This window comes from Auritidibacter sp. NML120636, assembly GCF_003185945.1.
GTDB lineage: Bacteria > Actinomycetota > Actinomycetes > Actinomycetales > Micrococcaceae > Auritidibacter > Auritidibacter ignavus.
In genome coordinates this window covers 57,458-104,806 of record NZ_QHLO01000009.1, presented here as the reverse complement: position 1 = coordinate 104,806, position 47,349 = coordinate 57,458, and the positions used below count along the sequence as shown (strand labels likewise).

Below are 47,349 nucleotides of genomic sequence, written 5' to 3'. Positions count from 1 at the left end.
CTTGGTGACTTCAATCCGAGCACTCATCGAGACAATGTCCTTATCCATGCGTTCACACTATGGCTTCGCGCTCACGATACGTGAGGCACGACCTGAGCTACGCGCTCAATATGAATAAGGTACGTCGTGCTCTTGACTCAGGGGCCGCAAGCGGATAGCTTTGCATACACGCCCTACCGCAACGGGCGGAGGGCACGACTCAAGGACGAGAACATGTCCATGCAGACCGAGAACACCATGATGGCGGAAGCAGTCTTCGGCGACTTTCAGGACACCATCGACCTGATGGAGCAGGCTGAGCGCGAGGAAGCGTTCGCCACGGACCCTGAGATGGTTGCAACCACCCCCGTCTGCGCAACGATCGGTACCGCTCTGATCATGTGCTAAAAGGCGGGAAACCCTGATTGGGCCCTACCGAAGCAGTCGCCTATTGCGATCGGGTAGGGCCCAATCTGTGTCCGGGGTCCTGGCCCAGCACTAGTAGTTCTGCAAGCATTATTGATCGTTGTGAAATCGATCGACGGAAAAGGTGGACGCGATGGAGCGTATGGGGTCTCGGGTCACAGTATCCGATGAAAAGGAGTTCAAGAGGTACGTAAAAACAGCGCGAGGCTTCGACAAGGAACAGCGACTTCTTAACCGGGAGTTCCAAGCTATGCAAGCGGCTGCAGAGATTCGGGATGAAGCAGGAAACCCGGTCGCATTGCCAAGCACACGTATCCTCGACAACCAGATTACCATGGAGACCCCTCACGGATATTCCTCCCCGATCAAGGATTTTTTGATCGGGATCTTCCCACGGACTGGCGAGGTCAAGTTTCCCTCATCGGGAAGAAGCTAGCCATCCTACACCGAGCGTCAATAGATTTCGGCGCGGAGCCAGAATCACCCATTCTGTATCCTATTCCGGCTCACCTCTTCATGCACATCACTGACGGCGCGCTATGGACGCTAAAGCAACTTCCAAAACAGGTGCACGAAACGTTAAAGAGAACGATCACACAACTCCAGGAGATGGAGTCAGTGTTCATTCATGGCGATCTCTCGATAGACAACGTACTTACCACTGAGCACGATGCGGTGTTTATCGATTGGGAGCTGGCGGGCGCGGGACCGAATCTGCATGATATCAGCTCACTAATGGCATCGTTCCTTGCATCGCGTGTGCGGGCACAAACCGCGAGAGGTACTGTACGTACCAGCGTGCCAGCTGGCCTTATGGGGGAATTTAAAGAGTTCACTGCCCACCTCCTAGGCGCATACGGGTTTGCCTCCGACACCGACGAGGCGGTGCTTCTCGTGCGTGTCGTAGCCTTGAAACTTCTTGCGCGGTCACAAGTGGTGGCCGCTGCATCGGTTCCACAGACTGCGTTGGCGACGGTTTTGTTACGCATGACAATAAACATGACCGCCAATGCCACTGCTATAAGCAAAGGGTTGATGCGGGATGCTAAGTAAGGGCACTAGGTCTGCACTGCTTGAAACTGAGTATACGGCCGCGGCGCGTTGGGCCGAAGAATGTCTTAACTCTCTATTTGTCGATGGCAAGGAACTTAGGAGGTGCCTCAACGGTGAGTCTGTTTCAGCCACTTCGAGTGTCGCAGCGAGGACGGTGAGTCGCTGGCTTTACGAGGACGTCCACTTAAAGAGGACAGGAAGCTCAGTGGCGCAAGGCGCCGAAGTGGCTAGCCCCGTGGTGGCATCAACAGCACTGAGGAATGCACGCCGAACTAGTCTAGGCTGGAGTCTGCGACCATCCGCCGAGGGCGCTACCGTCGCGACATCTGCTTTGAGTGGTGTCGAGCTTCTCATCGCTGCCGAGCAGCGTAGCGAGTGGATTGTCGGGCCTGATGCATTAAGCGTACCAAGAGTGCGTAAAGGATTCTTGAGTGGCTGGGATAGTATAACGGGCCTCGATGGCAATCCATTGTCTCCAGATCTGCGAATGTACATTCCGTGGGTCAATAGTAGCCACAGCGCAGAGAATCTAATAGATAAGCTGGACCAAGCGGTCAGCCGGTGGATGATAAAGTTCGCCAATTTCGCGACACAACGTCCAGATAAAACTGTACTTTATTGCTCAACTGGCGATGCTTGTAAAATATTTGAAGCACTCCAGCAAGCAGCACCATCAACCCAGTCCATCGAACTTAACGGTCCTGGATTCGCACTTATTGGCCCGTACGGAATCCCATACGGTCTGAATCGAGCTGGGGTGACATCAAGTTTTGGAGTGACCGTGGCTAGGCAAGCCGGTGAGTACTTAGTCGAGTCCTATCCCACTTGGCGCCACCCGGAACTTTGTGCAATCCTCCAAGAATCCGCGACAGCAATCGGAATCGATAATTGGAATGAGGCCCTCTTTTGAGCACAGAGAAGATCGGCACAAGACGAATTAGCCAACAAGGCGAATCAGCATGGACCTGGGAGCTGTCCGCGGAGCAGTTCAGGTATGGTGAATCAGTACCGCAGTTAGGGCTTGACTCGATTCGCCCAAAGACTCCTACGGGGACTGTGATCTATGAAGACGTGCCCGCAGACCATGCGCTCATTGATGACCTTCTCAACGAGAGTGAGTATGACGAAGCACATTGGGCTTGTTATGAGAACGCCTTACGTTGTCTCGCCACAATCTCCGCTTCTGGGGAGGCTGCATGGAGCTCTGACCAAATAGGGCGAACGCGGCAGTACGTTGACACGAGCAAAGACGAGCAGGAGAAGCTCACTCGACTTTCACAGCAAGTCCTGGAAACGATTGATACTGTCAGTGAACCGTCAAACGTCGGAAAATCTGGTGAGAAATATCCGATAAAGCCGGGGGTGCCGATCGGACTCGGCCGAGTCATTCTTGATCCAACAGGTCGAGGAATGGTGCTTGCACCGCTCGGCGATGCAGCCCCAAAAGCTGCAACCGCTGGAAGACTGATTGAAGAACTTATTTGGGTTTCTTCACTCATTCAAGCCAAGAGCGAATTCAAAGCAAAGATGGCGATCAAGCTGGCGGTTTCCGTCGCACATTCCTCGCCGAAATACCCTAACCTTCTGCTTTATTCCACCCTGCTGGCCTTCTCGGCCCATGTCCAAAGACGTCTATCAGCACCAATGGCTCCAGCTGAGACCGTTGATATCTTCTGGCCAGCAATTGTGAAGGTAGCTAAGAACCCAGCTGAAGTAGGATTACCATGGAAAGGGGTAAGATGACATCCTTTGATCCACAAAATCATGCTAAACCCCCTGCTGCACTCAATTTGCAACGTGGGCAGTTGCTTATTGTCGGAACGGGCGCAATCTCAGTTACCTTCTTGCCCAGTTGGGTTAATGTCCGACGAACATGGTATCCACAGATGTCAATCCGGGTTGTGCTCACGCACTCTGCTACTGCGTTGGTCTCCACGCGCGCTATCGCCGCAATTTCCGGTCATTCGGTAGCTGTTCAGGACGGAGGCGCCTCGTCGCCAGCGGTCATGCATCGCGCCTTGTCCGCTTGGGCCGATCTCGTTCTAGTATTTCCTGCTACTTCCAACTTCTTAAGCAAGCTGGCGCACTCGATGACAGACAGCATGGCACTGATGACATGTGCCGTGTCGCCGTCACCAGTTGTCTTGGTGCCCTCTGTACCCGAAAAGATCTGGAAGGCACCCTCGATGGTTCGGAACATCTCGCTCCTCAAGGAGTCTGGGTATTGGGTACATGAACCATCAGCAGCGGTTACCGCCGCTACTCGTACCGGCGAGTTTGGTGGCCCGGCCGATATTTCCAGTGTGGTGCGATTAATGAGCAAGACCTTGGAAACTGACCCAAATACTCAGAAGGAATCCTAATGAACAAGCCACTGCACTCACCTTTTCGGGAGATCGTTGCGTATGTCCCGGGAGTCGTAAGATCTAGCCTCTATAAGGGCTACTTCGCCCGCTTTTATGCAGAGTACACTTCTCTCATTGATTCTGATATTCAGTGGTATCGTAAAGCGATCGGCAGGAAGCAGAAGTTACGTGTTCTCGATCTTTTTAGCGGTACAGGTCGTATTGCGGAGGGTCTTGCTGAAGACGGGCATGAGTGCACCGCAGTTGAGGTATCTCCCGATATGACAGCAGGAAAGAACACGAGTGGCGCGCGGGTCAGAAGAATTCTCGGTGACGTTTTCGATTTTCCTGGTTCGGCCGAGTACGATTCTGTTGTAACCGGTCAGATGTCCGTGGCTATGTTTCTGAACGACTCGGAACGGTTTCACTTGTTTCACCACATATGGAGTCATCTGAAGCAAGGCGGTCGTTTAGTTTTTGATATGCCATTGCCTCCTGAGGCTGATTCGGAAGACGTTATAGGGCTACCGCTTTTGAGTGGTGAACGGGGATACGTCTTGTCTGGGGTATTTCGCGATGTGGAAAATGCTGTTCAAACCACTTACTTTCTGGCCGAGGTCGATGCCGCGGATGCACCAACCTCACGAATTCTAGCAAGTCACCAACTGGCGCTACTGAACGAAGCCACTATTCGAGTCGAGCTGGAGAGTGCTGGATTTTATGTCGAGCAATTCGAGATATCCAATCCAGCCCCTCTGCAACCGGGCCTTTCTGCGCCCGTTGCACAGATCAGTGCTGTTAAGCGTTCGGTCGATAGTTTCCCGGCTAGTTGAAAGGCCAACACAATGATTGATCACGTAATTTCTAATGGTCAGCTCACGGCCAGCTTCTATGACGAAGTTACCGCACCTGATAGCTTTCCCGACGAGGCGGCCGAATGGTTGCTTAGCACCATTGGACCAGAGCGAACAAGTATTCTCGACCTTGGGGTAGGCACGGGTCGGGTTCTCTCTAGAATTGCCCGTTCCTTGCAGCGGGACAAGGTATTGACTCGGTATCGACTTCATGGAGTGGATATTTCTCCGGAGATGATCGCTCAAGCTCGGTCCAAACCGGAACTTGCTGGTGTTACGTTCACAATCGACGATGTCAGGTCGGTATGCTTGAGCGAACAGTACTCTGCAGTTATATGCCTTGGGAACACCCTGGGCATGTCCCTGGAGGACAACGCACTCACGGAAATCTTCAAGACGGCAGCCAGGCACCTCGACTCAGCCGGACTTTTCATTGTCGATTTTCAGAACCCTGTGGCGTTGGATTCACTATTTACTGAGGCGTCAGTTGTGTCGAGCTTTGAACAGAATGATTCGAACGAAGCCTCGGGCATTGTCCAGTTCTTCAGTCGTCCCACCGAGAGATTGTTCAGGATTAACCAGCACTGGATAGTTAAAGATGAGGTTACCTCCTTTGTCGAAGAAATATCCCTTTACCCTGCTGAGCAAGTTCGGGAGGTTGCAGAATCGTGCGGATTCAATCTAGTAGACGCTTATGGCGACTATTTGGGATCGCCGTTGATTGAGACTGCCTCATTTATGAATGTCCTGGTGTTTCGATACGAACCTTCAACCATTTAATGAGTGTTGGAATATGTCCCTGAGCACGAGCGAGATTGCGAAATTATCTGGAGTCACGCGTCGAACAATTCGTCATTATCATGACATAGGCCTGTTGCAGGAGCCGAGGCGGAGACCTAACGGGTACAGGGAGTACTCAACTTCGGATTTGGTGGCGCTTTTGCGTATTCGTCGGCTTTCTGCTCTTGGATTTTCCCTATCAAATGTTGCTGATATGATGCGGGGCGAACAGGGTTCGGAAGAACGGCTCATCGATAGCCTTGATTTTGAGCTGGAGTCCCAGATTTCACAGTTGCAAGCGATTCGGGAGGAAATTCGCCTTGCGCGCACGCGCGGCGTCCCTGCGGATGTTAGCCCAGATGCTTTTATGGCAGCTCAAGGTGTGGATGGGCCAAATCGACTTAGACTTGGCGTACTTCTCGGCGCGCTTTTCCCATCGGAACAACTAGAGATTTTCGCGCATTTTGTTGCCTCTCCGCCTAGTGACTATTCTGAGATAAACCAGGAGTTCGCTTTAATTGATGCCAGCACAAGTGAGGAACGTTTGCGGGAGTTCATTAATCGACTTACAGACTCTCTCGCCGAAGCTAGGGCAACGGCAACTTGCCATACCGAGAGTAACGGAAAAGATGCTTTTACGGTGGATTCGTTGTCTTCAAGGCTTCTGGTCGATGTCTTTTTCGAGGGCCTGAACGCTACGCAACGAGGAGTTCTAGAGAAGGTGCTGTCAAGGCTGTCCAGTGAGCAATGAGCCGCTTGGCAGGAAAGCGTGTATGCCTGGGTGGGCGTACTAGCTCTCAGCTCCCCGGGGCTCTCTTCCCTCGGTCATTCGGTAGCGCCTTTCTTGGTCTTCAGTATCCGCGAACAGACACAAATTCCACCCTAGAGGCTCGAGCGCAGTGCCCGTTGTGCTGGCTTCCGGTCTGGTTGAGGGGACGAGCTCGACTGGGGCTGAGAACACAGTCGCGAGTGCGCGATCTGGGCGATCCGCCGTTCGGCTGCCTGTTGCGGGGAGGCCACGGTGTCCGGATCACCGAGGGGCGCGGACTCGTGGATGTCATAGCGCCGGCGGTACAACGCGATGCGCACTGCGAGGCCACGCTACCGCTGGCGCTCACGGGACCTCGGTCCAGGTTTCCCGAGCTTGGCCACCCAGGCGGCCCCGCACTCTATCGCCTCATCCAGCGAAGCCGCGGCTGCGGTAGTGATCAGATCTTCCCGCTCCTGCAGGGCGACTCGCATGTCATCATCCAGGGGGCCGGTCGGGCGCGGGATCAGCCCCGCCACCCGCCCGGGTGTGCTCGTCTTGCGACGTGGCAGTTGCGTGGTGACCGCGTCGATCATAGAGGCCAACCACGCCGCGGGGTCCTTCTCTTCGGTCCACGACTGCAAGCGCGGAGCGAGACGAGCAAGGATCCGGGTCGGTGCGTGCCCGGCGGCCTCGTGGCGGATCACCGCAGCCTCGAGCTGTTCGTAGTGCGGGCTCGTGAACACCTCGTCCGCGATCCCTTCCGGGAACGGGGCGACATCGAGGTAGCTGGCCACGCGCTCGACCTATGCCTCTCGGGCCAGCACGCGGTGCAGCTGCCCGATTCGGGTCAGCGGCTCCGGGGGCTCCAGGTGGGTCTCGACATCGTGCGGGTCCGGTTGGATCACATGGGCGCTGTTGTTCTGCTTGCCGGGGGTCATCGCGACGTAGAACAGCTCCCGGGACGCGGTCTCCGGATCGACCAGGGCGTGCACGGTATCCACGCTGGCCCCCTGGGCCCGGTGGACGGTGGTGGCCTAGCCGAGCTCGACGTCCTCGGCAACGTACTCCGCCGGCAGGATCAGCTCAGCCCCGGCAGGGTGGTCTCCGGGTCCGAGGCGGCGCACGGCCAGCGCCCCGTTCTCGAGCCGTCGGGTGACGGCCCGGCGGTCGCCGTTCTTCACCCAGGACCGGCCGAGACTCAGTTGTCGGTCGTTGCGCCTGGTCACCACCAGGTCCCCTACCCCGGCAGTGGTGCCGTCATGCAGTCCGGTCCCGTCGCGCTCGACGTGCCCGGCGATGATGAGGTCTTTGCGGGCGCGGGTGTTCAGCTCGGCGACCATCTCGGCGTTGCCCGCGATCATCAGCGTCGCCAGCCCTTCGTCGCGGTCATGTTGCCAGGCGTTGTAGGCGGCATCGAGCATCCGCTCGATGCTCCCATCAGTGAGCCGGCCGTGGTTCTCGTAGTCTTCAAGCACGGCGGTCTTGCCGCGGCGCAGGCCGAGGCTGGCCGTTTTCTCCCACTCGTGGACGAACCGGCGCGCATCGGTCAGCGTCGGCGGGGCAGCACGGTGGCGCACCAGCATCCCGAACGCCCCGCCGGTTTCCACGGAACTGAGCTGGGCCGGATCGCCGACGAGCACCAGCTTCGCCCCGGCCTGCCTCGCGTGCTCGGCGATCCGATCCAACGTGAGCGTCCCGGCGAGGCTGGCCTCATCGAGCAGGATCAGCTGTCCGGGCTGGAAGTCCCAGCGGCCTCTCTCGTGTTCGTAGAGGAATTTGGCGGTGTTCTCGGCGCGGACGCCCAGCGATTCGCCGAGAACTTCGGCCGCCGCCGCCGAGGGTGCCAAACCGATCACGGAGTCCTGCCCGTGGCGGGCGGTCCAGGCACGGTGCAGGCCGCGCAGCGCGGTGGTCTTCCCCGCACCGGCCGGGCCGACCAGCAGGTCCAGGCCCCGCCCAGAACGAGCGATGCGGGTGACGGCGGCCTGATCCTCGGCCAGCCTCACGCCCTGGATCTTCCGGGAGACGTGCCGGGCCACCATCCGAGATGGCAGTCGCGGCGCGGATGTGTCCTCGGAGTGCTCCAGGAGGCGGTGTTCGGCGTCGAGAATTTCCTGGCTGGAATAGGCGACCTGATCGCCAGTCTGGAAACGGTTCCCGCTCTGATCGACCTAGTGCCCCGGCACCGCACGGTCATACTCGGGCGTCAGGCGCAGCGACTGCGCTTCAGCAACAGCCACGATCTGATCCAGCACTGCGATGCGTTCGGCCGGGGTGGTGAAGCGGGTGGACATGAGCTGGCGCATGGCTTCGGCGTGCAAGTTCCACCGCGTCCAGGTCGAGCGCCGATCCGCGACCGTCATCACCACGACCGATGCCAGGTCCTCGACCTGTTGCGCGCCGAGGTCTTCGGCACGCAACCGAGGTGCTTCCGGTGCGCGGGCGAACACGTCTTGTGCCCAGGTGGTTGCATCGGTGCCCAGCAGCTGGGTTGCACGCTCCCGCCAGTCCGCGGTGAGCTCAGCCAACGAATGCAACTCCTTCTCGGGCCGGGCCTCCAAGGTGGCTTGCTGGCGCAACCGAGCGATCGTGTCCGGGCTGGGTGCGTGCCCGTGGGCGTCCCGGTAGTCACGGATGAGCCGGTTCTTCGCCTGCTCGATACCCTCCACACCGACGCTGCCGGTGGTGCGGCGGGAGAACTCCGCGATCAACTCAGGCGGGATGCTGGTGATCTCCCAGCCGGTGTTCCGGTCCTTACCTCGGTCGACGGGTGCCCAGGTCAGGCCGAGCAGGTCGGCGGTGTGGTCGATGAGGTAGGCATTGTAGCTGGCCGACAGCGCGACGGTGGCCTTGTGCAGCCGCCGCGAATCCAGGCTCCGCCACTTCCCGTCCTCGCCTTGGACCTTGTTCGAGACGACCAGGTGCGTGTGCAGCTGCGGGTCGGCGGCTCTCGAGTCGTAGTGGTCGAAGGCGGTGGCGATGATCCCGGTGATCGGCATCCTCGCGATCCCGCCCTTGCCGACCCGGGTCGAGGCCACCCGCCCTTCGAGCAAGGCGACGGTATCGCGCATCGCGGCGTGATGGGCTTGTGCCAGCAGTTCTTGCGTCGGCGCGTCCGCAACACCCCAGAGGCTGCCCAGGGACTTCGGTGGCGAGAAGGTCAGGTCGAAACCTGCAATCGCTGCACGAGGCTTGCGTGCAATCTCTTCGTCGCGGATGTCCTGGATCGCGACCTCACGTTGCGCAGCCGGCATGTCCGGGCTGAGCTTGGCAACCCGGTCAGCAATCCGCTCATGCGGTGGGCGCAGGGTCGGGTAGGCGTGGCCGAGTTTCGCGCCGGTCACCGGGTGCACGCCGTGCTGAACTAGCCCCCGAAAGTTGGACTGGTTTAATTCTAGGCGGTTAAAGGCTCAAGGGTCTGGTTTCGATATTGCATCGGGGTCAGGCCCTTGATGGAGTGCCCTAGGTTTTTAGGTCCAGGTGACTTGAGTGTTGTCCATTGATGCCCCGCCTGTGGGTGGGGAGAATGGATGAATGGTGAAGAAGCTCAGCAAGCATACTCCCGAGCAGATTGTTCGTAAGCTCGATGAGGCGCGGGAGTTGAAGGAATCGGGATCAACGACAGCTCAGATCCTGACCGCGTTGGGGATTAGCGAAGCCACGTTGAACAGGTGGCAGGCTACCTATGGGTCGATGACGAAGAGCGAGGCGAAAGAGCTCCAGCGATTGCGCGAGGAAAACACGCGCTTGAAGCGTCTCCTTGGTCAGGCAGAGCTGGAGAAGGCTGCGTGGAAAGAATTATCGCAGGGAAACTTCTAAGCCCAGCTCGCCGCCATGATGCCGTCTGGCATCTGGTCGGGCTGGGCTACTCCCAAAGATATGCCTGCCAGATTGTTGGGCTCTCCCGTAGCGCTTACCGGCGCGCTAGGACCCGTGAAAGCAAACCTGATAAGTACGCAGACCTGCGCGAGTGGATGCACGAGTTCGCGCGTGATCACCGCCGGTGGGGACACCGGCGTGCCTGGAGGAACGCCTTGGCTGAGGGGTATGGGATATGCCGGGAAACTTTCCGCAGGATTTGGCGTGAAGAGGGTCTGCGCGTGTTGCCTCGCAAGAAGCGTAAACGCCTCAATGGACACGTCCAGCGCGATGTTCGGTCCGGCCAGTACCCGAACGAGGTGTGGGCACTGGACTTCCAGTTCGATTCAACATGGCACGGCAAGACCATCAAGATCTGCAACATTATTGATGAATACACCCGCGAACACCTCGCCTTCGCGGTCGATAAAAAGATTGATGCGGGCTCGGTGATCGAACTCCTTGACGTGGCTTGTCTGGAGCACAGAGGACGCCCTAGGGCGATCCGGATGGATAACGGGCCTGAGTTCATCGCCCACGCCCTCGAGGCTTGGGCGGCCGAGGATGAGACGATCCAAGCGTTCATCCCGCCAGGCCAGCCCTGGCATAACGGGTTCGTTGAGTCGTTCCATAACCGGATGCGAGACGAACTCTTGGAAGATAACAGTATCGAAAATCTCGACCATGCCCGCCTACTCGTGGCCCAATGGTCACGGCGCTACAATGACTTCCATCCGCACTCATCACTGGGCTACCTCAGCCCGCGACAGTATGCGGAACAATGGAGACAAGAAAACACGGTCAACGCTTAAACCAAGTGGACCTAATTCTTAGGCCACCCCCTTGAGTCGTTGTTGGATGCGTTCGGTGTTGTACCACTGGATGTACTCGTCGATTGCCTGGTTGAACTCTGTGACGGTGTCGAAGACTTCTCCGTGGTACATCTCGGTTTTCAAGTGCCCGAAGAAATGCTCCATGACCGCGTTGTCGTAACAGTTGGCTTTACGCGACATCGACTGAGCACCACCGTTGTCATGAATCAGGTTGCGCCAGGACGAATGCTGGTACTGGAAACCTTGATCGGTGTGCATCATCCACCCAGGTTCAGGCGCACACGTTATAATCATCTGAGTTAAAGAATCGGCGGTAAACGCTGTCGACGGCGATGTAGCCACGGTGTGGGCAACGATTGAACGGTCGAACAGATCCATCACCGGTGACAGGTAGACCTTGCGGCCTGCGACCCTGAACTCGGTGACGTCGCTGACAAAGACGGTGTTTGGCTTAGTTGGGGTGAACTTGCGGTCAAGTGTGTTTTCAGCAATGTGGCTGAACGTCCCGCTGTAGGAAACATATGGCCTACGCTGGCGGACCTTGGCTCGAAGCTCAGTAGCGTCCTTTAATGTGGTGTACGGCTCCCTGGTGAGCGCGTCATTCATTACAGAGTGACGGCCACCGTGTGATCCTTCGAGTGAACCTACCAAAGCACTCTCGAAAGGACGTTTCACGATGACCGTCACCCCTTCTAGTATCGACCTTCGCGGCCTGTTGGAGGAACAGCTTTTGCAGGCAAGTCCTGACCTGATCCGGGATTTGTTGCAGATGTTCATCAACACCCTGCTCTCAGCCGAGGCTGACGCGGTCTGCGGCGCTGAATATGGGCAGAGCTCTGATGCCCGGCAGAACCGGCGCAACGGCTATCGGCACCGGGGCTTCGACACTCGGGCCGGCACTTTGGATGTGGCGGTACCCAAGCTGCGGCAGGGGACCTACTTCCCCGAGTGGCTGCTGGAACGACACAAACGTGCTGAGCGGGCACTGACCTCGGTGGTGGCCACCTGCTACTTGCTGGGGGTCTCTACCCGCCGGATGGATAAGCTTGTCGGGTCCCTGGGGATCGAGAGCCTGTCGAAGTCCCAGGTCTGGCAGATGGCCTCTGAACTCGATGAGCAGGTCGAGGCCTTCCGCACCCGACCCTTAGACTCTGGGCCCTACACCTTCGTTGCCGCTGACGTGCTGGTGCTCAAAGTCCGTGAGTCCGGCCGTGTGGTCCCGGTGCACGCGATGGTGGCTACCGGCATCAACCGCGATGGCCACCGCGAGATCCTCGGCATCCAGGTCAGCACCGCCGAGGACGGGGCCGGCTGGCTGTCCTTCTTCCGCGACCTGACCGCCCGGGGCCTTAGTGGAGTGAAGCTGGTGACCTCTGATGCCCACGCTGGGTTGAAGGCCGCGATCGCTGCGACCTTACCCGGTGCAGCCTGGCAGCGGTGCCGGACACACTATGCGGCCAACCTGATGGCCACTGCCCCCAAGGCCTCCTGGCCCTGGGTGAAGACTCTGCTGCACAGCATCTATGACCAGCCCGATGCCCAGGAAGTACACGCCCAGTTCGACCGTGTCGTCGAGGCCCTGGACCATAAACACCCCAAGGTCGCCGACCACCTGGCCGGGGCCCGCGAAGACATCCTGACCTTCACTAGCTTCCCCAAAGAGGCCTGGCGCAAGATCTGGTCAAATAATCCCAACGAGCGGCTGAACAAGGAGATCCGCCGCCGCACCGATGTGGTCGGGATCTTCCCTAACCGCGAGGCCATCATCCGCCTAGTCGGCGCCGTGCTGGCCGAGCAGCACGATGAATGGGCCGAAGGCCGCCGATACATGAACCTCGAGGTCCTCCAACACGCCCAACAGCTCGGCACCGACACCACCGAGGAGGTGCCACCACAGACCATCGAAGCCCTCGCCGCATAACCCAGAATGACACGCTTGAAGGATCACCCCTCATACACCACACCACCGGACTTGACCGGGGGCGTGCTTGAATAGCACCTGAGAGGTGTGCCTTTCTGCGTGGGAATCATTGGACTAGACACTCACTATTTTCCCAGGTCAGAGGCGCATTTCCTCGTTAAACCACCGGACAGACACCTACTTCATCGGTGGATCGAGGCTTAAGTCTGGTCCAGGTCGATCAGCGCAAAGACGAACGCCTGGCTGCGAGTCTGAGCGACTTCACCATGATCGCTTCTGAGCAGATTTCCTACACCGCATCGGTCAGCCGCGATCAGGCCCGGGCACTGGTGGAGATGGGACCCAGCGCCCACCACATCAGCACCGAGGATCTCGTCTCAGGTCTAGACCGTCTGCCCAAGGATCTCGTCGTGACCGTCTCAGTCAACCTCGGCCTCTACTGCCAGACCTGAGCTGCTGGACCGCTGGGGCGGGTGCGCCGAACATCTCGCGTCCTGTGTTGATCAGTCGGATGACCTCAGCTTCTTTCAGCCCTCCGACACCAGGTACATAGATATAGCGGTGATGCCTATTCCATACTGGGCCCATCGGCGGGGAAATACGTGGACGAAGCTCCGGTGCCAGCGGGTGGTTCACGTGATAGACACCAGAGGGCGTCAGCACCATCACGATCAGGATGTAGAACATCACCCGCAAGGCATTCGACCAAGCTGCCGGCTTTCCTCGCAGTCTCACGCTTCGAGCGGCGCGCAAGGTACTGAGTGCCTGGTCGAAGGTCATGGGCATAAAAGCCACGCTATCGCTTTCTGTCCCGGACGCTAAAGCCAGAGGCATGAGGTCATGTAAGGTCCGCACTCGGCGGAACCACCTGCACCACGGTCTGCACTGCGACCAGCGGGATGCTGCTCCCAGCCGGCCACCGCCGCCTCAACAATCGGTGACCCTCTCCGCCCGGCGGCGTCGTCGGTCACGCGCGGCTTTCACCACAGATCAGTCCGCAGGTCGAAAGCGCTCCCGCACCAGAGCAATAAGGGTCTCTTCACTCAAGCCCAGCTGATTCACCGTGTCCCGGAGCGTATCGATCTGGGTGGTCAGCTCCGCTGTGGACTGCGGTACGTCCGCAACGATCGCTCCGCGACCCCGCCGCATATCCAGCAGGCCCTCTTCGCGCAGATCCTGGTATGCCTTCAGCACGGTATGCAGGTTAACCGTCAGGGAGGAGGCAACCTCCCGGGCAGAGGGTAGACGATCCCCCGGGGCGAGCCTCCCCTGGGCGATATCTGCCCGGATGGAAGTGGCAATCTGCTCATACAGCGGCACTGGTGAGGAGGTGTCAACCCGCAGAAACATCGCGGCGCCTAGTGTGTCGAGGCTGGGGATTCGCGCTGGAGCAGGGATGCCAGGACATCGGCAGCCTCATCCGCGTCATCGACGGTGACCACCAGTGCGGGCTTGTCGCGACGCTCCACACGCAGCGAGTTACCATCCTGAAGAATGATGCCTCGCGCGCCCGGAGCCATGCGCAGGCCCCATCCGCCGAACTCTGAAAACCCGCTTGTCTCACCGGAGCTGACCGAGGTGATCTCGCTCAGGCCCACATGGACCGACGGCCAGCCCAACGGCACCGAACGGAGCCTGAGCCCTTGGGCGTCGATCTGCATACTGAAACGAGTTGCCGTGAGGACTGCGAAGAGAACGACAATAACGGCCACGCCCATCAGCAGAATGATCCACAGCGGCGATTCGGGAGCTATCACCGCCGTAGTGACTACAACCATGCCTGCACTGAGGTACAGCACCCATCGGATAGAACTGGCCATCTGGATCCGGCGAACCCACATCACACTTTCAGTCTCTCCGAGCCCCAGCGAAGCGGCTTTCTCGGTCAACGGCTGCCGCGGCGGGCTTGCGGGAATCAGGAAGACCAGAGCGGCCGAAAGCACGACGGCACCCAATAGGGCGATTGCGGTTATCCCACCCACCGCACCGGCCTCCCGAGCATCGTCCAAGCCACGTTGGATCGCTAGACCTCCGGTCAGCGCGGATGTGACCAGCAGCGATGTCCCGAGACTGACTCCAGCCATCAAGCGGGCCATGAACGTGGAGGCCCTGCCGGCCCGCACACTGGGAAGTACCAGCACGCTGATGAGCACCGGAAGCAACAGGCCAAAGCCCAGGATGGAAGCTGCCATCACCCAGAGTTCGGCAAAGGAGTCCGCTCCCCCGGCACTCCAATGGATCGCCACCGGAGCTGGGAGCTCCGGTCGCCAGAGCGCCAGGAGCAGCAGGCCAACCCCTACAACCGCTGTGGGGAGAACCATGCTGATCACCACAAAGCTGACTGTCTGACGCTTCGCTTCGACCCGTCCCTGCCTATTCACCGCAAACCTCCCGTGAGAACTAATTGTTATAGCTCAAATATAACAGTTGATCAGCTCTGCTGTCTTTGACTGTTCTCACTCTCTTCGGGTAACTCGGTGATGGAGCACTAACCCTCATCGTCTACTTGTCCAGGTCAGGTTCATCGCCTAATCTGGCGGGACCGACCAGCACTGGTGGCTACGGTTCCGTCGGCGTGACAACGCGTCGAGTCTGGTTCAAGCGCCACGGTTGTCCCGCGTCAAGTTTTTGGCAGGATTTCTTCTCTTTCAAAGGTGGGGACGGTGGGGTCGGCTAGTCCCAGGTGCACCTCCTTAGGTCGGTTGAACGCGATGGCCTCGTGGGGCCGGATGGTGTTGTACTCGTCTCGGTAGCCCTCAGCACGTGCGATCAGCTCCAGGGCATCGGGGATCTCATCGAGGAACAGACGCTCGTACTTCAGGGTCCCGAACCCGCGTTCGCGGGACCCGTTTTGTCCTGGGGACTTCACTCGGGTGCGCACGTGCCGCAGTTCGGGGTGGCTGGTGATGAACAGCTCGAAGTTCAGCGACCGGAACGGTCCGCCGTTATCGGTCCAATGGTCACTGCTGGCAGCAGCTCACCGGTGTCCTCGTCAACGGGACAGGCGTCAATGAGCGGGTGGCCGAACATGGTCTTGTAATCCTCCAGCGCGAGCTCGACCGCAGCGATCGCATCATGCTGGTTCGCAGTCGGTGAGGTGTGGAACCGGTGCTCGAGCTTGGAATACCAGTCCCTGCACCCAGCGATCCGCCAGGTACCACCGGAGGTGGTCTCGAACTCGCTAAAGTCCAACTGCCAGACCTGATTCGGACCCGTCGGGGTCACCGCGAAGGCCGCCTTGCGCTCCTTCGCGAGTTCCCGGCGCTGCTTCTGGTACTCAGCCGGCAGGATCAGTCCCTCATCGCGCAGAGTACGCAGCACTGTGGCCTGCGAGACCCGGTGCCCGTCATGACGGGTCATTGCCCAGATCTTCCGGTGTCCCCACGCCGGATGCGCCAAGGCGTGAGAGATGATTGCCTCACCGGTCGACTCCCGCACCGGGCGCGGCCACGGACCCTTCGGTGGCTGGGTCTGCTTCGCTTTGGCCTGCCAGCGGCGATAGGACTGTTCGGGCACACCGGTGAGTTTGCAGAACCTCCAGGATCGGCATGCCCGCCTCGGTGCGGATCACCTCGAGGTCTCACGATGAGGCCCAATCGGCCCTCAGCAGACTTCTTCCACACTCGGATCTCGACCGCAGCCTCCCCGAGAGCCTGTGTCAGATCCTCGACCTCAGCCTCGAGTTGAGATTCCCTTGTCGAGGGACCGGATCTGCCAGCTGCCAAGCCTGTCTTCCCGGCCTCGAGGAAGTCTGACTTCCACCGGCCGATCGACTGCTCACTGATCTTCTCACGCCGAGCAGCTTCTGCGATCGTCACTTCACCGGCCAGGACGCTGAGCACGATCCTGGTCTTCTTCTCCACTGGAATCTGTGGTGGCTTTCCCATGTCAAACACTCCATTCAGGACTCAACTAACAGCCCTGCCATAAAGTATGACGCGCGACACCAGTTCCGAGGCTTCGAAGGCATCGAGTGCGGCGCAAGCGGCGTCCTGATTCGGTGCGGTGTAGACCTGCCGCAGTGCGCTGGATACAGGTTTTAAGGTCCTGGTAGGACACCCACCTGTTGGCAGCCCGGATCAGGTGCACGATGCAGGTTTGTACCATCGAGTTCGGCCAGGTCGCTTCCACAGCTTCGGGCAGGCCTTTGAGCCCGTCGCAGCAGACGATGAACACGTCATTGACACCACGGTTCGCCAGGTCCGCGCACACAGATGCCCAGAATGCGGCACCCTCGTTATCGGCAATCCATAGTCCCAGGATGTGTTTGGTCCCGTCGATGTCGATGCCAACAGCCATGTAGCAGGCTTTATTGACCACACGGTGGCCGTCGCGGATTGTGACCCGCAGCGCGTCTAAGGAAAATGATCGGGTAGAACTCGTCGAGCTGACGGTTTTGCCACACCATCACCTCATCGAGGACCGCATCGGTGATGGTACTGATGGTATCCGGGCTGATGTCCACCGCCAGGGTGGTAGACAGGTGGTGCTGGATATCGCGTACCGTCATGCCGCCGGCGTAGAGCGAGACGATCATCTCATCGAGCTCTGTCAGTCGGCGTGCCCCTTTAGGCACCATGACCGGGTGAAACGTTCCCGCCCTATCCCGAGGCACTATGATGTCCACCGTGCCGTAGCCCGAGCTGACGGTCTTCGTATACGACCCGTTGCGGTGATTGCCACCGTTTCAGGGGCTTACCTGGGCTTTCGCCACGCGATCTGAGTGTCCGTACCCCAAAAGGGGGCGTCCATCTCCGCCTGCAGACCCGCATTGATCGACGCCTGCAGAAGGCCTTTGACCAGGTCGCTGGCATCGTCGACGGAGGTCGACAGCTCGCCGATCAGTTCGGCGATTTCCGGGTTTTCCATCAGCTTCGCGCTGATCTCATTGACCCTGCTCGGGTCATGGCCTTTCTTCGGTGACACAGTAGTCATTATCAGTGAAACTCCTTCTGGATCAGAGCCTCACACACAAAACTCCTGACACCCTCGAAGTGGCACTCCCACAGCACCAATCAAACCGATCACAGCCATGACCAGGGAGCCAATAGTCAGAGCCGTACCGACAAAGTCCGTGACTAAACCGCCCCAATATCCCGAGATTTCGTGCAACATCAATACGGCAATAGCCATGAAACGGGGAACAGTACGGGATGACCCCACAGGTTAGGAATTTCACGGTGGTCCCTATACCAATCGGTGTTCTCTTGCAACCGCACAAAGAACATGAAATAGATAAACACCGCGGTCGAAACAACGAACAGCCCGATCCAGAGTAAAATCTCCATGAGAAACGACCTTCCTTCCCAGTACTGCCTAGGCTATTCGCCTTCTTTTCGCCTCCGACGACGCGCCTTCCTTTCAGCACGATCTTTCTTACGTCGCTCAACCACCCAGCGGGGAGCGAAAGGCCACGGTAAGGGGATACCGAGCAACCCCAATAGCCCAATCAGACCCATGAGGATGGCAATTATTGCGACAACCCGCAACAGATTGAAGACGACAACACCGCCCCAATACCCCGACAGTTCGTACAGCCCAAACAATGCACCGAAAATCCCCGCCGGAGTCCAGTAGGGCATAATCCAAAGATTCCCCGGCGCGCGCCAATCGTCATACCATTCCGCGTTCTCTTGAAACCGAACATGGAACATATAGAAAATGAATACCGCCGTGGTAACGACGAGGATACCTATCCAGAGAAGAATCTCCACCAGCTCACGCCCCTTTTATGACACCGTCACTGGACCAATCCGCAGGCCTACCACGTAGAAATCATTCGCTGTCTCGGCAGCTGATAAGAAGCCATCATGAACAACATCCAGGCGTCGACCGGCTCCAAATAGTGCGCTTTTCCAAAAAATTTCCCAGGTTGCAAAAAGAAGGACAGATAACCGTGTGGAGTCGACATCCAAGCAGTCGCAATCGGCGTTGGTCCCTGCTCAGTAGGCGATTCAGAGACAACAACAACCTGCTGATAGAAACCTCGACGAATATCGTCAGCCATGTCAGGTGATACTTGGGCGACCAGCTCTGAGGCTTGTCGTTGGGCTAGTTGTTGGGCTAGTTGCTGTTGTCGTCCAGCATCTGGACCGACTACCAGACTTTCCCATGTCTTGGCTGGGATCTTGACAGCATCTACCGACACGAAGTTCGTATCGGCAATAGCCACCAGTCCCATCAAATCAATCAACACGGTATACCGGCTTGAGAGTGGATGAGATCGCAATAAGAAGGTAGGAGCATCAGACCCTGACTGAACCTGGATGGTTTCAGCAGTCACGCACGCGTCTCTCCCCAGCCACAAAAACCTATTGTCTTCAATTCCGACACCATTTGTGGAAGAAATTGTGACGTTGTAGCGCTGTGTCTGAAGCGTATTCCAGATCTCTTCCGTGCCCTGAGCGACGTGCTGGCTACTAAAGACAACCCGCTCGTTCACATCGAAAATTTCAGATCCATCGTGAGGCACTCCCTGATCCAGCAGGGTCATGAAAGTCTCAGCGCTGAGTTCTACACCGGAGCCTTCCCGGCCGGTGTTTCGTTGCTCAATCATGATGCCAACTCCTTCCACAACAGTCCATGCCCCATGTCTAAAATCAGTTGAGCGCGCTCTCCGAGCATCTCTGTCGGGTAGGTGATGGTGAGGTCAACTTGGACGTTATTTTGTACTACCACCCACTGAAACATCGTCAGAGGAAGGTCATCGGGGTTTTTATAGGACGCTACACGAAGCAACCCGGGAAGACCTTGCACTCCAATGGTGTCTGCATCCAGATGCAGTAGCCGATAATCCGCTAAGGCTTCGGGATATGAAGCTTCAACAGGTTCTTGGGCGCGTGCTAAACCTTCCAACGATTCGGTGCCAGGCTCAGCTACTCGCTGGATGACAACGATATTGGGACGAAACTGCTGGTTCCAGATCTCATCGGAAAGGTAGATGAAGACCCCGCGATCAGCTCCGGAGAGGTCCTCTTCCCACCCGCGAGGTGCAAAAACCTCAAAGACCATCTCCGGATGGGTATAGGTTGTGTTGTCCGTTGACCCTGCCTTACCTGAGTTAGGCATTCCATCTCCTTACAACTTACCGCTACTCCCGAGCTCCCTGGATAGCGCCGGAACTTGAACGCCTCAACAACGTCAGTTAAATAATGCGCTGACGCCGTCGTTGATCTTGTCGCCGAGCCAGCCACCAGCCTTAGATCCTGCAATACCGCCGACAATACCGCCTGCGACACCGCCAACCACAGTACTACTGAGCTCCCAGCGCCTGGAAGGCGGGAAGATCCGCGGACTGGATACCTATTTGTCCTACCGGCTGGGCTTGCGAACCCTCTCGGAGGCCGAATCCCGCACGGTGTTGGAGACCCCCGATGCCTTCCACCTGCCGCCGCTACCCGGCTACGGTTATCTCAAGGTCGATACCACCGTCTATACCCGGTTCCGGGCCGGTTTCGTGTCCGGACCGATGGCAGCCGAAACCACGGACGACTCGGTTCCGGTCACCGACCACCCCGGTGCGATCCCCGAGTTCTACTACGCCAGTGAGCTGCTCAACGATATTGCCCGGGTCCGGGCCGAGGAGCTGGAGGCCGAGCACCAGCACGAACTGGCCGAAGCCGAGGGAGACGAAGGCTGTGGCGAACAAGAGCTGGTCCCCGGTGGCGGGCTAGAACCTGAAACCCAGGGCCCCACGGTGTTGGGCACCGCGGTGGAGCTCATGCGCTCCAAACCGCGGGTCACCGACCCGATCTGGCTGGCCCCGCTACCGGATTCGGTGAGTTTGGATGTCGCGGTGGCCTCCACCGGGCGCACCGAGGCCCCCGGGGTCTCCACTGCCGCCCTGGCCGAGACCCCCCACTGCGGGGCGTGGCACCCACCGTCATGATTCCTCGGCGCCGGGACCGCTGACCGCGACCCTGGGTCTGCTCGATGATCCGGCCCACCAGTGGCAGGGGCCCTGGCAGCTGGACTTGACCCGCGCGGGCGGGCACGTGGTGATCCTGGGCGGACCCTCCTCGGGTAAGTCCACCGCGTTGAAAACCCTGGCCCTATCGCTGTCCGATAACTACGACCCCCGCCAGGTCAGCATCTTCGGCTTGGACCTGAAGGGCACCGGTCTGCTGGGCATCTCGGAGCTACCGCACGTGGCCGGGGTCGCTGGGCGCACCCGGCGCGAACGGCTACGCCGTACGGTCGAAGAGGTGGCCGATCTACTCACTGAACGCGAGCAGATTTTTGAAGAGCGCGAAATCGACTCGCTGGCCACCATGCGTCAGCTCTTCGATGACGGGCAACTGCCCAATATTGATGTCCGCGATGTGGTGTTGATCGTTGATGGCTGGGGTGGGCTGCTCGAGGAGTTCGATGAACTCCAGGACGCGGTCTACTCCATCCTGACCCGCGGTGGCGGATTCGGTATCCACGTGATCGCCACCGCGACCCGCTGGAATGAAATCCGGCTAGCCCAGCAGTCCTTCTTCGGGACCCGGTTGGAACTGAAACTCTCCGATCCGGCCACCCTGGGTCAGGGGCTGTCGGTCACGATTACTCAAATCACCCAGAAGAACCCGGTCTCCTCACCGCATACGGTCCGGTTGCTACCGCACCTGATCCGCCAGGATGAGCTCGTCGCACCCACCACGCCGGGCACCCTGCGCTTGGGCATGATGGAGCGGGATTCCTCAACTCGGTATCTGGATCTCACCGGGTCTAGCCCGCACCTGTTGATGATGGGCGATAACGATTCCGGCAAGACCTCCACGCTGATCGCGCTGGCCCAGGAGCTGATGTCCCAGTACACCAGTGAGGAACTCGTCTTCGCGGTCTGCGACCCGCGCCGGGAATTGCACGAGGTAATCCCGGAGCCCTATATGGGCGGTTATGCCACCTCGGCATCACTGGCCACCCAGCTTTCGGAGGCGGTGGTCAAGGAGCTGACCAACCGGGTCCCGCAGGATCCCACGCTCGGGGCCTTCCAGCCCTCGAGTGAGAACCAGATCGTATTGCTGGTTGATGACTACGATGTGCTGGCAGCCGGCGGGGTTTCTCCGCTGACACCGTTTGTGCCTTTCGTGCCCATGGGCGTGGATATCAACTTCCACGTGCTGATGGCGCGCCGAATCCGGGGTGCCTCCCGGGCGATGTTCGAGCCGTTTATCACCAGTGTGCGCGAGACCGGTGCCACCACGATCATGCTGGATGGGGATCCGGATGAGGGCCGGCTGATCGGTCGCAACAGGCCGCGGAAATTCCCGGTCGGGCGCGGGATGATCATCGGTGATGATCTGCAACCGCGCACCATTCAGTTGGCAGCCCCCTCCGATATCGCCCAGCGCGGTTAGCCGGGACTCACTACCCGGTTAGCCGCGCGGAGGCAGGAACCCGACCTTGGCGTACACCTCGGCCAGCACCGGGGTAGCAATCTCGCGCGCTTTCTCGGCACCGGCGTCCAGAATGCGGTCTAGTTCGGCGGGGTCATCCAGTAACTCCAGCGCTCGGGTGCGCACCGGCTGCAACCGGGTAGTGACTGCCTCGGCGAGATCGACCTTCAGGTGCCCGTACATCTTGCCCTGGTACTCGGCGACGATCTCATCGATCTCGCGGTCGGTGATCGCAGCGAAGATCGACAGCAAGTTGGATACCCCGGGTTTCGTTTCCGGGTCGAAGCGGATCTCGGTCTGCGCATCGGTCACCGCTGACTTAATGCGCTTGGCGATCACCTTGGGCTGGTCGAGAATGTTGATCAACCCATTCGGTGACTCTGCGGACTTCGACATTTTCTTTGTCGGTTGTTGCAGATCGTAGATGCGGGCCCCGGTTTCGGGGTAGAAGCCGTTGGGGACCACAAAGGTCTCCCCGTAGCGGGAGTTGAACCGTTGCGCCAGGTTACGGGTCAGTTCAATGTGCTGGCGCTGGTCGTCACCAACTGGGACTCCCTGTGGCTGATATAGCAAAATGTCGGCGGCCATCAGCATCGGGTAGGCCAGAAGCCCCACCCCGGCGTGCTCGGTACCTTCCTTGGCGGACTTGTCCTTGAACTGGGTCATCCGAGTGGCTTCACCGAACCCGGTCATGCATTCCAGCACCCAGGCCAGCTGGGCGTGCTCAGGCACTTGGGACTGGACAAAGAGGATGGAGCGTTCCGGGTCGATTCCCCCGGCAATGTACTGAGCAGCAGCAACCCGTGTGCGTTGCCGGAGGTTTTCCGGATCCTGGGGAACGGTGATGGCGTGTAGATCAGGGATGAAAAACAGCGTTTGGAAATCCTGCTGAGTCTTCACCCAGTTCACCAACGCCCCCAAGTAGTTCCCCAGGTGCAAGGAATCCGCCGAGGGCTGCATGCCTGACAGCACCCGGTGCTCGGTGCCAGAGGCCCCAACCAGGTGGGCGGTCTTGGACAGATCAGTGGCGAGCACGTCGGCCGGGCCCAGCGGTCCCGATCCGATCTCGGTCGGTGCTGCGGGGGTCGAGGAAGTGCTGGATGCATCACTCACGGGAATCTTGGCCTTTCTGAGCTCGTGGCGCGTCGAGAAGAAGAACAGGGGAAAACAGGACAATCAGGACTACAGCATCAACATCACCGACACCAGGGAGAGTCTTAGAACTGGTAGTCCACCACCAGCGGCGAGTGGTCGGAGAACCGGGTGTCATAACTGGGGGCTCGATCCACCACGGCAGTGATGGCTTTGTCGGCCAGATCGGGTGTGGCGATCTGGTAGTCGATCCGCCACCCCGCGTCGTTATCGAAGGCCTTGCCCCGGTAGGACCACCAGGTATAGGGGCCGGGGATATCTCCGGCCAGGCTACGCCCCACGTCAACCCAGTTCAGCTGGTCCGGGTCAAAGAACCGGTCGAAATAGGCACGTTCTTCGGGCAAAAATCCAGAGTTCTTCACGTTGCCTTTCCAGTTCTTGATATCGAGTTCGGTGTGTCCGACGTTGAGGTCACCGGTGACCACAGCCAAGCGATGCTCGGTAGCCAATTCGGGCATGCGGACCAACATTTGGTCGAGGAACCGGTATTTATCATCTTGTTTCGGGGTGTCGACTTCACCGGAGTGCACATAGGCGGACACCACGGTGACCGGTTGACCTGACGGAAGCGTGAGATCGACTTCCACCCAGCGCCCAGCGTTGTCGAAGTAGCTATCCCCAATGCCGGTGCGGGTCTGGTCAAACTCCCAACGGGAGGCGACGGCCACCCCGGCACGGCCCTTAGCTTCTGCCTCAGCGTCGTGAATGTGGGTCACATCCCATTCGTCGCCGGTGATCTCGCCGAGCAACTCGCGCAGGATCTCTCCGTTGGCCCGGACTTCTTGCAACGCGAGAATGTCTACTCCGCGCCCATCGAACCAGGACTTCATCTCTCGCCGGTAGGCGGCACGAATGCCGTTGACGTTGACCGTAGCCACCCGTACTGCATCTTGGGGTTTGGGGGCCCCAGCATGGGCGTGGCGAACGCTGGCTGTGCCCCAGGCGGGTGCGGTGGTCTCTGGGCTTGGGGTCTGCGGCGAATCAGTCACCCCACTAGCCTACCGCGTGAAGCCAGCAGCCCGGATTAGTTAATGACGGTCCCGGAGACCGCTCCCCCGCCGGAGTCTTGATCGTCATCGGAACGGCGGTGGCGATCCGGGCGGATCATGTCCCGGGCATTGGCAGCGGTCATTTCAATGGTGTCGAGGGCGCGGTCGATCATCTCCGAATCGGCGTCTTGGCCTTTGGCCAGTTCCTGAGAGATCACCCTCTTTTGGACCTCAACGATCTTGAATGAGTGGTCCAGTTTGGTATCACGCATCGGATCGGTTGCCGGCTCATCCACCACGGTGGTTCCCCCACCGCTAGCAGAACCAGGGTTGGCCTGAGCAGCCAAATTGGCGTTCAGGGTGGTGGCCTGCCGGCTAATGGCTCGGGCGCCTTTGCGTACCCAGAACATCGCGATAATAGCCAGGATCAACCAGGCACCGCTGATGATGACCACCAGCCACCCGATCACGTCATTCTGGTTGGCCGCGAACACGATGGCCACCAGCAACACGATAATCATGACCGTCAACGACAGCCGAGAAACCGTCAGAGTGGTACGGCGGGATTGTTGTTGCTGGGATGAATCCAAGGACTGCATGCTATTTAGTATCGCTGAACCATCGCGTGCCACGCCAATTGGGTCTGCAATGTTGCCACCGGGCCGGACTCTACCCACCGGTGCGGTGAATCACCTCAGCAGGTTGATCGTGGTCAACACTGGTGGCCAACGGCGTCTTGCGCACGAACAGTAAAGCGATAAAGGCCACAGCCACTAGTGGGGTGAGAAACAGATAAATCGGCAACAGCGCGTCGTTATACGAGACCACAATTGCATCTTGCAGGTGTGCGGGTAGCTGGTGGACTGCTTCCGGGGTCAAGGAGTTCGCGTCGCCGTCAATACCGGCGACCTCCCCAGAAAGAAGTTCCGGGAGTCGGTCCTGCAATGCTGCCGTGAGTCGTTGAACGAACAGTGACCCGACGACGGAGGATCCGGTGGTGGCACCAATTTGTCGGAAGAAGTTGGTGGAGGCGGTGGCGGTTCCGACCATGGAATGCGGGAAGGCGTTTTGCACAATCAGGGTGAGAATTTGAAGCGACATGCCCAGCCCGATACCGAAGATCGCCAGGGTGGTGCACAGCCACCACAGCGGTGAGTCCACACGCAACTCGGACATCAGCACGAGCCCAAGGATGATCACGATAGTTCCGACCAGTGGGAAGATCTTATAGCGTCCGGTGCGTGAGACCAGCATACCGGTCACAATGGAACTGGCCAGGAAGAAGCCCATGAGCGGGACCATCAGCAGTCCGGCCTGGGTGGCGTTGACGCCGGTGACCATCTGAATATACGTGGGGAAATACCCCAGGGCGCCGAACATGGCAATCCCGACCATCAGCGAGGCCAGGGAGGACAAGACGAAATTCGGTTCCTTAAACAGCGACAGCGGGATCACCGGTTCAGTGGCCTTGGCTTCGATCCAGATAAATGCGACGGCAAGTACTACCACCGCACCGATCAGCCCCAGGATGGTCGGTGAGTTCCAGGCGTATTGGTGTCCACCCCAGGTGATCACCAGCACCAGACAGGTGGTGGCGGTGGCCATCACGGTCATGCCCAAATAATCCAGTTTCACGTAACGGGCGTGTTCGTGGCGGGGCAGGCGCATAAAGAAGGCCACAGCAAGGACCGCTACCAGTCCCAGCGGCGGGTTGATCCAGAAAGCCCAACGCCAGCCGGGACCTTCGGTAAACCAACCGCCCAGCAAGGGGCCTACTACCGAGGACAGGGCAAAAACTGCCCCCATCAGTCCCATGTATTTACCGCGTTGTCGGGCTGGGACCACATCTGCGATGGCTGCTTGGGAGAGAATAATCAATCCGCCACCGCCGATACCTTGGACCGTGCGGGAAACGATCAGCCACTCAATACTTTGCGCTAATCCACCGACCAGGGAACCGGCCACAAACAACCCAATCGCAAAGAACAGCAGGGGTTTTCGGCCAAAAATATCGGAGATCTGCCCAAAGATGGGCATGGCAATAGTGGTGGCAAGAATGTAGCTGGTGATCACCCAGGTCATCTGGTCAACGCCACCGAGTTCACCGACGATGGTGGGTAGAGCGGTGGAGAGAACCGTCTGGTTCATCGAAGCCAACAGCATGGTAATCATCAGGCCGATAAAGACCATGATGACCGAAGTCGTCCCGGAATCCTCGGCCGATCTGTGCTGGCTACTGGCAGTACTCACCCAAACTCCTGAACAGGAAACCTCACCGTCAGTTCGATTTCGAACTCTCTTCCGCTCAGGCTACTGTAACACCAGCTAATTCGAATTCAAACTCACCGCGGAAAGCTCGTAGGATAGCCTCATGATGGCCGCTCATGATCTGTCCGATGACCAGGTGCAGACCTACACCGCGTTGATGACCGCGGCCGCCTATTTGAGGCGTCAGACAGAACGCCTCATGCAGGAGAACCACGAGCTCACGCGGGTACAGTTTCATATTCTGGATCGGCTCAATCGCCACCCGGAGGGCTTGCGTATGCATACCCTGGCTGATTATTTGGCGCATTCGCGCTCGGGGATGACCTACCAGGTCTCTCAACTAGAGAAGTGTGGAATGGTGCAACGGGCAAGCAACGCAAATAACGAGCGGGCAGTGGTGGCCCAAATTACCGAGCTCGGGGCGCAGGTGTATACCAGTGTGCTAGCTGATCATCGTTCCACGGTGAAAAAGCACTTCCTGGATGTGCTCACGGAGGACGAACAGCGTACTATTCGACAGGCTATGTCGAAGGTGTTAGATACCTTCGACGGTCCCCGTGATTAGCCGGCGTTGGCCATGGCTCGTTCGGCAGCTTCCACCACGTTGGAGACTAACTCAACCCGGGTCATGGGTCCCACGCCACCGGGATTGGGCGCCATCCACGAGGCTTTTTCTGCCACAGCAGGGTCAATGTCTCCGGTAATTTTGGCCTTGCCATCCTCACCGACGGCGCGCGTGACGCCCACATCCAGCACGATCACACCGTCTTTGACTTTGTCGGCGGTGACCATATGCGGGGATCCCGCAGCTGCAATGATCACATCGGCTTGGCCAAGTAGCTCATCGAGATTGGTGGTGCCGGTATGAGCGAGGGTCACCGTGGCGTTGACATCTTTACGAGTCAGTACCAGGCCCGCGGGGCGACCGATGGTCACCCCGCGACCAATCACCACAACGTGCTTACCGGCTAGATCAATGCCGTAGTGCTTGAGCAAATCCACGCACCCTTTAGGCGTACATGGCAGAGGAGAATTCAGCTCCGCTGAGGCCGAGGCAACCAGTGCCCCCAGGTTCATGGGGTGCAATCCGTCGGCATCTTTACTCGGATCAATCGCCTCCAGCACAGCTTGGGTGTCAATGTGCGCAGGCAAGGGCAATTGCACAATGTACCCGGTACAGTTGGGGTCCTGATTGAGTTCTTCCACCACAGCCAACACCTGATCCTGGGTGGCATCTGCAGGCAGTTGCTTCTGAATGGAGTTAATGCCCACCTCAGCGCAGTCACGGTGCTTACCAGCCACATAGGATTGTGACGCCGGATCATTGCCGACCAGCACAGTCGCAAGCCCCGGTGTCCTGCCCCGCTCACGCAGAGTTGCCACGCGGTTTTTCAGGTCTTCTTTGATGGCTGCCGCTGTAGCTCGGCCATCAAGTTTCTGAGCCGTCATGAAATGAAGTCTCCTCCGGCAGCGTCGTTACCAGTTTTCCAATCCCGAGTACAGCGGAAAGTTCTCGGTCAGCTTGACCACGCGAGCACGTAGCTGCTCTTCATCGGCACCAGGTTTCAGGGCGGTTGCGATGATATCGGCAACTTCTTCGAACTCGGTAGCGCCGAATCCGCGGGTAGCCAGTGCAGGAGTCCCAATGCGCAGGCCGGAGGTGACCCGCGGCGGACGCGGATCCCACGGCACAGCGTTGCGGTTGACAGTAATGCCGGCGCGGTGCAACAAGTCCTCCGCCTGCTGACCGTCCATGGCCGAGTTGCGCAGGTCCACCAGCACCAGGTGGACGTCGGTACCACCGGTGAGCACAGAAACACCGTGCTCAGCCACATCTGAGGCGCTGAGACGTTCGGCCAGAATGTTAGCGCCTTCCAGTGTGCGCTTCTGGCGCTCGGCGAATTCTTCCGTACCAGCGATCTTAAAGGCCACAGCCTTACCGGCAATAGCGTGCATCAACGGACCACCCTGCTGACCCGGGAAGACCGAGGAGTTGATCTTCTTGGCCAAATCCGCGGTGGAGAGAATGAAGCCAGAACGGGGGCCGGCCAGGGTCTTGTGCACGGTGGAGGTGACCACATCAGCGTAGGGCACCGGGTTGGGGTGCAAACCGGCGGCAACCAAACCGGCAAAGTGTGCCATATCGACCCACAGTTTGGCGTCAACCTCGTCGGCGATCGACCGGAAGGCTTCGAAGTCCAGTTGACGCGGATAAGCCGACCAGCCGGCGACGATCACGGCGGGGCGTTCGGCCTTGGCCTGATCACGCACCTGATCCATATCGATGCGGTAGGTATCTGGGTCTACTTCGTAGGCGACCACGCGGTGGTTGCGTCCAGAGAAATTGATCTTCATCCCGTGGGTCAGGTGACCACCATGAGCCAATGATAGGCCCTGCATGGTGTCACCGTGGTCCATCAGTGCCTGCATGACGGCCACGTTGGCTTGAGCTCCAGAGTGGGGCTGAACATTGGCGTGTTCGGCAGAAAACAAGCTCTTGGCCCGATCAATCGCCAGGTTCTCAGCGACATCGACGAATTCACAGCCACCGTAGTAGCGCTTCCCCGGATAACCCTCGGCGTACTTATTGGTCAGTACCGAACCCTGAGTTTCCAGGATGGACCGCGGAACAAAGTTCTCCGAAGCGATCATTTCGAGGGTGTTACGCTGCCGGCCTAACTCATCGTTAATGGCGGTAGCAATTTCAGGGTCGAGCTCTGCTAGAGGTTGGGTGTTGAGCGAATTCTGCTCTGTCATCGTGATCCTTCACAATCGTGGGCCGTCAGCCACCGGCAAGGTGGTCTCACGGGTGCGCGACTCGTTGCGCACGTTCGTTTCAGGAGTGCGGAACCCTGGTGAACGGCTCCATCACCCGCTCTATCTCAGCGCAGTAGCGGTGACACAGTGCAACGTACCTGACGAAAAAAACGCCTGGCAGATCACACCTCGCACAGCTAGTGCTGGTCGCTTTCCGCTGGTGTGGCCACCTACGCAGTGTGCAACCGCTTCTATCCTAGCTGGCTTCGCACCCCAGCTACGCTGTCGATGACATCAGTTTCAGGGGTCACTCCAACCCATGAGAAACGGTTATTTTGAATCATTCATGCTTAGGTGCACCTCACTTTTCTGAGTCATTCAAAATTGGGAGACTAGAAACATGAACGCAGAGCATGGACACCGACCTCATGATGCTCCGGGGACGCTTCAAGCCCCGGTGTCGCATGACTGGCGTCCTGAACTTCGCGAGGCCGGGCTTCGAGTCACCAAACAGCGCCTTGCGGTGTTGGAAGCTCTTGAGGCCACACCCCATCAAACGGCCGACAACGTCTTAGACATGGTCCGACGCACTCTGCCAGGTATCACGGTCCAATCGATTTACACCGTGATCCACTCGTTGGTTCATGTTGGCCTGCTCCGTAAGCTGGAATTGCCAAATTCCCCCGCCCGTTACGAACCCGAACTCAACGACAACCATCACCACGTGGTCTGCACGGAGTGCGGTCGCATCGATGATGTCAGTTGCGCGGTCGGCCATGCCCCATGTATGCACCCGGAGGGCTACCACGGGATGAAGATCACCGTGGCCCACGTGGTCTACCACGGGATCTGCACTGAGTGCGCAGCTCAACAGGCCGAACCTGAAGTTCTCGACCCAGCGTCTGCGGTTGCATCACGGTCACAGAACAACGAAACCGCACCCGAATGATTTCCTGCCCCTACTATCCACCCCACTATTTCAAGGAGTATTGACATGGCTGATTCCAAGAACGTCAATCCCGGTGGTTCCACCACCCAGGCAGGTATTCCTGCCGTGAGTGACCGGAACTCGCTGACCGTTGGCCCCGATGGTCCGATTGTCCTGCACGACCACCACCTGGTCGAGACTCTGGCACACTTCAACCGGATGAACGTTCCCGAGCGTCGCCCGCACGCTAAGGGTTCCGGCGCTTTCGGTAAGTTCACCGTCACCGAAGATGTCTCGAAGTACACCAAGGCCAAGGTCTTTCAGCCCGGTGCTGAAACCGAAATGCTGGCCCGTTTTTCCACCGTTGCCGGTGAGCTGGGTTCTCCCGACACCTGGCGTGACGTTCGTGGCTTCGCGCTGAAGTTCTATACCGAAGACGGTAACTTCGACCTGGTTGGTAACAACACTCCGATCTTCTTCGTGCGCGACCCCATGAAGTTCCCGCACTTCATTCGTTCCCAGAAGCGTCTGCCGGACAGCGGCCTGCGTGATAAAACCATGCAGTGGGACTTCTGGACTCAGAATCCCGAGTCCGCACACCAGGTCACCTACCTGATGGGACCGCGTGGTTTGCCGAAGTCGTGGCGCAACATGAACGGCTACGGCTCCCACACCTACCTGTGGTATAACGAAGCCGGCGAGAAGTTCTGGGTGAAGTACCACTTCATCTCCCAGCAGGGCGTGGAGTACCTGTCCAACGAAGAGGCCCAGCAATTGGCCGGTCAGGACGCTGAGTTCCACCGTCGCGACCTGATGGAAGCCATCGACGAAGGTAACTTCCCGAAGTGGGACCTCTACGTTCAGGTCATGCCCTATGAAGACGCCAAAACCTACCGCGTGAACCCCTTCGACCTGACCAAGGTGTGGTCGAAGAAGGACTACCCCCGCATCAAGGTTGGTGTGATGGAGCTGAACCGTAACCCGGAGAACTTCTTCGCACAGATCGAGCAGGCTGCCTTCTCCCCGGCGAACATGGTTCCCGGTATGGGAATGTCACCCGACAAGATGTTGCTGGGCCGTAACTTCGCTTACGCTGACGCACAGCGCTACCGCATCGGTACCAATTTCCAACAGCTACCGGTTAACAAGCCGATCGTTCCGGTCCACACCTACAACTTCGAGGGAAATATGTGGTACGAGCACACCGGTGCCCGCTCCTACTACGTGCCGAACTCCTTCGAGGATTCTTACTCCGATGAAGAAGGCGTTGTGCCTAGCTCGTGGGAGGCCGATGGCGAGCTGGTTCGTCAGGCCTACACCTTGCGTGAGGACGACGATGACTTTAGTCAGCCCGGTGCCATGGTGCGCGAGGTCTTCAGCCAGCAGGAGCGCGACGACCTGGTAGACACCGTCTCCGGTGATCTCAGCCAGGTCATTGAGCCGGTGGTCTCCAACGCCATCGAGTACTGGAAGAACATTGACCAGACAGTCGGCGAAGCCATCGAGAAGAAGGTTCGTGGCTAGTCTCGGTCGATAAGTTTCCACCCCACCTGGAATAACGATAAAGTCCCGGCTCGGGGCCTCCCGTGAGGTTCCCGAACCGGGACTTTTGCTGTCTGGCCTCTGATCGACACGGCCCGAACATCAACCTAGTGTTGGTGAGCGTGTCTGCGTCTCAACAGCCATCCACAGCCCACCAAGGCACCAGCCAACAGAATCATCCCGCGGACGGTTGCACCGGTCTTGGCCAGAGAGGATCCTACCGAGGCCTCGTGCTCATCACTGGCTTCAGCACTACCGCGCGCCTGGTCCACACTTTGGGTGTGATCTGGCGTTGAGGCAGCTGCGATTTCACTGCCGCCCGGCTGCTGGCTCGCAGAAGCCGTCTTCGGGGCGACCACCGTGAATGCAACTCGACCGAGTTCATCGCCAGCTTGACCCGCGGGGAATACGACAAACTCATGGTCACCCACCGCGGCCTGGCCCGGCACCGTAACTTGCACTGTTCCCTGCTCGGTGATCGGTGCACCATCGGCAACGTGAACTGGTTCCGAGTGGAACCACACGTCAACTTGCTGTCCAGCCAGTGACTCCATGCCGCCCACGGTGACAGTGTCTCCAGCAGTCCCCTGTGCTGGATCGACCGTCAGTGTGAGGTGCTGATGGTCGTCGGCACCATCGGTTGCACCGTCGGGAGTACCGTTCTGGCTTGGAGACTCCTCAGTGGCGGTATCGGTTGGGGGTTGTGACGTTGAGGGTTCAGCAACGTCCACACTGGGCGAGGTGGTTGCTGCTGGCGCGCTCTCAGTCGGTTCGTTGGATTCAGCATCGTCGGTTTCGACGTCCTCAGGGGTCTCAGACTCTGACTGAGCCGATTCTGAAACGTCAGGTTCGGATTCCGAAGCAGTTCTGAAGGTGATGTCCGTTGCTTCGCCGGTAAAGCGCTTGTCTTCAACTGAACGCACGTAAATACTGGCCGTGTATTCTCTGTCCGGCGCCAGCCGGCTGAGCGCGTAGTGGGAAGCACCAACTTCTGCATCAACAACCCGGCGTGCGGTCTGACCACTTCGGCCATAGGAGATCATCACCTGAACATCCTCGCGCTCCAGCTCATCCCACCGAATATCAGCTGAGGTGGCGTCAACAGACTCAGCTCGCGGATTCGCTACCTTCGGCAATGCTTCCCGCGGTGCGTTGGTGGTGAACTCAACGAAAGCTGGGTCACCGAGGGCATTGTTCTCGTCGAGATCATCGTAGCGAACACGCACCACGTAGCTGGTCTGCGGTGTCAGGTTGTCCAAGGTCACTGTAAAAGGTCCCCAACCACTCAACGAGGACGCCTCGCGATACGCTGAGTCTGGTTCGTCTGCTTTTTTGATTTCCACCAAGGCGCCCCGAGGCTCCTCCTTACCAAAACTAATGCTGGCACGAACGTCAAAGACACGGTCAACCTGGAGGTTCTCTGGGGCCGACGAACGTTCTTCTATCTGCCCCTCAAACAAGGCCGTACGCTGTTCATCGGTCAGCTCGATCTTGGCCTGATAGATCGCGGTGTCCGGGGTCAGATGCCCCACACCGGTCCAGGCAGCCACCCAATATTCACCAGCCGGGTTCAATTTATCGGCGGGAACTGTCAACGTGGAGCTCTGTTCCTGCCCGTTGGGCGTTTGCATACCGTAACTCAACGCGTCAGAGGTAGCCAGTGGCGTAGCTGAGACCGGCTGATCAAAAATTCCCATCATCATCGCGATCTTCCTGCGCCCGGTTGGTGCCGGCAGATCCTCGAGCGTCAAACCAGGCTGTGAGATCTCCAGCCCCAGGCCATCGATGGCATCAGCGGAGGTGATTCGATGCGTAACACCGTAGTTCTTCGCCTCCGTGGTGAAGGTTCGGGTCTTCCAGTCAGTGAAGTTTCCTCCAGCCACTGAACGAACCCGCACCACGTACTGAGTCTTGGGCTCAAGGCCGGTGATCTTGGCGGACTGGTCCGATTCATCTACCAGATCAGTCCAGTCTTCCTCGCCAGAAGCACGATATTGAGCTTGGTAGCCCGTGGCACCATAGGCTTCCGACCAGGACACCACCGCGCTGGTGTCCGTCACGTCTTTGACCTGCAGGCTGGGTACCGCGAAGAGGGCATCGTCTTCCAGCTCGGATAGCGTGTAGGATACCGAGATAGCCTGCGGTAGCTTCTTCGGGTCCGCAGCACCGCCTGAGCTGTACCAGTAGGCTCCCAACCCGGTCGCTTCCACGAAGTCAATGAACTCTTGGGGGAAACTACCCCAGTTCTGGCCTTCCCGCTTCTGCGGTGTTGCGACGTTGCCCACCGCGACGCCCTGATAATCCGGAGTCACTGAGACACCGTCCTCACTCAGGTCCACGGAGACGTTATGAAACGTTGCAATGTCCACGTCTTCAGCACGTTCTAGAATTTCCCATTTGGAAAAGTCATCAATCGCCGAACCATACCCTGTCATGTCTGCGGTAACGGCCCCGTGACCATCCTTCAAGGTCAGGACCGGGTCATGGATCGTGAAGTACACCATCCCGGAGTAGAACATCACGGTGAAACTACCGTCCCATTCGATGCGACCGGAGTTCGTTTCTGGGTCCACATGGCCGGTCCCGTTCGCAATATTGACACGCGACCCCGGTCTGTAGCGGTTCTTCACAGTATTGACCTCGCCATCAGGCCCGGTGATCGATACATTGCCTTCCTGGCCGCTGAAGTACTGCTCAAATTCTTCATTCGATAATGTCCGCGCACCGCGGGTGGAGCCCTCATTGATGTTCGGGACCTCCCCGGCAATGAGCAGATTGTGACCAAACGGGGCCCGACCAGTCGATTCGTCGTTTACACCCCATTGGAAGGTCGCTCCCTCAACTCTTTGTATCGCAGCCATGGCCGGCTGGGTCACCCCGAGACCGGTCACGACAACAGCAGTTGCCACAGCAACCGCGATCAACCACCTCACCATATTTTTAGGCAAGGTCAGACTCTTGTACATAGATCACTCCAACGTGAGTTAATGAGTTTTACTTAGGTAATCCTTTTCTAGCTATGTCGGAAAGTCAAACGTACGACACCCGCTGGTCAAAGTCTCCTCGGAGCGTAGGATTGACACCGACCGAACCGTTTGCTCGCCACACACACAGTGCTGTGGCGAGTGCATCTGACGATGATAAGGATTTGAATGCCCGCCGATACCGCCGCTGAGCACCGTCTGGTCGTGACCCTGTCATGTGCCAATCAACCCGGAATCGTGCATGCGATCACCGGTTGTTTGCTCAAGTTAGAAGGTGACATCACCGAATCACAGCAATTCGGCTCACCAGACACGGGGACCTTTTTTATGCGGGTGACCTTCACATCCCCCTACAGCCGGGACGAAGCTGACCCGATCTTCGACCAGGTCCGCGAGGATTTTGCTATGGACCTGAATGTCTGGGACGCCAACGGACGGACCAAGACCATCATCATGTGCTCCAAAGACGGCCGAACACTGAACGAGCTACTCTTCCAGCAGCGTGCCGGGACCTTGCCTATTGATGTTCCGGTCATCGTGTCCAATCACCTCGACCTGCAGCCGATGGCATACTTCTACGACATCCCCTTCGTACATATCCCGCTGGTGAAAAACGCCGACGGTACCGACAACAAGGCCGATGCCGAAGCCCGCCTGATGCAACTGGTCAACGAATACAACGTGGAACTGGTGGTGCTAGCACGGTACATGCAGATTCTCTCCGATGAGCTGGTGCAGAAGCTCGAAGGCAAGGCAATCAACATTCACCACTCCTTCTTACCCTCCTTCAAGGGTGCCAAGCCTTATCACCAGGCCCACGCTCGGGGTGTGAAGCTGATTGGTGCCACCGCACACTACGTGACCGCGGACCTGGATGAAGGCCCGATCATTGAACAACGCGTCCACCGGGTTAACCACGGACTCACCGCAGGCGATTTTGTCGACCGCGGTCGCTCTGTGGAGGGGGCCACGTTAGCGCAAGCTGTCCAATGGCACGCTGAACACCGAGTGCTGTTGGATGGACGTCGCACGGTGATTTTCGAGTAGTCCCGCCGGCAGACAACCGCCGGCCCACCCGTTAAGATGGTGTTATGGCACACATTGTGACGATTGCGGGCGCACGCCCGAGAATTGATTCCACCGTTTTCTTGGCCCCAACCGCGACTCTGAGCGGAGATGTAGCGATGGAGGAGAACTCTTCGGCCTTCTACGGCGTCTCCGTCCGTGGAGATACGGCACCGATCCGTGTGGGGCGCAATACCAACCTCCAAGATAACGTCGTCTTGCACGCCGACGCGGGTTTTCCGTGCACCATTGCCGACAACGTTTCGGTAGGACACTCCGCGGTGATCCACGGGGCCACCGTTGAGACCGAATGTTTGATCGGGATGTCAGCGACCGTGATGAATGGTTCGGTGATTGGTGAGCAGTCGTTGATTGCTGCTGGTGCCCTGGTGACTGAGGGCACCGTTATTCCGCCCCGGTCACTTGTCGCTGGTGTTCCGGCCAAGGTGCGCCGGGAGCTGAGCGACGAAGAAGTGGCCCAGCTACAACGCAATTGGGAGATCTACGTGAAGTTGGCCGCCCAACATCAAGACGCTCCCGAAAACCAAAGCCACCTTGACCGTTAGTGCGGTTGCTCAGAGCGGGCAAGCTCCATTTCGCGAGCCCGTTCTTCGGCCTTAAGTCGCGTCAGCTCCCGCCCACGTTCAGCGTCACGTGTCAGGTTTTCCCCGGTTTCCGGGTCGAAGATGTGGATCCGGGAGGAATCGAGCCACAATTTCTTGCTCTGCCCGGGGCGGACCAGCGACTCAGAAGACAGCGTGGCCACGATCTGGGGACGCAGCTCATCAGCATCCAGCTCGCTGGCCAGCTGGTCAAGGTGTCCAGCCACGCGCGGATCTTGTTCGAAAGGAATGTATCCATACTGTTCTGAGCCCAGCCACTCCACGTGGCTGATATCGGCGGAGAACACCGAACCGTTGTCGAGTTTGCGTTCATCAACCAGGCTGGCGTCTTCGAAGAATTCAGGTCGCAGGCCCACCAAGACGATATCGCGACCAGATGCTGCCTGGCGCAGTCGTTCGGTTGCCGGGATATCGGCCACCGGCGAGGACAGCACCGGACCATCCTCTGTATCTTTCAGCGTGGCAGGTAAGAAGTTCATGGACGGGGAACCGATGAATCCGGCTACGAAGAGGTTCAGCGGTTGTTCATAGAGCTCACGGGGCGAGCCCACCTGCTGAAGTTCACCTTTTTTCAACACCGCGACCCGATCGCCCAGGGTCATCGCTTCGGTCTGGTCGTGAGTGACGTAGACCGAAGTCACTCCGAGGCGCCGCTGGAGCTGAGAGATTTCAGCCCGCATCTGACCACGCAACTTCGCATCGAGGTTTGACAGTGGCTCGTCAAACAGGAACGCGTCGGCATCCCGGACGATAGCGCGCCCCATGGCCACGCGCTGACGCTGACCGCCGGAGAGGTTGGCGGGCTTGCGCTCCAAATGTTCGGTAAGCTCCAAAAGTTTAGCGGCCTCCGTGACTTTTTCGGTCACCTCAGCATCGCTGGCTTTAGCCAGACGAAGGGGGAAAGCAATATTCTCGAAGACGCTCAGATGCGGATAGAGCGCATAATTCTGGAACACCATGGCCAGGTTGCGGTCTTTGGGCGCATCTTCATTGACGCGCTGGCCGTCGATGTACAGGTCGCCGGCGGTGATGTCTTCCAATCCCACGATCATGCGCAACAAGGTCGACTTGCCGCAACCGGATGGACCGACAAGGATCACGAATTCTCCGTCCGAGATCTCCAAAGAGACGCCTTTAATGGCGGGGAATCCGTCGTCGTAGTGTTTGACTATCTGGTCCAGAGTAATCGATGCCATGATCCTGCTGGTGTCCTATCTATTGGTTGGATGTTCTGTCATGCTACCGCCGGGGCCGGCGCTGGACTAGCCCTTCACCGCACCGCTGGTCAGGCCCGAGACAATCTGGCGTTGGAAGAGCACCACGATAATAATGATCGGAATGGTGACCACTATCGCTGCGGCGGAGATCGCACCAGTGGGGTCCTCGAACTGGGAGGCGCCCGAGAAGAAGGCGAGCGCCGCCGGTACGGTACGAGCAGATTCGGTCGAGGTCAAGGACATGCCGTAGACGAAATCGTTCCAGGCGATAAAGAACGCGATGATCGCGGTGGTGAACACTCCGGGGGCAGCCAACGGCACGATGACTTTGCGGAAGGCCTGGAATGGGGTGGCGCCATCGACCTGGGCGGCTTTTTCCAGCTCCCAGGGGATCTGCTGAAAGAACGCCGCAAGTGTCCAGATTGAGATCGGGAGCGTCAGCGACAGGTAGGGAATAATCAACCCGAGCCAAGTGTCGTAGAGACCGACGGTCCGCCACATATTGAATAGTGGTGTGACCAAAGAGATCACCGGGAACATCGAGACCATCAGGGACACCCCGAGCACAATCCTTTTGCCGGGAAATTCCAGTCGCGCGATGGCATAGGCGGCGATAGTGGCTAACACGACGGCGATCGCGGTGGCGATCACCGAAATGCCGATGGAGTTCCACAAGGCGGAGAGGAAGAGCTCACGGGAGTCACCCACGATGATTTCTTCGTAGTTGACCAGGGATAAGTTGGTGGGCAGGAAATTGCGGTTGGACAAATCCGCCGGGGTCTTAAAGCTGGTGGCCAAGATCGAGGCGACCGGGAACAGGCACCATAGGGTGACAAATCCAACCAGCACGATCCAACCGACCTTGATCCATAAACCGCGACGTTTGGCTTTCTCCGCGGTGGCCTCCATGGAAGTAGCCTCACCAGTGCTGCGAACCGTGGTGCTCATTTCTTGGATCCTCCTTGACCGGTCAGATCGACTTTGAAGATCTTAATAGAGACCAAGGCAATCAGTGCAACTGCCAAGAACAGCAGCACCGAGACAGCAGATCCCAAACCAATTTCGAGTCGTCCGATCGACGTGCGATAAGCCAACAGACTGAGCACCTCGGTGCCGTAGGCGCCCTGCGTCATGATGAAGACCGCGTCGAAGATGCGGAAGGCATCCAGCGCGCGGAACAGCACGGCCACCATGATGGAAGCCTTCATATTGGGGATGATGACTCGCCAGAGTCGCTGGAACCAATTGGCGCCGTCAACCGCAGCAGCTTCCTCCAGTTCCTGAGGCACCTGGGCAAGCCCGGCCAAGAGCAGCAGCGATATGAACGGCGTGGTTTTCCAGATTTCGGACAACATGATCACTGTGAGTGCGGTACCGGCCTGGGCAAACCAGTTCAGGTTTTCATCGACTCCAGGCAGAAAGTCCAGCCACGAGTTCATGTATCCCGAGTCGGAGGAGAACATGTAGTACCAGGCGTAGGCCGACACTACGGTAACCAGCCCATAAGGAATCAGAATCACGGTGCGGACGAAACCACGGGTCCCGCGTATGGCCTTATGCATCACCAGTGCGAGCGCGAAGCCCAATACCAACTCCACCAACACTGTCACCACCGTGATCAGTACGGTGACTCCTAGGTCCCGCCAGAACACCGCATCGGTAAGCACTGTGGCATAGTTACCCAATCCGACGAAGGCACGGTCATCGGGTGCGGTCAGACGGTAGGAGAACAGCGAGTCCCACACCGCTTGGAGCAACGGGTAGAAGATCACCAGCACCATGATGAAGAAAGCCGGTCCGGCCAAGAACCATCCGAGACGGGCTTCGGATTTTGAGCGTTGGGACCGTTTCTGTTTCCCTGGTGCCGGCGCGTTTGTCGTCGGCCGGCCGGGTTCTGGGGTTTGTTGAGTAGGAGTAGCTGAGCTCACAATAACGCCTCGCCTCGAAGTACTTCGGTGATGAAGTTCCCGGTACGTCCCGCGGTCTCTTCGCTCACCTCAGACGGTGGTGTGAATTCTTGCTGGATGGCGGTCGAGACCTCGTTGTAGTACGGGGTCTGTGGACGTGGGGCTGCGATGTCCAGAGAATCCCGAATGGCGTCTTTCATCGGGTACTGTTCATCGATGCCCGGATAGTCATAAGCCGACGCCGAGGCCGGCGGGTTGCCGTTGCTGATGAAGTATTCGGCTTGGTTCTCGGGACTCACGATGCACTCAATGGCGTCCCAAGCCAACTCTTGGTGTTCTGATTCGGCACCTACACCGAGGTTGATGCCTCCGGTGGGTGGGGCGGCTTGCTGATCAGCGAAGGTGCGCGGGTATGTGGTCCAACCAATATCGTCGAGTAAGGACTCGTCGAACTGGCCTTCTTCCACTGCAGACTGGGTGGCCGGCCAGATAAACGGCCAGTTGACCATGAAGGAGCCACGGTCTTGCTGAAAGACCAACATGGCTTCGTTCTCGGCTTGGGTTGGTAGCCCAGGGCTCCCCAGGCCTTCGGACCCGATCGTGCCGACGATCTCGGCAGCCTTGCGACCTGCCTCAGAGTCCAGACCAATTTCCGTATCTTCCACCGAAGCTTCAGGGTTCTCCACGATCTGTTCACCACCGGATTCCATCATGGCGTTGACCCAGACCGTCATCGACTCGGCTTGTGCGCCGTGGACTGCTAGGAATTTGTCCTGATCACGAGCCACCTCGATGAGTTGATCCCAGGTGACCGGTTCATCCATGTCCAGTCCGGCTTCTTCAACCACGGATTTGCGGTACCACAGCAGCTGGGTGTTGGCCCAGAATGGGACGCCCATGAGCTGGTCTTTCCACGTCGCGCCTTCCAGCGCACCGTCGAGGGTATCGTGGGTGGTTCGCTCGGCCACGTCATCTGGTACCGGAGCCAAGAACCCTGGTTCGGACAACTCAGGCAGATACGGCGGGTCCAGACTCATGATGTCCATGGTGGAGTCGCCGGCGGCCAGCCGTCGGGTGAGTTGCTCGCGTTGCGAAGAGGCATCACGCGGTAGCATCGAGGTTTCGATTTGGTAGGCGCCGTTAGCTTCGGCGGTACACTGTTGGGCCAGTTCGGCCTGTCCGCCGTCATCGGGGTTGGTGTACCAGGTCAGCACCGGAGTTTCGTCTTGCGGACCGCATCCGGAAACCACGAGAGACAAGGCGGCACCCAGGCAAGCGAGGGTGCCCGCTCGGTGGCGCCGGGTGGACTGATGTGCCACAACAATCACTTCGCTTCACAATATCGGTGGTCCTCACGCCAGGTGACTCTGCCCAACGTTGACGACAGTTTATGATCTGACCCTAAGCCCGTCAGCGCCAAATATGAAGTATTTCCCACGCGCCATGTTGCTCGGTCGTTGTCAGAGAATTTTACCTTGTGTCCATATTGCTTTCCCGATCTGCACCCGGCAAGATCATCACATGGGCACTGAAATCGACTCGGACGAGTTTACCTATTCACAACGCTCGCGCTACCGCGAGCTTCTGGAGTCTTCTCTCACCGCATTGCGGGAGTATCTGGCAGAGCATTGTTTCGAAGATCAAAATCAGGTGGGTCTTGAACTTGAACTGAATCTGATCGACCAGCAGGGCCTGCCTGCTTTCGTCAACGAGGCCGTGCTGGCCGATCTTGACACGATCGACACTGGCGACGCTGATTTCGCTCCGGAACTAGGACGCTTCACCATCGAACTGAATCACCCGGTCTTAGAGATCGCCGGGACCGGACTCCAACAGCTCGAAGAATCTCTGCGGACCCACCTGAGAATGGCAGACCGCATAGCAGAAAACTACGATGCCCGGGTGGTCCCGGTGGGAATACTGCCCTCGCTGAGAGGCGAGGACATGATCGGTGAAGACTGGCTGTCAGCCGGCACCCGCTTCAAGGCCCTCAACCGGGCTGTGATGAGTGCCCGCGGGGAGGAACTACTCGTTGATATTCACGGCGAGGATCACTTGCAGTTCTATGCCCAAAATATTGCAATCGAGGCCGCCTGCACCTCGATGCAACTGCACATTGAGGTCACCGCAGATCTTTTCAGCGCGGTGTGGAACGCAGCCCAGGCCATCGCCGGACCTCAAATCGCCCTGGCGGCCAATTCGCCATTGTTTATAGGCACCCAGCTCTGGCACGAAACCCGGATTCCGGTCTTTCAACAAGCCGTCGATGATCGTGCCCCGGAATATGCCCGCCAGGGTGTGCGCCCCCGGGTGTGGTTCGGTGATGCTTGGGTGGATACCATTGACGAACTCTACGCCGAGAACCTAGCGTTTTTCCCTTCCTTACTGCCCGAGCAGTGGGATTCTGCGGACTCACACACAGCTCTCGGTGCGCCCAAGCTACATGAACTCAACCTACATAATGGCACCGTCTACCGGTGGAACCGACCCATTTATGATCCCGGTAGCGATACCCGGCCGGCCCACTTACGCGTGGAGAACCGGCTGTTGCCGGCCGGTCCGACCGCCACCGATATGGTTGCTAATACCGCTTTTTTCTTTGGTGTCGTCCGGTCCCTGGTCGACAGTGAAAACAACCCCTGGGAGCGTATGTCCTTTGCCGCGGCCCGGTCGAATTTCTATGCGTGTGCCAAACACGGGCTGGCTGCCTGGGTGTACTGGCCGGGCTACGGTGAGCTACCGGTCACCGAACTACTGGACCGCTATCTCATTCCCCTGGCTACCGAGGGTCTGCAACTGCTCAACGTCGAATCAGGAGTCGCCGATCGACTCTTCAAGGTCCTCACCGGTCGGATACGGTCCGGCCAAACTGGTGCGGTCTGGCAGCTCAACGCACTGAAAGCTCTCGAGCAACGTACCCGCTCCCGTCCCGAGGCGCTGGCAGAATTGACCCGAATCTACGCCGATCACGTGGCTGGTTCACAACCGGTTCACACGTGGGACCCGGCCTAAGTCGACCAATTGGTCCACCGGTGCGGCGGATTCGATCTGTATGTCGCCCACCCCAGACAGAGCGGAGCCTGATATGCAACGATAGAATCATGACACAGCACAGTAGCGCGCAGACGACAGATCGCCTGTTGATCTTGCCCAGTGACGAGGACCGACGCGGTACCCGGTACGACCAGGCGCACCGGGTCACCGAGCAGTTGGCCCATGAGCACGGCATCCCGCGAGTCGAGCAGGCCGAGGGCACCGCGACGCTACTGGTCATTGTCCAAACCATTTCGCCGACGACATTACGCACCGCGCTGGAGCAGAACCCGCACCTTCGCTGGGTCCAATTCCCCTTCGCCGGAATCGAGCCACTTTTACCGGTGATTCGTCAGGCCCCCGAGATCACCTACACCTCGGCGGCCGGTAGCTACGCCCCACCGGTGGCCGAGCATGGTTTGGCGCTAACCTTGGCATTATTGCGCCACCTGCCCGAACGCCTTCGTGCCACTAGCTGGGGCCAGCCCAAAGGAACCACCTTGGACGGTTGCCATATCGCCATTATCGGTGGTGGTGGCATCGGCCGAGAACTCGTGCGATTATTCTCCACCTGGGATACGAAGATCACTGTGGTGCGCCGGACCGAAGCCGAGGTCCCAGGCGCCTACCGGACTTTGACTCAACAGCATCTGCACGAGGCCATCACCGACGCTGACGTCGTCGTCCTGGCAGCTGCTGCCACAGATCAAACCGCCGGGATGTTCTCGGCCCGAGAGTTTGCTGTCATGAAGTCCTCAGCGGTGCTGGTCAATGTGGCGCGCGGGAGCCTGGTCGTCACCGACGATCTACTCAAGGCCCTGACAACCGGGGAGATTTCGGCTGCCGGCCTGGATGTCACCGACCCGGAGCCACTCCCCGATGGCCACCCGCTGTGGTCAACACCCAACGTGATCATCACCCCACACTCGGCCGATACCGCAGAAATGTGCATTCCGCTGTTGGACGAGCGGATCCAGCACAATCTCATCGAAGCTCTACGCCATCGTGACCTGGCTGAGGCCGACCTGCAGGGGCGGGTCGACCTCGACGCGGGTTACTAAGTTCTCTCCCCGCCCCCGATCCCATCTTCGCCCATTTACTCGACGAGGCCCGCGCGTGATGCGCGGGAGAAAGAAGTCTGTCGCTCATCATGCGTTCTCCTCTGCAGGATTATTTGGAGCAGCTCGTCACCGACTTGCGTCCGATGCGCCATGGCGCGGTCAATCCCGTAACCGAATCAGTGGCCAACCCAAATCCAGACCATCTCAGCATCACGCTGACCACGGTCAACGGCCAACAGTACTCGGCCGGCGATGTGGATCAGCGCTTCGCCATCCAGTCCATCGCCAAGGTCTTTGCCTACGCGCTGGCCCTGGACGATTTGGGCCCCCAGAAAGTCGGGGAAAAGGTCGATGTGGAACCCTCCGGGGACTCGTTCAACGAAATCTCTCTGCAGTCCGGGACGGGACGCCCAGATAATCCCATGATTAATGCCGGGGCGATCGCCACCGTCGGGCTGATTAAAGGTCGCGGTGGTCGTAATCGCATCGGACGTCTCATGCACGCGTTCGAGGAAGCCTCAGCCGGATGCGACCGGGAACTGAAGATCATGGAGCAGATTTATCGGGCGGAGAATAAGCATGGCCACCGTAACCGGGCACTGGCCTGGTTACTACGTTCCTTCGACATCATCGAATCAGACCCCGAACCCATCGTGGACGACTATTTCCGGCAATGTGCAGTCGGACTCACCAGTGCTGAGCTGTCCATGATGGCCGCTACCCTGGCACGACGCGGTGAAAACCCGGTCACCGGCCGTCAGGTCTTCACGCCTGAAACAGTACGTCAGGTGGTGTCGGTCATGAACACGTGCGGTATGTACGATTCGGCCGGTAACTGGGCCATTGACGTGGGACTGCCAGCAAAGTCCGGGGTTGATGGAGGCATCATGGTGGTGCTTCCCGGACAGCTGGGCATCGGGGTGTTCTCTCCCCCACTGGACGAACACGGCACCTCAGTGCGCGGGGCCGCCGCCATTGCACGGATCACCAGTGATCTGGGCCTGCACTACGCCGATGCCCCACCACTGGGCCGGTCTACCCTGCGTGCCCACTACTCCCTGGCCGATGCTTTCTCAGGTGTCATCCGCTCCACCGACCTGTCCCGGGCGGTTTCAGCCTATGGCCACCGATGCCAGATTTTGGAAATCTCTGGCGATCTGGGCTTTGCCGAAACCGAAGCATTGCAACGTAGCATCGTGGAATTCGACGACGACGTCTCGACCATCATGATCGATCTCAACGGGATCGATGAGTTCGGTCGTTCCGCGATACGCGTCTTGGCCTCCCTGGCTTCCAAGCTCAATGCAGATAACCGAGACCTGGCAATTATCGATCACGAAGACCGGCTGGTGGATCATATTATGGACTTCGTCAACAGCACCGAGGGGCTGGACGTCGAAGACCCACGGGAGAAGGCCAAGGCTGCCTCGGAAGGCGAGTTGGTACTCTCCGATGGCCCCCGGTCCGCATCCTCGAACGCCGAAGTTCAGGGCACTTTCCGCCTGTTCGAGAACCGTGCGGCAGCGCTGGAATGGGCCGAACACCGACTGGCGCAACGGTACGCACAGGACAATCTGCCCGCTTCGAGCGAAGAACCAGAATCAGCTCCGTTATTCGAGTTCCTCGACGATCGCGACGTGGATGTGCTGGCTGCGATCATGGAACGGCGCAAATACAAAGCCGGGGAGATTATCCGCCGTGCCGGCCAGCCTTTCGGCGGCATCTACTTCATCCGCTCCGGACGGGTAGAAACCACCTCCCACGGTTCCGGTGGGGCTCGGTATCGGCAGACCTATCTCTCCCCCGGTACCACTTTCGGGGAGATCGCCCTGGGTCGTAGCGGGCGTCAGGTCTCCACGATTCGTGCCGTGGACGATGTGGTGTGTTTGGTGCTCACCGCCCAGATGATCGCATCGGTGGAAGAAACCGATCCGAACCTGGCGATCAAGCTGTGGACCGCTTTGACACGTGAGGCCTACACGGTACTGGAACAGTCAGCCCGCGAGGCCGGCGCTCGTGAGGAATTCGCTGACTAGCGCCGGCAACGTACTCGGCGCCAGGCCACCGACCCACCATCGGCCGGTGCCCGCTTTGAAAGCAGGAACCGGCCGATTCTGACCCGGGTCGTCAATTTTTTAGCGCTGGTCGAGGCTGGAGATAATGCTGTTGAGCGTTTCGGAGGGACGCATAGCAGCAGAAATCTTCTCCACCGAGGGGTAGTAGTACCCGGCGATATCCACCGGCTCACCCTGGACGCTATTGAGTTCTTCCATAATCTGGTCTTCTTTGGCCCGTAGCTGGGAAGCGACATCCTTCATGGCATCAGCCAGCGGCTGGTCATCGGTCTGGGCTGCCAGTTCTTCAGCCCAGTACAGCGCCAGATAGAAGTGGGAGCCACGGTTGTCAATCTCCCCGGCTCGACGGGACGGGGAACGCCCTTCTTCCAAGAAGGTACCGGTGGCGGCATCCAGAGTATCGCCGAGCACCTGGGCGCGGGAGTTGTCGAAGGACTGGGCCAGGTGTTCGAAGGAGACGGCCAGGGCCAAGAATTCACCCAGTGAATCCCAGCGCAGGTGGTTTTCTTCCACGAACTGTTGGACGTGCTTGGGAGCCGATCCGCCGGCACCGGTCTCGAAGAGCCCACCACCATTAATCAGTGGAACAATCGAGAGCATCTTCGCCGAGGTGCCCAGCTCCAGGATGGGAAACAGGTCGGTGAGGTAGTCGCGTAGCACGTTACCGGTTACCGAAATGGTGTCTTCACCGGCACGGATCCGCTCCAGGGTGAACCGCGTGGCCTCTTCGGGTGCCAGGATGCGCAAATCCAGTCCGTCGGTGTCATTTTCGGGTAGGTACTCTTTGACTTTGGCAATCAGCTGTGCATCGTGAGCGCGCTCAGCGTCCAACCAGAAGACCGCCGGAGTCTTCGAGGCCCGGGCGCGGGTGACTGCAAGCTTAACCCAGTTGCGCACCGGGATGTCCTTGGTCTGGCAGGCCCGCCAGATGTCATGTGCTTCCACCTGGTGGCTTGTTAATACATCCCCGTCCGAGTTGATGATCTCCACGATGCCGGGCGTGTCCTGGATAAAGGTCTTGTCGTGAGAGCCGTACTCTTCAGCCTTCTGTGCCATCAGCCCCACATTGGGCACGGTGCCCATGGTGGTCGGATCGTAGGCGCCGTTGGCACGGCAGTCGTCAATCACGGTCTGGTAAACGCCAGCATAGGAGGAATCCGGGATCACAGCCAAGGTGTCCTGGGTTTCGTCGTTCTTATTCCACATCTGGCCGCCGGTGCGAATCATCGCCGGCATGGAGGCATCAATGATCACATCCGAGGGCACGTGGAGATTGGTGATGCCCCTATGCGAATTGACCATGGCCAAATCCGGGCCGTTGGCGTAGCCATCAGCAATCGCCTGTTTGATGCCTTCAGCGGTCTGGTCGTCCAGCTGGTCCAGACCGTTTTCGATCGAGGCCAGCCCGTTGGTGGCCGATAGCCCGGCAGCGGCCAGCTGGTCACCATATTTTTCAAACAACTCCGGGAAGTAGGCCTTAACCACGTGGGAGAAGATCACCGGGTCGGAGACCTTCATCATGGTGGCTTTCAGGTGAGCGGAGAACAGCACGCCCTGCTCTTTGG

At 58.7% G+C, this 47,349-nt stretch carries 46 protein-coding genes and 4 pseudogenes (1 of these 50 running past the window's edge); 21 read left to right on the top strand and 29 right to left on the bottom strand.

The window, feature by feature from the left end; all coding sequences use genetic code 11:
• The first annotated feature begins 213 nt into the window (after nucleotides 1-213).
• The 7 genes from DCC25_RS11360 to DCC25_RS08845 all read left to right on the top strand — a co-directional run bounded on the left by DCC25_RS11360 (nucleotide 214) and on the right by DCC25_RS08845 (nucleotide 6,188).
• On the top strand, nucleotides 214-387 hold the full coding sequence (locus DCC25_RS11360) for a hypothetical protein (protein ID WP_158524770.1): 174 nt from the start codon (nucleotides 214-216) through the stop codon (nucleotides 385-387).
• 315 nt (nucleotides 388-702) lie between these two features.
• Nucleotides 703-1,458, top strand: coding sequence for an aminoglycoside phosphotransferase family protein (locus tag DCC25_RS08870; protein ID WP_110101399.1), 756 nt, complete (start codon nucleotides 703-705; stop codon nucleotides 1,456-1,458).
• Nucleotides 1,459-2,364: 906 nt separating this feature from the next.
• A complete protein-coding gene (locus DCC25_RS08865) occupies nucleotides 2,365-3,201 on the top strand; it encodes a hypothetical protein (protein ID WP_110123191.1) in 837 nt (278 codons plus the stop codon).
• On the top strand, nucleotides 3,183-3,821 hold the full coding sequence (locus tag DCC25_RS08860) for a flavoprotein (RefSeq protein ID WP_110101397.1): 639 nt from the start codon (nucleotides 3,183-3,185) through the stop codon (nucleotides 3,819-3,821). The genes DCC25_RS08865 and DCC25_RS08860 overlap by 19 nt, the downstream gene beginning before the upstream one ends.
• The gene (locus DCC25_RS08855; protein ID WP_110101396.1) at nucleotides 3,821-4,636 is read left to right on the top strand and encodes a trans-aconitate 2-methyltransferase; all 816 of its coding nucleotides are present in this window, start codon (nucleotides 3,821-3,823) and stop codon (nucleotides 4,634-4,636) included. Before DCC25_RS08860 ends, DCC25_RS08855 begins: the two co-directional genes overlap by 1 nt.
• Nucleotides 4,637-4,648: 12 nt before the next feature.
• A complete protein-coding gene (locus tag DCC25_RS08850; RefSeq protein ID WP_110101395.1) occupies nucleotides 4,649-5,437 on the top strand; it encodes a class I SAM-dependent methyltransferase in 789 nt (262 codons plus the stop codon).
• A complete protein-coding gene (locus DCC25_RS08845) occupies nucleotides 5,400-6,188 on the top strand; it encodes a MerR family transcriptional regulator (protein ID WP_110101394.1) in 789 nt (262 codons plus the stop codon). The genes DCC25_RS08850 and DCC25_RS08845 overlap by 38 nt, the downstream gene beginning before the upstream one ends.
• 131 nt (nucleotides 6,189-6,319) lie before the next feature.
• On the opposite strand, the gene DCC25_RS11690 is transcribed toward DCC25_RS08845, so the two are convergent.
• From DCC25_RS11690 to mobF, 5 genes and pseudogenes are all read right to left on the bottom strand, one after another.
• A complete protein-coding gene (locus DCC25_RS11690) occupies nucleotides 6,320-6,526 on the bottom strand; it encodes a hypothetical protein (RefSeq protein ID WP_233488015.1) in 207 nt (68 codons plus the stop codon).
• Between the two features lie 12 nt (nucleotides 6,527-6,538).
• Nucleotides 6,539-6,982, bottom strand: a complete 444-nt coding sequence (locus DCC25_RS11685) for a hypothetical protein (RefSeq protein ID WP_233488013.1) — start codon at nucleotides 6,980-6,982, stop codon at nucleotides 6,539-6,541.
• 9 nt (nucleotides 6,983-6,991) lie between these two features.
• Nucleotides 6,992-7,189: a hypothetical protein gene (locus tag DCC25_RS11680; RefSeq protein ID WP_233488011.1), complete on the bottom strand. Its 198-nt coding sequence runs from the start codon at nucleotides 7,187-7,189 to the stop codon at nucleotides 6,992-6,994.
• 33 nt (nucleotides 7,190-7,222) lie between these two features.
• Nucleotides 7,223-8,194: an AAA family ATPase gene (locus DCC25_RS11675; RefSeq protein ID WP_233488009.1), complete on the bottom strand. Its 972-nt coding sequence runs from the start codon at nucleotides 8,192-8,194 to the stop codon at nucleotides 7,223-7,225.
• Nucleotides 8,195-8,359: 165 nt separating this feature from the next.
• Nucleotides 8,360-9,568 (bottom strand): annotated as a pseudogene (gene mobF / locus DCC25_RS11670) (MobF family relaxase); the annotation flags it as partial.
• Between the two features lie 154 nt (nucleotides 9,569-9,722).
• Between mobF and DCC25_RS08835 the strand changes: the two are divergent.
• Nucleotides 9,723-10,007: a transposase gene (locus tag DCC25_RS08835; protein ID WP_110101393.1), complete on the top strand. Its 285-nt coding sequence runs from the start codon at nucleotides 9,723-9,725 to the stop codon at nucleotides 10,005-10,007.
• Nucleotides 9,977-10,858 carry an IS3 family transposase gene (locus DCC25_RS08830; RefSeq protein WP_158524768.1) on the top strand — a complete coding sequence of 294 codons (882 nt, stop codon included), beginning with the start codon at nucleotides 9,977-9,979 and terminating at the stop codon, nucleotides 10,856-10,858. Before DCC25_RS08835 ends, DCC25_RS08830 begins: the two co-directional genes overlap by 31 nt.
• 18 nt (nucleotides 10,859-10,876) lie before the next feature.
• Here DCC25_RS08830 and DCC25_RS08825 read toward each other — a convergent pair.
• Nucleotides 10,877-11,449, bottom strand: a pseudogene (locus tag DCC25_RS08825) (IS3 family transposase); the annotation flags it as partial.
• Between the two features lie 106 nt (nucleotides 11,450-11,555).
• On the opposite strand from DCC25_RS08825, the gene DCC25_RS08820 reads away from it, so the two are divergent.
• A complete protein-coding gene (locus DCC25_RS08820; RefSeq protein ID WP_110101391.1) occupies nucleotides 11,556-12,800 on the top strand; it encodes an IS256 family transposase in 1,245 nt (414 codons plus the stop codon).
• 188 nt (nucleotides 12,801-12,988) lie between these two features.
• The gene (locus tag DCC25_RS08815; RefSeq protein WP_110101390.1) at nucleotides 12,989-13,252 is read left to right on the top strand and encodes a hypothetical protein; all 264 of its coding nucleotides are present in this window, start codon (nucleotides 12,989-12,991) and stop codon (nucleotides 13,250-13,252) included.
• Here the strand turns inward: DCC25_RS08815 and DCC25_RS11230 are convergent.
• From DCC25_RS11230 to DCC25_RS08775, 11 genes and pseudogenes are all read right to left on the bottom strand, one after another.
• Nucleotides 13,224-13,595 carry a hypothetical protein gene (locus DCC25_RS11230; RefSeq protein ID WP_146206443.1) on the bottom strand — a complete coding sequence of 124 codons (372 nt, stop codon included), beginning with the start codon at nucleotides 13,593-13,595 and terminating at the stop codon, nucleotides 13,224-13,226. The two genes, DCC25_RS08815 and DCC25_RS11230, sit on opposite strands and share 29 nt — an antisense overlap.
• Nucleotides 13,596-13,790: 195 nt before the next feature.
• Nucleotides 13,791-14,150 (bottom strand): GntR family transcriptional regulator, encoded by a 360-nt coding sequence (locus DCC25_RS08810; RefSeq protein WP_110098119.1) that lies wholly within the window; start codon nucleotides 14,148-14,150, stop codon nucleotides 13,791-13,793.
• Nucleotides 14,151-14,158: 8 nt separating this feature from the next.
• A complete protein-coding gene (locus DCC25_RS08805; protein WP_146206442.1) occupies nucleotides 14,159-15,121 on the bottom strand; it encodes a hypothetical protein in 963 nt (320 codons plus the stop codon).
• Nucleotides 15,122-15,420: 299 nt separating this feature from the next.
• On the bottom strand, nucleotides 15,421-15,669 hold the full coding sequence (locus DCC25_RS11665; RefSeq protein ID WP_233488005.1) for an integrase core domain-containing protein: 249 nt from the start codon (nucleotides 15,667-15,669) through the stop codon (nucleotides 15,421-15,423).
• 53 nt (nucleotides 15,670-15,722) lie between these two features.
• Nucleotides 15,723-16,316: an IS3 family transposase gene (locus DCC25_RS11660; RefSeq protein WP_233488004.1), complete on the bottom strand. Its 594-nt coding sequence runs from the start codon at nucleotides 16,314-16,316 to the stop codon at nucleotides 15,723-15,725.
• Between the two features lie 146 nt (nucleotides 16,317-16,462).
• Nucleotides 16,463-16,687, bottom strand: a pseudogene (locus DCC25_RS11655) (helix-turn-helix domain-containing protein); the annotation flags it as partial.
• A 60-nt stretch (nucleotides 16,688-16,747) separates the two neighbouring features.
• A pseudogene (locus DCC25_RS08790) lies at nucleotides 16,748-17,478 on the bottom strand (IS256 family transposase); the annotation flags it as partial.
• 17 nt (nucleotides 17,479-17,495) lie between these two features.
• Complete coding sequence (locus DCC25_RS11650; protein WP_233488003.1) at nucleotides 17,496-17,735, bottom strand: hypothetical protein; 240 nt, start codon at nucleotides 17,733-17,735, stop codon at nucleotides 17,496-17,498.
• 386 nt (nucleotides 17,736-18,121) lie between these two features.
• Entirely contained in the window at nucleotides 18,122-18,514 is a 393-nt protein-coding gene (locus DCC25_RS08785) for a hypothetical protein (RefSeq protein WP_110101388.1), read from the bottom strand.
• A 47-nt stretch (nucleotides 18,515-18,561) separates the two neighbouring features.
• Nucleotides 18,562-19,356, bottom strand: coding sequence for a hypothetical protein (locus DCC25_RS08780; protein WP_110101387.1), 795 nt, complete (start codon nucleotides 19,354-19,356; stop codon nucleotides 18,562-18,564).
• Nucleotides 19,353-19,868 carry a hypothetical protein gene (locus tag DCC25_RS08775; RefSeq protein WP_110101386.1) on the bottom strand — a complete coding sequence of 172 codons (516 nt, stop codon included), beginning with the start codon at nucleotides 19,866-19,868 and terminating at the stop codon, nucleotides 19,353-19,355. The genes DCC25_RS08780 and DCC25_RS08775 overlap by 4 nt, the downstream gene beginning before the upstream one ends.
• Nucleotides 19,869-19,974: 106 nt before the next feature.
• On the opposite strand from DCC25_RS08775, the gene DCC25_RS11455 reads away from it, so the two are divergent.
• Nucleotides 19,975-20,688, top strand: a complete 714-nt coding sequence (locus tag DCC25_RS11455; RefSeq protein WP_199445907.1) for a hypothetical protein — start codon at nucleotides 19,975-19,977, stop codon at nucleotides 20,686-20,688.
• A complete protein-coding gene (locus DCC25_RS08765) occupies nucleotides 20,588-22,144 on the top strand; it encodes an FtsK/SpoIIIE domain-containing protein (RefSeq protein ID WP_110101385.1) in 1,557 nt (518 codons plus the stop codon). Before DCC25_RS11455 ends, DCC25_RS08765 begins: the two co-directional genes overlap by 101 nt.
• Before the next feature lie 18 nt (nucleotides 22,145-22,162).
• On the opposite strand, the gene trpS is transcribed toward DCC25_RS08765, so the two are convergent.
• The 4 genes from trpS to DCC25_RS08745 all read right to left on the bottom strand — a co-directional run bounded on the left by trpS (nucleotide 22,163) and on the right by DCC25_RS08745 (nucleotide 26,574).
• The gene (gene trpS, locus DCC25_RS08760; RefSeq protein ID WP_370443922.1) at nucleotides 22,163-23,233 is read right to left on the bottom strand and encodes a tryptophan--tRNA ligase; all 1,071 of its coding nucleotides are present in this window, start codon (nucleotides 23,231-23,233) and stop codon (nucleotides 22,163-22,165) included.
• 167 nt (nucleotides 23,234-23,400) lie between these two features.
• A complete protein-coding gene (locus DCC25_RS08755; RefSeq protein ID WP_110101384.1) occupies nucleotides 23,401-24,324 on the bottom strand; it encodes an exodeoxyribonuclease III in 924 nt (307 codons plus the stop codon).
• Between the two features lie 35 nt (nucleotides 24,325-24,359).
• A complete protein-coding gene (locus DCC25_RS08750; protein WP_199445906.1) occupies nucleotides 24,360-24,956 on the bottom strand; it encodes a hypothetical protein in 597 nt (198 codons plus the stop codon).
• A gap of 37 nt (nucleotides 24,957-24,993) precedes the next feature.
• Nucleotides 24,994-26,574 (bottom strand): MDR family MFS transporter, encoded by a 1,581-nt coding sequence (locus tag DCC25_RS08745; protein ID WP_334228615.1) that lies wholly within the window; start codon nucleotides 26,572-26,574, stop codon nucleotides 24,994-24,996.
• A 121-nt stretch (nucleotides 26,575-26,695) separates the two neighbouring features.
• On the opposite strand from DCC25_RS08745, the gene DCC25_RS08740 reads away from it, so the two are divergent.
• Nucleotides 26,696-27,157 (top strand): MarR family winged helix-turn-helix transcriptional regulator, encoded by a 462-nt coding sequence (locus DCC25_RS08740; RefSeq protein ID WP_110101383.1) that lies wholly within the window; start codon nucleotides 26,696-26,698, stop codon nucleotides 27,155-27,157.
• Here DCC25_RS08740 and DCC25_RS08735 read toward each other — a convergent pair.
• Together DCC25_RS08735 and glyA are read right to left on the bottom strand one after the other, a co-directional pair.
• On the bottom strand, nucleotides 27,154-28,041 hold the full coding sequence (locus DCC25_RS08735) for a bifunctional methylenetetrahydrofolate dehydrogenase/methenyltetrahydrofolate cyclohydrolase (RefSeq protein WP_110101382.1): 888 nt from the start codon (nucleotides 28,039-28,041) through the stop codon (nucleotides 27,154-27,156). The two genes, DCC25_RS08740 and DCC25_RS08735, sit on opposite strands and share 4 nt — an antisense overlap.
• A 27-nt stretch (nucleotides 28,042-28,068) precedes the next feature.
• Nucleotides 28,069-29,349 (bottom strand): serine hydroxymethyltransferase, encoded by a 1,281-nt coding sequence (gene glyA / locus DCC25_RS08730; protein WP_110101381.1) that lies wholly within the window; start codon nucleotides 29,347-29,349, stop codon nucleotides 28,069-28,071.
• Nucleotides 29,350-29,749: 400 nt separating this feature from the next.
• Here glyA and DCC25_RS08725 point away from each other — a divergent pair, with 400 nt between their 5' ends.
• Together DCC25_RS08725 and DCC25_RS08720 are read left to right on the top strand one after the other, a co-directional pair.
• Complete coding sequence (locus tag DCC25_RS08725; RefSeq protein ID WP_110101380.1) at nucleotides 29,750-30,298, top strand: Fur family transcriptional regulator; 549 nt, start codon at nucleotides 29,750-29,752, stop codon at nucleotides 30,296-30,298.
• Nucleotides 30,299-30,343: 45 nt separating this feature from the next.
• On the top strand, nucleotides 30,344-31,801 hold the full coding sequence (locus DCC25_RS08720; RefSeq protein ID WP_110101379.1) for a catalase: 1,458 nt from the start codon (nucleotides 30,344-30,346) through the stop codon (nucleotides 31,799-31,801).
• 125 nt (nucleotides 31,802-31,926) lie between these two features.
• Here the strand turns inward: DCC25_RS08720 and DCC25_RS08715 are convergent, their stop codons facing one another.
• The gene (locus DCC25_RS08715; RefSeq protein WP_158524766.1) at nucleotides 31,927-34,728 is read right to left on the bottom strand and encodes a fibronectin type III domain-containing protein; all 2,802 of its coding nucleotides are present in this window, start codon (nucleotides 34,726-34,728) and stop codon (nucleotides 31,927-31,929) included.
• Between the two features lie 243 nt (nucleotides 34,729-34,971).
• Here DCC25_RS08715 and DCC25_RS08710 point away from each other — a divergent pair, with 243 nt between their 5' ends.
• Nucleotides 34,972-35,850 carry a formyltetrahydrofolate deformylase gene (locus DCC25_RS08710; RefSeq protein WP_110099390.1) on the top strand — a complete coding sequence of 293 codons (879 nt, stop codon included), beginning with the start codon at nucleotides 34,972-34,974 and terminating at the stop codon, nucleotides 35,848-35,850.
• Nucleotides 35,851-35,894: 44 nt separating this feature from the next.
• Entirely contained in the window at nucleotides 35,895-36,434 is a 540-nt protein-coding gene (locus tag DCC25_RS08705) for a gamma carbonic anhydrase family protein (RefSeq protein ID WP_110099391.1), read from the top strand.
• On the opposite strand, the gene DCC25_RS08700 is transcribed toward DCC25_RS08705, so the two are convergent.
• From DCC25_RS08700 to DCC25_RS08685, 4 genes are all read right to left on the bottom strand, one after another.
• A complete protein-coding gene (locus DCC25_RS08700; protein WP_110099392.1) occupies nucleotides 36,431-37,687 on the bottom strand; it encodes an ABC transporter ATP-binding protein in 1,257 nt (418 codons plus the stop codon). The genes DCC25_RS08705 and DCC25_RS08700 overlap by 4 nt on opposite strands.
• Before the next feature lie 66 nt (nucleotides 37,688-37,753).
• Entirely contained in the window at nucleotides 37,754-38,617 is an 864-nt protein-coding gene (locus DCC25_RS08695; protein ID WP_110099443.1) for a carbohydrate ABC transporter permease, read from the bottom strand.
• A gap of 35 nt (nucleotides 38,618-38,652) precedes the next feature.
• Nucleotides 38,653-39,636 (bottom strand): carbohydrate ABC transporter permease, encoded by a 984-nt coding sequence (locus tag DCC25_RS08690; RefSeq protein ID WP_233488001.1) that lies wholly within the window; start codon nucleotides 39,634-39,636, stop codon nucleotides 38,653-38,655.
• The gene (locus DCC25_RS08685) at nucleotides 39,633-40,934 is read right to left on the bottom strand and encodes an extracellular solute-binding protein (protein ID WP_199223033.1); all 1,302 of its coding nucleotides are present in this window, start codon (nucleotides 40,932-40,934) and stop codon (nucleotides 39,633-39,635) included. The genes DCC25_RS08690 and DCC25_RS08685 overlap by 4 nt, the downstream gene beginning before the upstream one ends.
• Nucleotides 40,935-41,136: 202 nt before the next feature.
• Here DCC25_RS08685 and DCC25_RS08680 point away from each other — a divergent pair, with 202 nt between their 5' ends.
• From DCC25_RS08680 to glsA, 3 genes are all read left to right on the top strand, one after another.
• Complete coding sequence (locus tag DCC25_RS08680) at nucleotides 41,137-42,627, top strand: glutamate--cysteine ligase (RefSeq protein WP_110101377.1); 1,491 nt, start codon at nucleotides 41,137-41,139, stop codon at nucleotides 42,625-42,627.
• A gap of 89 nt (nucleotides 42,628-42,716) precedes the next feature.
• Nucleotides 42,717-43,709, top strand: a complete 993-nt coding sequence (locus DCC25_RS08675) for an NAD(P)-dependent oxidoreductase (protein ID WP_110101376.1) — start codon at nucleotides 42,717-42,719, stop codon at nucleotides 43,707-43,709.
• A gap of 89 nt (nucleotides 43,710-43,798) precedes the next feature.
• Nucleotides 43,799-45,745 (top strand): glutaminase A, encoded by a 1,947-nt coding sequence (glsA, locus tag DCC25_RS08670; RefSeq protein ID WP_110101375.1) that lies wholly within the window; start codon nucleotides 43,799-43,801, stop codon nucleotides 45,743-45,745.
• A 99-nt stretch (nucleotides 45,746-45,844) separates the two neighbouring features.
• Here glsA and DCC25_RS08665 read toward each other — a convergent pair whose 3' ends face one another.
• Nucleotides 45,845-47,349 carry the 3' portion of an NADP-dependent isocitrate dehydrogenase gene (locus tag DCC25_RS08665; RefSeq protein WP_110101404.1) on the bottom strand. It continues 721 nt past the right edge of the window, so 1,505 of the gene's 2,226 nt are visible here — the last part of the coding sequence; the start codon falls outside the window, past its right edge; it ends in the stop codon at nucleotides 45,845-45,847.

Coding starts and splice junctions, on each gene's coding strand:
- DCC25_RS08835 (WP_110101393.1), top strand. CDS start 9,723: ATGGTGAAGAAGCTCAGCAAGCATACTCCCGAGCAGATTGTTCGTAAG.
- DCC25_RS08735 (WP_110101382.1), bottom strand. CDS start 28,041: ATGACGGCTCAGAAACTTGATGGCCGAGCTACAGCGGCAGCCATCAAA.
- DCC25_RS11650 (WP_233488003.1), bottom strand. CDS start 17,735: ATGACTACTGTGTCACCGAAGAAAGGCCATGACCCGAGCAGGGTCAAT.
- DCC25_RS08810 (WP_110098119.1), bottom strand. CDS start 14,150: ATGTTTCTGCGGGTTGACACCTCCTCACCAGTGCCGCTGTATGAGCAG.
- DCC25_RS11360 (WP_158524770.1), top strand. CDS start 214: ATGTCCATGCAGACCGAGAACACCATGATGGCGGAAGCAGTCTTCGGC.
- DCC25_RS08710 (WP_110099390.1), top strand. CDS start 34,972: ATGCCCGCCGATACCGCCGCTGAGCACCGTCTGGTCGTGACCCTGTCA.
- DCC25_RS08695 (WP_110099443.1), bottom strand. CDS start 38,617: ATGGAGGCCACCGCGGAGAAAGCCAAACGTCGCGGTTTATGGATCAAG.
- DCC25_RS08805 (WP_146206442.1), bottom strand. CDS start 15,121: ATGGTTCTCCCCACAGCGGTTGTAGGGGTTGGCCTGCTGCTCCTGGCG.
- DCC25_RS08740 (WP_110101383.1), top strand. CDS start 26,696: ATGATGGCCGCTCATGATCTGTCCGATGACCAGGTGCAGACCTACACC.
- DCC25_RS08860 (WP_110101397.1), top strand. CDS start 3,183: ATGGAAAGGGGTAAGATGACATCCTTTGATCCACAAAATCATGCTAAA.
- DCC25_RS08675 (WP_110101376.1), top strand. CDS start 42,717: ATGACACAGCACAGTAGCGCGCAGACGACAGATCGCCTGTTGATCTTG.
- DCC25_RS08680 (WP_110101377.1), top strand. CDS start 41,137: ATGGGCACTGAAATCGACTCGGACGAGTTTACCTATTCACAACGCTCG.
- DCC25_RS08850 (WP_110101395.1), top strand. CDS start 4,649: ATGATTGATCACGTAATTTCTAATGGTCAGCTCACGGCCAGCTTCTAT.
- DCC25_RS08700 (WP_110099392.1), bottom strand. CDS start 37,687: ATGGCATCGATTACTCTGGACCAGATAGTCAAACACTACGACGACGGA.
- DCC25_RS08705 (WP_110099391.1), top strand. CDS start 35,895: ATGGCACACATTGTGACGATTGCGGGCGCACGCCCGAGAATTGATTCC.
- DCC25_RS08725 (WP_110101380.1), top strand. CDS start 29,750: ATGAACGCAGAGCATGGACACCGACCTCATGATGCTCCGGGGACGCTT.
- DCC25_RS08820 (WP_110101391.1), top strand. CDS start 11,556: ATGACCGTCACCCCTTCTAGTATCGACCTTCGCGGCCTGTTGGAGGAA.
- DCC25_RS08855 (WP_110101396.1), top strand. CDS start 3,821: ATGAACAAGCCACTGCACTCACCTTTTCGGGAGATCGTTGCGTATGTC.
- DCC25_RS08765 (WP_110101385.1), top strand. CDS start 20,588: ATGTCGCGGTGGCCTCCACCGGGCGCACCGAGGCCCCCGGGGTCTCCA.
- DCC25_RS08845 (WP_110101394.1), top strand. CDS start 5,400: ATGTCCTGGTGTTTCGATACGAACCTTCAACCATTTAATGAGTGTTGG.
- DCC25_RS08775 (WP_110101386.1), bottom strand. CDS start 19,868: ATGCCTAACTCAGGTAAGGCAGGGTCAACGGACAACACAACCTATACC.
- DCC25_RS08720 (WP_110101379.1), top strand. CDS start 30,344: ATGGCTGATTCCAAGAACGTCAATCCCGGTGGTTCCACCACCCAGGCA.
- glsA (WP_110101375.1), top strand. CDS start 43,799: ATGCGTTCTCCTCTGCAGGATTATTTGGAGCAGCTCGTCACCGACTTG.
- DCC25_RS08780 (WP_110101387.1), bottom strand. CDS start 19,356: ATGATTGAGCAACGAAACACCGGCCGGGAAGGCTCCGGTGTAGAACTC.
- glyA (WP_110101381.1), bottom strand. CDS start 29,349: ATGACAGAGCAGAATTCGCTCAACACCCAACCTCTAGCAGAGCTCGAC.